64 protein-coding genes and 1 pseudogene (1 of these 65 running past the window's edge) are annotated in these 54,061 nt (G+C 72.6%); 33 read left to right on the top strand and 32 right to left on the bottom strand.

Annotation, left to right across the window (positions count from 1 at the left end; all coding sequences use genetic code 11):
* A protein-coding gene (locus tag BIV01_RS09795) for a MurR/RpiR family transcriptional regulator (protein WP_071302686.1) crosses the window boundary here: on the top strand, positions 1-725 show its 3' portion. The gene continues 109 nt to the left of window position 1, outside the view; only the last 725 of its 834 coding nucleotides appear in the window; its start codon lies off the left edge, out of view; it ends in the stop codon at positions 723-725.
* Here the strand turns inward: BIV01_RS09795 and BIV01_RS09790 are convergent.
* Together BIV01_RS09790 and BIV01_RS09785 are read right to left on the bottom strand one after the other, a co-directional pair.
* Positions 692-1,219 (bottom strand): SRPBCC family protein, encoded by a 528-nt coding sequence (locus tag BIV01_RS09790; protein ID WP_071302685.1) that lies wholly within the window; start codon positions 1,217-1,219, stop codon positions 692-694. The genes BIV01_RS09795 and BIV01_RS09790 overlap by 34 nt on opposite strands.
* Entirely contained in the window at positions 1,216-1,791 is a 576-nt protein-coding gene (locus tag BIV01_RS09785) for a GNAT family N-acetyltransferase (protein ID WP_071302684.1), read from the bottom strand. The genes BIV01_RS09790 and BIV01_RS09785 overlap by 4 nt, the downstream gene beginning before the upstream one ends.
* 44 nt (positions 1,792-1,835) lie before the next feature.
* On the opposite strand from BIV01_RS09785, the gene BIV01_RS09780 reads away from it, so the two are divergent.
* The 3 genes and pseudogenes from BIV01_RS09780 (at position 1,836) to BIV01_RS20420 (ending at position 4,029) form a co-directional block, all read left to right on the top strand.
* Positions 1,836-2,873 carry a dipeptidase gene (locus tag BIV01_RS09780; protein WP_071302683.1) on the top strand — a complete coding sequence of 346 codons (1,038 nt, stop codon included), beginning with the start codon at positions 1,836-1,838 and terminating at the stop codon, positions 2,871-2,873.
* 122 nt (positions 2,874-2,995) lie between these two features.
* Positions 2,996-3,265 (top strand): annotated as a pseudogene (locus tag BIV01_RS20425) (DUF1016 N-terminal domain-containing protein); the annotation flags it as partial.
* A 122-nt stretch (positions 3,266-3,387) separates the two neighbouring features.
* Complete coding sequence (locus tag BIV01_RS20420; protein ID WP_368073350.1) at positions 3,388-4,029, top strand: PDDEXK nuclease domain-containing protein; 642 nt, start codon at positions 3,388-3,390, stop codon at positions 4,027-4,029.
* Here the strand turns inward: BIV01_RS20420 and BIV01_RS09770 are convergent.
* Positions 4,020-4,691 carry a DUF899 family protein gene (locus BIV01_RS09770; RefSeq protein WP_070419454.1) on the bottom strand — a complete coding sequence of 224 codons (672 nt, stop codon included), beginning with the start codon at positions 4,689-4,691 and terminating at the stop codon, positions 4,020-4,022. The two genes, BIV01_RS20420 and BIV01_RS09770, sit on opposite strands and share 10 nt — an antisense overlap.
* Positions 4,692-4,886: 195 nt before the next feature.
* Between BIV01_RS09770 and cysK the strand changes: the two genes are divergently transcribed.
* A complete protein-coding gene (gene cysK, locus BIV01_RS09765) occupies positions 4,887-5,825 on the top strand; it encodes a cysteine synthase A (RefSeq protein ID WP_071294571.1) in 939 nt (312 codons plus the stop codon).
* Positions 5,822-6,406 (top strand): serine O-acetyltransferase EpsC, encoded by a 585-nt coding sequence (gene epsC / locus BIV01_RS09760; RefSeq protein ID WP_254791818.1) that lies wholly within the window; start codon positions 5,822-5,824, stop codon positions 6,404-6,406. The genes cysK and epsC overlap by 4 nt, the downstream gene beginning before the upstream one ends.
* 10 nt (positions 6,407-6,416) lie before the next feature.
* Here epsC and BIV01_RS09755 read toward each other — a convergent pair whose 3' ends face one another.
* The gene (locus tag BIV01_RS09755) at positions 6,417-6,716 is read right to left on the bottom strand and encodes an excalibur calcium-binding domain-containing protein (RefSeq protein WP_139199289.1); all 300 of its coding nucleotides are present in this window, start codon (positions 6,714-6,716) and stop codon (positions 6,417-6,419) included.
* Positions 6,717-6,799: 83 nt separating this feature from the next.
* Between BIV01_RS09755 and BIV01_RS09750 the strand changes: the two genes are divergently transcribed.
* Positions 6,800-7,183, top strand: a complete 384-nt coding sequence (locus BIV01_RS09750) for an MmcQ/YjbR family DNA-binding protein (protein WP_071294602.1) — start codon at positions 6,800-6,802, stop codon at positions 7,181-7,183.
* 25 nt (positions 7,184-7,208) lie between these two features.
* Here BIV01_RS09750 and BIV01_RS09745 read toward each other — a convergent pair whose 3' ends face one another.
* Positions 7,209-7,874: an MOSC domain-containing protein gene (locus tag BIV01_RS09745; protein WP_083413931.1), complete on the bottom strand. Its 666-nt coding sequence runs from the start codon at positions 7,872-7,874 to the stop codon at positions 7,209-7,211.
* Positions 7,875-7,970: 96 nt separating this feature from the next.
* Between BIV01_RS09745 and BIV01_RS19750 the strand changes: the two genes are divergently transcribed.
* The 4 genes from BIV01_RS19750 to BIV01_RS09730 are packed head-to-tail and all read left to right on the top strand — an operon-like array spanning position 7,971 to position 9,677.
* Complete coding sequence (locus BIV01_RS19750; RefSeq protein WP_175473682.1) at positions 7,971-8,132, top strand: hypothetical protein; 162 nt, start codon at positions 7,971-7,973, stop codon at positions 8,130-8,132.
* 56 nt (positions 8,133-8,188) lie between these two features.
* On the top strand, positions 8,189-8,743 hold the full coding sequence (locus BIV01_RS09740) for an RNA polymerase sigma factor (RefSeq protein ID WP_071302681.1): 555 nt from the start codon (positions 8,189-8,191) through the stop codon (positions 8,741-8,743).
* Positions 8,740-9,372, top strand: a complete 633-nt coding sequence (locus BIV01_RS09735; protein WP_071302884.1) for a hypothetical protein — start codon at positions 8,740-8,742, stop codon at positions 9,370-9,372. Before BIV01_RS09740 ends, BIV01_RS09735 begins: the two co-directional genes overlap by 4 nt.
* Positions 9,369-9,677, top strand: coding sequence for a hypothetical protein (locus BIV01_RS09730; RefSeq protein ID WP_070418287.1), 309 nt, complete (start codon positions 9,369-9,371; stop codon positions 9,675-9,677). The genes BIV01_RS09735 and BIV01_RS09730 overlap by 4 nt, the downstream gene beginning before the upstream one ends.
* Before the next feature lie 101 nt (positions 9,678-9,778).
* Here the strand turns inward: BIV01_RS09730 and BIV01_RS09725 are convergent, their stop codons facing one another.
* The 8 genes from BIV01_RS09725 to BIV01_RS09690 all read right to left on the bottom strand — a co-directional run bounded on the left by BIV01_RS09725 (position 9,779) and on the right by BIV01_RS09690 (position 16,659).
* Positions 9,779-10,927, bottom strand: coding sequence for a low temperature requirement protein A (locus BIV01_RS09725; RefSeq protein ID WP_254791817.1), 1,149 nt, complete (start codon positions 10,925-10,927; stop codon positions 9,779-9,781).
* 74 nt (positions 10,928-11,001) lie between these two features.
* The gene (locus tag BIV01_RS09720) at positions 11,002-11,865 is read right to left on the bottom strand and encodes a hypothetical protein (RefSeq protein ID WP_071302680.1); all 864 of its coding nucleotides are present in this window, start codon (positions 11,863-11,865) and stop codon (positions 11,002-11,004) included.
* A gap of 284 nt (positions 11,866-12,149) precedes the next feature.
* Complete coding sequence (locus tag BIV01_RS09715; protein WP_070418288.1) at positions 12,150-12,611, bottom strand: MarR family winged helix-turn-helix transcriptional regulator; 462 nt, start codon at positions 12,609-12,611, stop codon at positions 12,150-12,152.
* Between the two features lie 175 nt (positions 12,612-12,786).
* Positions 12,787-13,437 (bottom strand): GntR family transcriptional regulator, encoded by a 651-nt coding sequence (locus BIV01_RS09710; protein WP_071294568.1) that lies wholly within the window; start codon positions 13,435-13,437, stop codon positions 12,787-12,789.
* Positions 13,438-13,546: 109 nt separating this feature from the next.
* Positions 13,547-14,011 (bottom strand): DUF1810 domain-containing protein, encoded by a 465-nt coding sequence (locus BIV01_RS09705; protein ID WP_071302679.1) that lies wholly within the window; start codon positions 14,009-14,011, stop codon positions 13,547-13,549.
* Positions 14,008-14,853: a DUF2071 domain-containing protein gene (locus BIV01_RS09700; protein ID WP_071294566.1), complete on the bottom strand. Its 846-nt coding sequence runs from the start codon at positions 14,851-14,853 to the stop codon at positions 14,008-14,010. Before BIV01_RS09700 ends, BIV01_RS09705 begins: the two co-directional genes overlap by 4 nt.
* Positions 14,850-15,248, bottom strand: a complete 399-nt coding sequence (locus tag BIV01_RS09695) for a DoxX family protein (RefSeq protein ID WP_071294565.1) — start codon at positions 15,246-15,248, stop codon at positions 14,850-14,852. Before BIV01_RS09695 ends, BIV01_RS09700 begins: the two co-directional genes overlap by 4 nt.
* Before the next feature lie 64 nt (positions 15,249-15,312).
* The gene (locus BIV01_RS09690; protein ID WP_071302882.1) at positions 15,313-16,659 is read right to left on the bottom strand and encodes a bifunctional phosphopantothenoylcysteine decarboxylase/phosphopantothenate synthase; all 1,347 of its coding nucleotides are present in this window, start codon (positions 16,657-16,659) and stop codon (positions 15,313-15,315) included.
* A gap of 65 nt (positions 16,660-16,724) precedes the next feature.
* Between BIV01_RS09690 and BIV01_RS09685 the strand changes: the two genes are divergently transcribed.
* Positions 16,725-17,513 carry an NRDE family protein gene (locus tag BIV01_RS09685; protein ID WP_071302678.1) on the top strand — a complete coding sequence of 263 codons (789 nt, stop codon included), beginning with the start codon at positions 16,725-16,727 and terminating at the stop codon, positions 17,511-17,513.
* Positions 17,514-17,614: 101 nt separating this feature from the next.
* Entirely contained in the window at positions 17,615-18,325 is a 711-nt protein-coding gene (locus BIV01_RS19345; protein ID WP_139199288.1) for an SGNH/GDSL hydrolase family protein, read from the top strand.
* Positions 18,326-18,373: 48 nt separating this feature from the next.
* On the opposite strand, the gene BIV01_RS09675 is transcribed toward BIV01_RS19345, so the two are convergent.
* Entirely contained in the window at positions 18,374-19,282 is a 909-nt protein-coding gene (locus BIV01_RS09675; RefSeq protein WP_071302677.1) for an SDR family oxidoreductase, read from the bottom strand.
* A 110-nt stretch (positions 19,283-19,392) separates the two neighbouring features.
* On the opposite strand from BIV01_RS09675, the gene BIV01_RS09670 reads away from it, so the two are divergent.
* From BIV01_RS09670 to BIV01_RS09660, 3 genes are all read left to right on the top strand, one after another.
* Positions 19,393-20,502, top strand: a complete 1,110-nt coding sequence (locus tag BIV01_RS09670) for an LLM class flavin-dependent oxidoreductase (RefSeq protein ID WP_083413976.1) — start codon at positions 19,393-19,395, stop codon at positions 20,500-20,502.
* A 154-nt stretch (positions 20,503-20,656) separates the two neighbouring features.
* Positions 20,657-21,280, top strand: coding sequence for a hypothetical protein (locus tag BIV01_RS09665; protein ID WP_070418295.1), 624 nt, complete (start codon positions 20,657-20,659; stop codon positions 21,278-21,280).
* Positions 21,281-21,575: 295 nt separating this feature from the next.
* On the top strand, positions 21,576-22,067 hold the full coding sequence (locus BIV01_RS09660) for a pyridoxamine 5'-phosphate oxidase family protein (protein ID WP_070418296.1): 492 nt from the start codon (positions 21,576-21,578) through the stop codon (positions 22,065-22,067).
* A gap of 70 nt (positions 22,068-22,137) precedes the next feature.
* Here BIV01_RS09660 and BIV01_RS09655 read toward each other — a convergent pair whose 3' ends face one another.
* On the bottom strand, positions 22,138-23,382 hold the full coding sequence (locus BIV01_RS09655) for a hypothetical protein (protein WP_083295250.1): 1,245 nt from the start codon (positions 23,380-23,382) through the stop codon (positions 22,138-22,140).
* A 249-nt stretch (positions 23,383-23,631) separates the two neighbouring features.
* Here BIV01_RS09655 and BIV01_RS09650 point away from each other — a divergent pair, with 249 nt between their 5' ends.
* Positions 23,632-24,021 (top strand): RidA family protein, encoded by a 390-nt coding sequence (locus tag BIV01_RS09650; protein WP_070418297.1) that lies wholly within the window; start codon positions 23,632-23,634, stop codon positions 24,019-24,021.
* 48 nt (positions 24,022-24,069) lie between these two features.
* Here the strand turns inward: BIV01_RS09650 and BIV01_RS09645 are convergent, their stop codons facing one another.
* The 5 genes from BIV01_RS09645 to BIV01_RS09625 are packed head-to-tail and all read right to left on the bottom strand — an operon-like array spanning position 24,070 to position 29,390.
* Positions 24,070-25,683 (bottom strand): N-acyl-D-amino-acid deacylase family protein, encoded by a 1,614-nt coding sequence (locus BIV01_RS09645; RefSeq protein ID WP_071302676.1) that lies wholly within the window; start codon positions 25,681-25,683, stop codon positions 24,070-24,072.
* A complete protein-coding gene (locus tag BIV01_RS09640) occupies positions 25,680-26,342 on the bottom strand; it encodes a bifunctional 4-hydroxy-2-oxoglutarate aldolase/2-dehydro-3-deoxy-phosphogluconate aldolase (RefSeq protein ID WP_071302675.1) in 663 nt (220 codons plus the stop codon). Before BIV01_RS09640 ends, BIV01_RS09645 begins: the two co-directional genes overlap by 4 nt.
* A gap of 17 nt (positions 26,343-26,359) precedes the next feature.
* The gene (locus BIV01_RS09635) at positions 26,360-27,337 is read right to left on the bottom strand and encodes a sugar kinase (RefSeq protein WP_083413923.1); all 978 of its coding nucleotides are present in this window, start codon (positions 27,335-27,337) and stop codon (positions 26,360-26,362) included.
* Positions 27,334-28,176 carry an IclR family transcriptional regulator gene (locus BIV01_RS09630; RefSeq protein WP_071294560.1) on the bottom strand — a complete coding sequence of 281 codons (843 nt, stop codon included), beginning with the start codon at positions 28,174-28,176 and terminating at the stop codon, positions 27,334-27,336. The genes BIV01_RS09635 and BIV01_RS09630 overlap by 4 nt, the downstream gene beginning before the upstream one ends.
* Positions 28,176-29,390, bottom strand: a complete 1,215-nt coding sequence (locus BIV01_RS09625) for an alanine racemase (protein ID WP_083413922.1) — start codon at positions 29,388-29,390, stop codon at positions 28,176-28,178. The genes BIV01_RS09630 and BIV01_RS09625 overlap by 1 nt, the downstream gene beginning before the upstream one ends.
* A gap of 156 nt (positions 29,391-29,546) precedes the next feature.
* Here BIV01_RS09625 and BIV01_RS09620 point away from each other — a divergent pair, with 156 nt between their 5' ends.
* Both BIV01_RS09620 and BIV01_RS09615 read left to right on the top strand, forming a co-directional pair.
* Entirely contained in the window at positions 29,547-30,950 is a 1,404-nt protein-coding gene (locus BIV01_RS09620) for an MFS transporter (RefSeq protein ID WP_071302674.1), read from the top strand.
* Positions 30,951-31,084: 134 nt separating this feature from the next.
* Positions 31,085-31,861: an endonuclease/exonuclease/phosphatase family protein gene (locus tag BIV01_RS09615; RefSeq protein WP_083403156.1), complete on the top strand. Its 777-nt coding sequence runs from the start codon at positions 31,085-31,087 to the stop codon at positions 31,859-31,861.
* Positions 31,862-32,211: 350 nt separating this feature from the next.
* Here BIV01_RS09615 and BIV01_RS09610 read toward each other — a convergent pair whose 3' ends face one another.
* Genes BIV01_RS09610 through BIV01_RS09600 form a run of 3 tightly spaced genes read right to left on the bottom strand, consistent with a single transcriptional unit; the run spans position 32,212 to position 34,870 of the window.
* A complete protein-coding gene (locus BIV01_RS09610; protein ID WP_217642545.1) occupies positions 32,212-32,883 on the bottom strand; it encodes a methionine ABC transporter permease in 672 nt (223 codons plus the stop codon).
* Entirely contained in the window at positions 32,880-33,920 is a 1,041-nt protein-coding gene (locus tag BIV01_RS09605) for a methionine ABC transporter ATP-binding protein (protein WP_071302673.1), read from the bottom strand. The genes BIV01_RS09610 and BIV01_RS09605 overlap by 4 nt, the downstream gene beginning before the upstream one ends.
* A complete protein-coding gene (locus BIV01_RS09600; protein WP_071294556.1) occupies positions 33,920-34,870 on the bottom strand; it encodes a MetQ/NlpA family ABC transporter substrate-binding protein in 951 nt (316 codons plus the stop codon). Before BIV01_RS09600 ends, BIV01_RS09605 begins: the two co-directional genes overlap by 1 nt.
* A gap of 143 nt (positions 34,871-35,013) precedes the next feature.
* Here BIV01_RS09600 and BIV01_RS09595 point away from each other — a divergent pair, with 143 nt between their 5' ends.
* On the top strand, positions 35,014-35,502 hold the full coding sequence (locus BIV01_RS09595) for a 2'-5' RNA ligase family protein (RefSeq protein WP_071302672.1): 489 nt from the start codon (positions 35,014-35,016) through the stop codon (positions 35,500-35,502).
* A gap of 50 nt (positions 35,503-35,552) precedes the next feature.
* Here BIV01_RS09595 and BIV01_RS09590 read toward each other — a convergent pair whose 3' ends face one another.
* From BIV01_RS09590 to BIV01_RS09580, 3 genes are all read right to left on the bottom strand, one after another.
* A complete protein-coding gene (locus BIV01_RS09590; protein WP_071302671.1) occupies positions 35,553-36,800 on the bottom strand; it encodes a D-arabinono-1,4-lactone oxidase in 1,248 nt (415 codons plus the stop codon).
* A gap of 43 nt (positions 36,801-36,843) precedes the next feature.
* Positions 36,844-38,322 (bottom strand): MDR family MFS transporter, encoded by a 1,479-nt coding sequence (locus BIV01_RS09585; protein WP_083295252.1) that lies wholly within the window; start codon positions 38,320-38,322, stop codon positions 36,844-36,846.
* Between the two features lie 128 nt (positions 38,323-38,450).
* Positions 38,451-38,714 carry an acylphosphatase gene (locus BIV01_RS09580; RefSeq protein ID WP_083403155.1) on the bottom strand — a complete coding sequence of 88 codons (264 nt, stop codon included), beginning with the start codon at positions 38,712-38,714 and terminating at the stop codon, positions 38,451-38,453.
* A 122-nt stretch (positions 38,715-38,836) separates the two neighbouring features.
* Here BIV01_RS09580 and BIV01_RS09575 point away from each other — a divergent pair, with 122 nt between their 5' ends.
* From BIV01_RS09575 to BIV01_RS09545, 7 genes are all read left to right on the top strand, one after another.
* Complete coding sequence (locus BIV01_RS09575; protein WP_070418308.1) at positions 38,837-39,535, top strand: NUDIX hydrolase; 699 nt, start codon at positions 38,837-38,839, stop codon at positions 39,533-39,535.
* Between the two features lie 16 nt (positions 39,536-39,551).
* Positions 39,552-40,823 (top strand): quinolinate synthase NadA, encoded by a 1,272-nt coding sequence (gene nadA, locus BIV01_RS09570; protein WP_071294552.1) that lies wholly within the window; start codon positions 39,552-39,554, stop codon positions 40,821-40,823.
* A gap of 2 nt (positions 40,824-40,825) precedes the next feature.
* Complete coding sequence (nadB, locus tag BIV01_RS09565; protein ID WP_071302670.1) at positions 40,826-42,445, top strand: L-aspartate oxidase; 1,620 nt, start codon at positions 40,826-40,828, stop codon at positions 42,443-42,445.
* Positions 42,442-43,326 (top strand): carboxylating nicotinate-nucleotide diphosphorylase, encoded by an 885-nt coding sequence (gene nadC, locus BIV01_RS09560; RefSeq protein WP_071302669.1) that lies wholly within the window; start codon positions 42,442-42,444, stop codon positions 43,324-43,326. The genes nadB and nadC overlap by 4 nt, the downstream gene beginning before the upstream one ends.
* A gap of 1 nt (position 43,327) precedes the next feature.
* A complete protein-coding gene (locus tag BIV01_RS09555) occupies positions 43,328-44,467 on the top strand; it encodes a cysteine desulfurase family protein (RefSeq protein WP_071302668.1) in 1,140 nt (379 codons plus the stop codon).
* Between the two features lie 90 nt (positions 44,468-44,557).
* Positions 44,558-44,824, top strand: coding sequence for a hypothetical protein (locus BIV01_RS09550; RefSeq protein WP_070418313.1), 267 nt, complete (start codon positions 44,558-44,560; stop codon positions 44,822-44,824).
* A gap of 245 nt (positions 44,825-45,069) precedes the next feature.
* Complete coding sequence (locus BIV01_RS09545; RefSeq protein WP_071302667.1) at positions 45,070-45,360, top strand: hypothetical protein; 291 nt, start codon at positions 45,070-45,072, stop codon at positions 45,358-45,360.
* Positions 45,361-45,381: 21 nt separating this feature from the next.
* Here the strand turns inward: BIV01_RS09545 and BIV01_RS09540 are convergent, their stop codons facing one another.
* Entirely contained in the window at positions 45,382-45,843 is a 462-nt protein-coding gene (locus tag BIV01_RS09540) for an MSMEG_6728 family protein (RefSeq protein WP_071302666.1), read from the bottom strand.
* An 88-nt stretch (positions 45,844-45,931) separates the two neighbouring features.
* On the opposite strand from BIV01_RS09540, the gene BIV01_RS09535 reads away from it, so the two are divergent.
* The gene (locus tag BIV01_RS09535; RefSeq protein ID WP_071294594.1) at positions 45,932-46,528 is read left to right on the top strand and encodes an NAD(P)H-dependent oxidoreductase; all 597 of its coding nucleotides are present in this window, start codon (positions 45,932-45,934) and stop codon (positions 46,526-46,528) included.
* A 35-nt stretch (positions 46,529-46,563) separates the two neighbouring features.
* Here BIV01_RS09535 and BIV01_RS09530 read toward each other — a convergent pair whose 3' ends face one another.
* Positions 46,564-47,616, bottom strand: coding sequence for a Gfo/Idh/MocA family oxidoreductase (locus BIV01_RS09530; protein ID WP_071302665.1), 1,053 nt, complete (start codon positions 47,614-47,616; stop codon positions 46,564-46,566).
* Between the two features lie 96 nt (positions 47,617-47,712).
* Complete coding sequence (aroQ, locus tag BIV01_RS09525; RefSeq protein ID WP_070418316.1) at positions 47,713-48,156, bottom strand: type II 3-dehydroquinate dehydratase; 444 nt, start codon at positions 48,154-48,156, stop codon at positions 47,713-47,715.
* 139 nt (positions 48,157-48,295) lie between these two features.
* Between aroQ and BIV01_RS09520 the strand changes: the two genes are divergently transcribed.
* Together BIV01_RS09520 and BIV01_RS09515 are read left to right on the top strand one after the other, a co-directional pair.
* On the top strand, positions 48,296-49,966 hold the full coding sequence (locus BIV01_RS09520) for a sodium:solute symporter family protein (protein ID WP_071294544.1): 1,671 nt from the start codon (positions 48,296-48,298) through the stop codon (positions 49,964-49,966).
* 30 nt (positions 49,967-49,996) lie between these two features.
* Positions 49,997-50,326 (top strand): hypothetical protein, encoded by a 330-nt coding sequence (locus tag BIV01_RS09515; protein ID WP_071294543.1) that lies wholly within the window; start codon positions 49,997-49,999, stop codon positions 50,324-50,326.
* A gap of 196 nt (positions 50,327-50,522) precedes the next feature.
* Here BIV01_RS09515 and BIV01_RS09510 read toward each other — a convergent pair whose 3' ends face one another.
* Positions 50,523-51,053 carry a DUF3800 domain-containing protein gene (locus BIV01_RS09510; RefSeq protein ID WP_071302664.1) on the bottom strand — a complete coding sequence of 177 codons (531 nt, stop codon included), beginning with the start codon at positions 51,051-51,053 and terminating at the stop codon, positions 50,523-50,525.
* A 96-nt stretch (positions 51,054-51,149) separates the two neighbouring features.
* On the opposite strand from BIV01_RS09510, the gene BIV01_RS09505 reads away from it, so the two are divergent.
* Genes BIV01_RS09505 through BIV01_RS09495 form a run of 3 tightly spaced genes read left to right on the top strand, consistent with a single transcriptional unit; the run spans position 51,150 to position 53,084 of the window.
* A complete protein-coding gene (locus BIV01_RS09505; RefSeq protein WP_071296396.1) occupies positions 51,150-51,566 on the top strand; it encodes a VOC family protein in 417 nt (138 codons plus the stop codon).
* A 52-nt stretch (positions 51,567-51,618) separates the two neighbouring features.
* Positions 51,619-52,236 carry a DNA-3-methyladenine glycosylase I gene (locus BIV01_RS09500; RefSeq protein WP_071302877.1) on the top strand — a complete coding sequence of 206 codons (618 nt, stop codon included), beginning with the start codon at positions 51,619-51,621 and terminating at the stop codon, positions 52,234-52,236.
* Between the two features lie 38 nt (positions 52,237-52,274).
* Complete coding sequence (locus BIV01_RS09495) at positions 52,275-53,084, top strand: DJ-1/PfpI family protein (RefSeq protein WP_254791816.1); 810 nt, start codon at positions 52,275-52,277, stop codon at positions 53,082-53,084.
* Between the two features lies 1 nt (position 53,085).
* Here the strand turns inward: BIV01_RS09495 and BIV01_RS09490 are convergent, their stop codons facing one another.
* On the bottom strand, positions 53,086-53,556 hold the full coding sequence (locus BIV01_RS09490; protein ID WP_083413920.1) for a GNAT family N-acetyltransferase: 471 nt from the start codon (positions 53,554-53,556) through the stop codon (positions 53,086-53,088).
* Positions 53,553-54,061, bottom strand: a 509-nt coding sequence (locus BIV01_RS09485; protein ID WP_254791815.1) for a LysR substrate-binding domain-containing protein, incomplete at its 5' end; no start/stop codon positions are given. The genes BIV01_RS09485 and BIV01_RS09490, both read right to left, overlap by 4 nt.

Raw genomic sequence — 54,061 nt, 5'->3', positions numbered from 1 at the left:
TGCTCGTCGGGACCTCGGCCGAGCTCGCCGCCGAGTCGGGCACCTCGAAGGCCACGGTCTCGCGGCTCGTCCGGTCGCTCGGCTTCCAGGACGCCGCCGAGGTCCGGCAGAACCTGATGTCGGCACGGGGTTCCGGCCTGCCGTGGGCCGCCGAGGACGCGGCGCACGTCGACCAGCGCGCCGTCGAGTCGCGCAACCTCGACGCCGCGTTCGCCTCGCTCGCACGGGCCGACCGTCCCCGTCTCGCCCGTCGGATCGTCCGCGCGCGCCGGGTGCTCGTGGCGGGGGAGCGCGGGGCGTACCCGATCGCCCTCCAGCTGCGCGCCCAGCTCGCGCAGGTCCGACCGGACGTCCGCATCGGCCCGGCCCCGGGGCAGCGCCTCGGCGAAGAGGTGGCCGACCTCGACCGACGCGACCTCGTCATCATCGTCACGGTGCGCCGGCACGCCGCCGGCATCGGCAAGCTCGTGCGGCACTGCGTCGCCAGCGGCGCGGACGTCGTCGTGATGGGCGACCCGACCGCGGCGGTCATCGCGGCCCCGGCGGCCACGGCGATCCTCTGCCCGGTGGACTCCCCGTCGGCGTTCGACTCGATGGCGGCGCTGTTCGCCGTCGTCGCCGCGGTCGCGAACGACGTGTACGAGGCATCCGGCCCGGGCGGGCGTGCACGGGTGGACGCGGTGGCGCAGGCCTACGACGCGCTGGGGGAGCTCGCCGCGCCCTGACCCGTGCCGTCGCCGTGCTCGTCGTCGCCGGCACCGCCGCGCTCGTCGGCGAGTTCGGCCGCCAGCGAGGCGTTGCGCTCCCGGATCAGCCGCGGCAGGTACCGGGCCAGCGCGAGCCGCTCGGCGACGACCCCGAGCACCCCGAGCGGTGCGCGGAACTCGATCTCGTCGACCATCCGCGTGCCGCCGGCCGACGGCTCGAACCGGTGCTCGTGCCGGAACCGGGCGAACGGTCCACGCACCTGCTCGTCGACGAACCGGTGGGGCGCCTCCAGAGCCGTGATCCGACTCGTCATCCGCCACACGATCCCGAAGTGCCGCGCGCGCCACGTGACGGACTCACCGAGCCCGATCGTGCCGGCCGTGGTGCCCGCGACCGCGCGCTCGTCCGTGGCGGCCATGGACCGCTCGTGCGCGCCGATGTCGAGCGACAGCGCGAACGCGCGCTCCGGCGGGGCGGCGAGGTCGGTGACGACCCGGAACGCGACGGTCACGACGTCGGCCAGACCGGTCGGACGGATCGGTCGTCGTCGCGCAGGACGGCCGCCAGCAGCTGTTCGTGGCGGCGGCCGTGCTGGAGCACCGCGGACCGCTGACGCCCTTCGAACCGCATGCCGAGCCGCTGCGCGACGGCGATCGACGCACGGTTCTCCGCCATCGCCCGCCACTGCACGCGCGCGAGCCCGAGCCCGTCGGGAGCCGGCGCGAACGCCCACTGCAGCACGCGGTCCGCCGCCTCGGTCACGAAGCCGTGCCCGCGGGCGTCCGGGTGGGTCGCGTACCCGATCTCCGCGCCGCCGCCGGCGAACCCGAAGAGCCCGACGGTACCGAGCAGCCGTGGGTCGTCGGCACGGCGGAGGGCGAACTCGTAGCGGGTGTCCGACGCCCAGCCGTCCTGCACCACGGCCGTGAGCCAGTGGCGGGCCTCGGCATGACCGTACGGTTCGGGCATCGGGATGAACGCCACCACGTCGGGATCGGTCGCGTAGGCGACGACGTCGTCGGCATCGGTGAGCTCGGGGACCGAGAGGACCAGCCGCTCGGTCCGCAGCGTGACGGGGTCCATGGGGCGAGCCTAGCGACGGCGGTCGTCGCGGTAGCGTCGGTGGCATGACGTTCGACGCGCTCCCGTTCCCGGTCATCGACGGACACAACGACCTGCCCTGGGAGCGGCGCGAGACCCACGACTCCGGGGTCGAGGGCATCGACTCCGAGCAGGGGTCCCTGCACACCGACCTGCCGAAGCTCCGTGCCGGCGGGGTCGTCGGGCAGTTCTGGTCGGTGTTCGTCCCCACCGACGTCCCCGATCCCGTCCGCGCGACGCTGCAGCAGGTCGACCTCGCGCACCGGATCATCGAGCGGTACCCGGAGTCGCTCACCCTCGCCCGGACCGCGGCCGAGGTCGTCGCGGCCGTCGAGGTCGGGCGCACCGCGTCGCTCCTCGGCGCCGAGGGCGGCCACTCGATCGGTGACGACCTGGCGGTGCTCCGCGACCTCGCCCGGCTCGGGGTCCGGTACATGACCCTCACGCACAACGACGACACACCCTGGGCCGACTCGGCCACCGGCTCCCACCCGCACGGCGGCCTGACCGACCGTGGGCGCGAGGTCGTTGCCGAGATGGAGCGGATCGGGATGCTCGTCGACCTGTCGCACACGTCGCCGCAGACCATGCGTGACACCCTCGACGTCGCCACGCAGCCCGTGGTGTTCAGCCACTCGTCGACGATCGCGGTGAACGACCACCCGCGGAACGTCCCGGACGACGTGCTCGCCCGCCTGCGCGACAACGGCGGTGTGGTGATGATCACCTTCGTGCCGAAGTTCGTGTCCCGGGCGTGGGCCGAGTGGGAGGACGCCGGTTCGGTGGGGGAGCCCCCGCTCGTCACGGTGTCGGACGTGGCGGACCACGTCGAGCACGCGCGCGAGGTCGCCGGCGCGGCGCACATCGGGCTCGGCGGCGACTACGACGGGACGCCCGTGCTGCCGCCGGACCTGCGGGACGTGTCGCGGTACCCGGTGCTGGCGGCGGAACTGCAGCGTCGTGGCTGGGGCCCGGAGGACCTGCGTGTCCTGGCCGGGGGCAACGTGCTGCGGGTGCTCGCGGCGACGGACGAGCGGTTCGCGCGGACGGCGCACGTGCGCTGACGACGTCCGCGGGCTCCGCGGCGGCCGGCTCGGTCCGGAGGGGATGCGACCGCGTTCACCTGGCGGCTGCCGTGCATCCCAGATCGTGGACGCGGCACCGACTCGCCGTGCACGATCGGCGGATGATCGACCAGCCCGTGCCCGGGGAGTACGCCGACACGCTCCGCTCCATCCGAGACCGCGTCACCAGCACTCGATCTCGCGCGCAGCTCGCGGCGAACGCGCACCTCGTCCACCTGTACTGGTCGATCGGCTCGATCCTGCTCGAGCGATCGCGGAACGGCGCGTGGGGAACGGGTGTCCTGACCCGCCTCGCGGCTGACCTCCGTGCGGAGTTCCCGTCGATGAAGGGGTTCTCTGCGACGAACCTCAAGTACATGCGACAGTTCGCCGCAAGGTGGCCCGACGAAGACGCAATCGGTCAACAGGCTGTTGACCGATTGCCCTGGGGCACATCACCGTCCTGCTCAGCGTCCCCGACAGCGGACTCCGAGCGTGGTACGTCCGTCAGGCGGTGGCCGGAGGCTGGTCGCGCAACGTCCTGCGACACAATCTCCGCAGTCGTGCCGCGGAGCGGCATGCCGCCGCCGCGACGAACTTCAGTCGGCTGCTCGACGACGACGGTGCGGACCTGGCGCAGCAGATCACCAGGGATCCGTACATCCTGGACTTCCTCGCCGTCGACGGTGACCGGGACGAACGCTCGATCGAGCAGGCGATGGTCGACCGGATCGCGGACACCCTACGAGAACTCGGGACGGGGTTCGCCTTCGTCGGCCGGCAGGTGCACTTCGACGTCGACGGCAACGACTTCTTCGTCGACCTGCTCTTCTTCCACGTCGAGCAACTCCGGTACGTGGTCGTCGAGCTGAAGACGGGTGAGTTCCGGCCGGACCACGTCGGTCAGTTGTCGTTCTACGTCGCCCTCGTGGATGCGGACCTCCGACGCCCACACCACGCCGACACGGTCGGGTTGCTCCTGGTCACGGGCAAGAACGACGCGGTCGTCCGGTACGCGCTCGGGACGTCGAACGCTCCGGTCGGCGTCGCGTCCTACGAGCTCCTGCCCCCGGAGCTGCAGCGGCTGCTGCCGTCCGAAGCCCAGCTGCAACGCGCTCTGCTCGGACCCCAGGGGCCAAGGTCCGGTCAGCCGTAGGTGGGGTACTGCGGCCACCCCTCGGGACTGTCCTCCCAGTCCTGCTGCCGCCCGTACACCGTGCGGTCCATGATGTGCGGCACCGGCAGGATCGCCTCCGTCCCGCGCGCACCGGTCGCGTAGGTCAGGTACGGCACACCGTCGCGCAGCAGGTAGTACGAGTACCCGGGCACCGGGCCGTCCCAGTCGTCGCTGTGCACGGTCCAGCCCCAGTCGTCGTGGTAGCTCGTCGCGCCGGACGACACCCACGTGTGCGGCCACCCGTGCTGCTGCCGCCAGGCCTCGAGCCGCTCGATCGGCCCCTCGGAGACCATCGCGAACGCGATCCCCTCGTCGTCGAGCCGGCCCATGTCGGCGGGCAGGTTGTCGACGGCCCACGTGCAGCTCGGGCAGCCGGCGTCCCAGTCCCGTCCGTACATGACGTTCTGCACGAGGAGCAGGTACTTCCCGGCGAACAGCTCCGTCAGTCGCACGGGACCGTCGGGACCCGTGAACTCGTAGTCGTCGACGCGGACCATCGGGAGCCGTCGGCGCGCGGCCGAGACGCGGTCGCCGTGGCGGGTGAGTTCCTTCTCGTCGCGCACCTGCGCGGCGAGCGCCGTGTCGAACGCTGCGCGGTCGACGACGGGTGGCGTGGCGTCGGGTTGCTGCTCCTTGGACATGGCGACCTCCTCGTCGTTGCGGCGCACGGTACGCGCGTCCCGGTCGCGGCGTGACGGACGGGAGGCGCGGCGAGCGCCCGGTGCGGAGCACTCGTCACACAGGCAGCACCATCCGGGGTCCGATCGCTAGGATCGCAGCGCACGCCGTGCCTCCAGGGCGGAGGCACGCGACCTGACCCGAAGAGGACGGTACCGATGAGCGGCACGATCCACGACAACATCTCGCAGGCGTTCGGGAACACGCCGCTGGTCCGGCTGAACCGCCTCCCGAAGGAGGGCGGCGCCGAGGTCCTGGCGAAGCTCGAGTTCTACAACCCGGGTGCGAGCGTGAAGGACCGGCTCGGCGTCGCGATCATCGACGCAGCCGAGGAGTCCGGCGAGCTGCAGGCCGGCGGGACGATCGTCGAGGGGTCCTCCGGCAACACGGGCATCGCGCTCGCACTGGTCGGCGCGGCGCGCGGGTACCGGGTCGTCATCACGATGCCCGAGACGATGAGTGTCGAGCGTCGTGCCCTCATCCGCGCGTACGGTGCCGAGATCGTCCTCACCCCGGGGCCGGAGGGCATGAAGGGCGCGGTGTCGAAGGCGGAGCAGATCGTCGCCGAGACGCCCGGCGCGATCCTGGCCCACCAGTTCGAGACGCCGGCGAACGCGGCCATCCACCGGAAGACGACGGCGGAGGAGATCCTCCGCGACACCGAGGAGCACGTCGACGTGTTCGTCGCGGGCGTCGGCACGGGCGGCACGATCACCGGTGTCGGCCAGGTCCTCAAGGAGCGCGTGCCCGGTGTGCAGATCGTCGCGGTGGAGCCGAAGGACTCGCCGCTGCTGACCGAGGGCAAGGCGGGTCCGCACAAGATCCAGGGCATCGGTGCGAACTTCATCCCCGAGGTCCTCGACCAGTCGGTCATCGACGAGGTGTTCGACGTTGAGCTGGACGACGCGCTCCGGGTCGCCCGCGACCTCGGCACGCAGGAGGGCATCCTCGCGGGCATCTCGTCCGGCGCGATCATCCACGCCGCGATCGAGATCGCCGCGCGTCCGGAGAACGCGGGCAAGCGGGTCGTCGCGATCGTGTGCGACACCGGTGAGCGCTACCTGTCGACGGTCCTCTTCGAGGGACTCACTGCGTGAGTCGTCCCGCCCGACGAGGCGTGCTGCGGACCGTCCGGGAGGACCTGGCCGCAGCACGCCGCGGTGACCCCGCGTCCCGCGGCGACCTCGAGAACGCGATCGTCTACTCGGGGCTGCACGCCGTCTGGACCCACCGACTGACGCACCGGCTCTGGATCGCCGAGGGCCTGCCGGGGTCGCGGTTCGCGGCCCGAGTCCTCGCGCAGGTCGCCCGGTCGGTCACCGGCATCGAGATCCACCCCGGTGCCCGCATCGGCCGTCGGTTCTTCATCGACCACGGCATGGGGGTCGTCATCGGGGAGACCGCGGTGGTCGGCGACGACGTCGTGCTCTTCCACGGGGTGACCCTCGGCGGCCGCGGGGGCGACCACGGGCCCGGAGCCCGTCGGCACCCAGCGGTGGGGGACCGCGTCGTGCTCGGTGCCGGGTCGTCGCTCATCGGCGCGATCACGGTCGGCGCGGACTCCGTCGTCGGGGCGAACACGGTGGTGACGAAGGACGTCCCACCGCGGTCGGTCGTGACGGGTGTCGCCGGGACGGCCCGCCCGCGCTCGGGACACGAGGGCGTCCCGCCCCTCTGACGGGTCGGGGTCAGCTCTTCTCGCAGGCGATCCCGTCGCCGTCGGCGTCCATCTTCTTGTTCGCCGCGTACAGCGCGTCGTCCTTCTTCACCGTGCCCTTGAGCGCCCGGTACGTGACCTTGCCCTTCGAGGTGACCCGGTTCTTCGTGACGGACTTCTTCGCGATCCCGCCCGAGTACACCTTCTGCACGGCGGTGCAGTTCTTGTAGACGGTGGGGGCGGCCTGCGCGGTCGAGGCGCCGCCGACGACGGCGGTCGCAGCGAGCACGGCGGTGGCGGCGGCGATGCTGAGGGCTCGGGTGATGTGCACGGCCTGAGGATAGTTCGGAACCGGGGTCCGCACGCACCCCAGAACGAGGTGCACCGTCGGCGGTCCGGTGCATGCTGGAGCACATGGACGGCGAGACGCTGCACGAGGTCGCGATCCGCACCGCGATGGCCCTGCCCGCGGTGGCGGAGACCCAGCCCTTCGGCGAAGGCGCGTTCGTCTACAAGGTCGTCGGCAAGATGTTCGTGATGACGTCCGAGCTCCGCGGCGTGCCGATCGTGAACCTCAAGTGTGCGCCGCCCCACGGTGCCGCCCTGGTGCGCGACCACGCCGAGATCACCCCGGGCTGGCACATGAACAAGCAGCACTGGATCACGCTGTCGCCCGGGGACGGCATCGACGAGACCCTGGTCGAGGACCTCGTCGGCAACGCGTACGACCTCGTCGTCGCGAAGCTGCCGCAGGCGAAGCGCCCGATCGACCCGGTGCGCCGGACGCAGCAGGATTGACCAGGGCACGGCGGACCGCCCGCACTCAGGCGGTCACGCGCGCCAGGACCTTCGAGACGTCCCGGACGACCTTCGGCGCGAGCCCACCCGTCCCCGGGCCACCGGGACCCGTCCCGCGCCCCGACGACAGCACGGCCTGCGCCTGCTCGGGCGTCAGGCCCGTGAAGAGCTGGCCGATCGTGACGCCGTGGTCCGGTCGGTGGGTGACGACGACCGGGTCGCCGGGGGACACGGGCCCGGACCGCACCACGCGGAGGTAGGCGCCGGGGCGGCCCTCCTCCGTGAACCGCTTGACCCACTTGTCCACCCGCATCCGGCGGGCGAAGGTGCCGCAGGGGATCCGCGGGATCGTGACCTCGAGCTCGAGGGTCTCGCCGATCCGCCAGCGTTCCCCCGTCACGGCCCCGGTGACGTCGACGCCCGTCGTGCGCAGGTTCTCGCCGAACAGTCCCGGCGGGACGTCCCGGTCGAGCAGGTCCGCGAAGTACGCCGCGTCCTCGTCCGCGTAGGCGTACACCGCCTGGTCCTCGCCACCGTGGTGCTTCCGGTCCGCCTGCACGTCGGCGTACAGCCCGAGCGGACGGACCCGGACGGGGCCGTCGACGGGGCGCTTGTCGATCGCGGTGACGCCGATGGTGCCGGAGTCGGGCAGCAGGCGGTCGACGCGGCAGACGGCGGTGACGAGGGACATGCCCCCAGCCTGCCGCAGAACCCGCGAACGCAGAAGTGTGACGATCCGGCTGTTCGTTCCGTCCCATCGGTGAGCACCCCGATGGAGGACCCCGTCATGACCGACACCGCACCCGCAGCACACCTCGCGACCACCGCGCTCGTCCGCGTCGGGCACGAGCACGTCCTGGCGCAGGCACGTGTCCGGTCGCTGTCCGCGCGGCCCGTCGGCCCGATGAAGGTCCGCCGCACGCACGGACACCCGGCCCACACGGCCTAGCGGCACGACGGCACCGCACTCAGGAACCCCCGACCCCACACCAGTAGAAGGAAAGCGTGCACCACCAGCCCCTCACCGACCTCGACGACGCCGTCCTCGCTGGTCGATCGTCCGACGGCGACGTCCGGGCGTTCGAGGTCCTCATCCGGCGCCACACCCCCCTGCTCCGTGCCTACGCGCGCCGGACCCTCGGCTCGACCGACGAACTCGACGACGTCGTGCAGGAGACGTTCATCACCGCCTGGAACCAGCTCGACACGCTCCAGGACGGCGCCCGGGTCAAGGCATGGCTCATGCGCATCCTCAGCCGGAAGTGCATCGACCGCATCCGGGCCCGGCGGTTCCACGACGACGTCACCCAGCTCGAGGTCGAGGCACCGGCGGACGACGCACCCGAACGCGTCGCCGAGGCCCGCTCCCGCGAGGAAGCGGTCGAGACGGCGCTCGCGGAACTCCCAGAGGCGCAGCGCCGCACGTGGGTGATGAAGGAAGTGCTCGAGTACTCGTACGAGGCCATCGCGGAGGAACTGGACCTCCCGACCTCGACCGTCCGGGGACTGCTGTCCCGGGCGCGCAAGAACATGATCCGTCTCATGGAGGGATGGCGATGACCGAACCCGATCCCGTCCGGCTCGACTCCCTCGAACCCGACGACCTCGACGGCCACACGATCGACGAGCTGGCCGACTACCTCGACGCCGGCATGCAGCCGGCCGACCCGAGCATCGACCACTCCGCCGCGTGCCAGAACGCCCTCGCCGCCATCGTGCGGCTCCGGCAGTCCTCGCTCGGCTCGCTCGAGGCCGCTGCCGAACAGGAAGCACCCGCCGACGAGTCGTGGATCAGCGGCGTGCTCGCGAACATCTCGCTCGAGGCACGCGCCGGCCGTGACGTCCCGCTCCGCCCGGCGGCGCCCACCGAACGCCCGGTCATGACCGAGGGCGCCATCCGCTCGCTCGTCCGGACCGCCGGCGACGCGGTGCCCGACGCCCTCATCGCGCGGTGCACGCTCGAGGGCGACGTCACCGAGCTCGGTGCCCCGGTGCGCATCGTCGTCGAGATCGCCGTCCGCGCGGGGTCGACGATCCAGCGTGTGGCGTCGGACATCCGCGAGACCGTCGCCGAGGTCCTCGCGACCGAGACCGACCTGCTCGTCGAGTCCGTGGACGTCGTGGTGCGCGACCTGCTGCCACCGTCCGACGACGAGCCGGACCCCGACGCCGAGGAGGAACGAGCATGAGCAGCCACGACGAGACCTTCGCCGCGATCGAGGCAGCGGTCGTCGCGGTCCCCGGGGTCGCCGAGCTCTACCGGGCACGCCCGACGCTCGGCAGCGCGGTCGGTGCCGCCAAGAACCTCGCGACCCGCACCACGGTCGCGCGCGTGGTGCTCGACGACGACGTCCTCCGCATCGTGATCGGCACCGACGGTTCCGTCCCGGCACCCGAGACGGCACGCGCGGCGCACCTCGCGGCGCTCGCCGCAGCGACCGAGCACGGCCTGCCGCTCAGCCGGGTCGACGTGCGGATCGCGCGCGTCGGCTGACGCACCCGCCTGCGGTTCGGGAGGGACGTCGCGGGCCCGCGCCGCGCCTCCCGTCCGTCAGCCGGTCACCGTCACGGGCCCCGCTCACGCGCGCCCGCGGGTCATGGTCGCCGGTCGGCGACCTCCAGCACGACGACCACGGCGGCGACGAGCAGTGCCGTCGCCACGAGGGACACCGACGGCACGGCGGTGCTCGCGAGCACCGCGAGCGCGAGTGCCACGACGACGACGTTCCAGCCGAGGCTGAGCGACGGCCGGAGCGCCAGCGCCCAGATCGACAGGACGAACAACGCGACCGGCACGGCGATCGTGGCCGCGACGGTCGCGTGCGACAGGTCGGCCTCGCCCGCGTCGGCGCTCACCGCGACCTCGATCCCCGCCGGGAGTGCCCCGGCGGCGGCGAAGACGAGGTAGTGACCGTAGCCGAACAGGAGCGCGGTCGGCAGGGACCGGATGTGGTCGTGCTGCTCGCGGGAGAAGTAGATCCACCACAACCCGGCGACGATCACGAGCCCGCACGCCGCCAGCACGAGGAGCGACCCGAGGTGGTCGGCGTGCGCGATGCCGTCGATGACCGCGTTCGCCGAGGCCACGAGCCCCTCGCCGAGGACGATCAGCGTGAAGAGGGAGTACCGCTCCGCGATGTGCCGGGTGTGCCACGGGGTGGTCTGCGTGCCGGCCTCCGCGAACGGCGGGACGAGGACCTCGAGCAGGATGAGCACCGGGATCACACCCCACGAGACGCCGTCCGGCAGCAGGAGCGCGAGCACCCAGAGCACCTGCACGACGACGATGCCGCCGGCGTACCGGAGTGCGGTCCGCCGGTACTCCGACGACGACGCGGCGACCCGGAGCCACTGCCCGACGAGGGCGAGCCGCATGATGACGTAGCCGAGCACGACGACCGTGGTCGACCCCTCGACCATCGCGGCGTGCACCCCGGCGGCGAGCACGAGCACCCCCGCCATCTGCACGAAGGTCATCACGCGGTAGAGCCAGTCGTCGGTGTCGAACGAGGTGGCGAACCAGGTGAAGTTGATCCACGCCCACCAGATCGCGAAGAAGACGAAGGCGTACGCGAGGACGGCCGACGAGACGTGCCCCTCGACCTCGATCTCGTGCAGGTTCGTCGCGGCGAACCCGACGGCGACCACGAAGACGAGGTCGAAGAGGAGCTCGAGGGGGCTGGCGGCGCGGTGCCCCTCGGTGGGGTCGCGGGGTGCCATGCGGCGGAGTCCGATGGTGGTCACCTGCGTATGCCTACACGACGAACGACCCCGGGTGCAGGACCCGGGGTCGTTCGTCGTGCGTGCCTGGCGTCGGCTCAGTAGAAGTTCGACGCCTGCGAGTGCGACCACGCGGCGCACGGGGTGCCGTACGCGTCGCTGATGTACTGCAGGCCCCAGGTGATCTGGGTGGTCGCGTTCGTCCGCCAGTCGGACGCGATCGTGGCCATCTTCGACCCGGGGAGCGCCTGCGGGATGCCGGTCGCGCCGCCGTTCGCGTTGACGGCCTGGTAGTTCCAGCCGGACTCCTTGGTCCACAGGTTGTCGAGGCACTGGAACTGGTCGGAACCCCAGCCGTACTTCGACGAGGCGAGCGAGCTCGCGGTCGCCTTGGCGCCCTCGACCGTGTTCGCGGCGGCCTGCTTGCGCGCGGCCTCGGCGGCTGCTGCCCGTTCGGCCGCGGCGCGCTTCGCTGCGGCGGCAGCGGCGGCCTTCGCGTCGGCGTCCCGCTTGTCCTGCGCGGCGCTGGCGTCCGCGACCGCCGTCGTGGCGTCGACCGTCGAGGAGATCCGCGAGGTCAGTGCCGCGCCGGAGAGCTTCCGGTAGTCGTCGAGCGCGTCGATGCGGCGCTCGAGGACGCCGGTGTCGGTCTTCTCGTTCGCGGAGTCGGCGATCGTCTCGGCCGTGGCGATGGTCGCCGCGGCCTGGGCCCGGTCGAGCGCGGTCCCGGCGAGTGCCGGTGCCGCGGTCGCGCTCGCGGTCGGCATGCCGAGGGCCTCGCCGATCGCGGGTTGCGTGCCGACGGTGGCGATGCCTCCGGCGACCGCGAGGACTGCGGCCCCGCCCACGATGAGCGTGGTGGGGCGGCGGAGCGCGCGGCGGAGGCGCCGGTTGGGGGAGTTCAGGGCCTCACGTCGGGTCGAGGCGGTGGTGGTGGGGAGGTCGGTGTTGCGTCCTGTCATCGATTCCGGTGGTCGGCCGGCTCGTGGTGCGTGACTCGTGACGCTGCACGCGGGGTGGGGGAGCGCGCAGGGGTGCGGATGAACGAGACGTCCGTCGTCAGGAGTTCGCGAGCCGGGGGAGGACCGGACGGTGGTGTGGGGCCCGTCCGTCCGCCGACGGGCGACCGTGGGGTGGCCGCCGCTGGGCGAAGCCGCCACGATGACCGGTGTTGCTGGGTGCACCGTCCAGTTTGTCTGGCAGAACCGTCCGTCCACCCATTGGTAACGGTTCGGTAACGGGCCGATCAGGCCCGGGAGGTGTGAGCTTCCTGGGTGCGCTCACCCTGCGCGACGCGTTCGAGGGCGTCGAGCGCAGCGGCGATGGCGTCGACGTCGGTGTCGGGCAGTTCGGCGATGAGCTCGGCGACGATGCCGGTGCGGGTGGAACGAGCTCGCTCGACCGCTGCGATGCCCTCGGGGGTGGCCGTCACCATGAACGCCCGACCGTCCCGGGGGTCCGCCTCGCGCTCGATGAACCCGCGCTGCTCGAGCTCGGTCAGGATGCGGGTCATCGTCGGCTTCGTGACGACCTCGATCCGCGACAGGTCGCCCGGGCGCAGGGGGCCCTCACGCTGGATCGTCGCCAGCGCCGAGACGATGCCGTACCCGAGCGAGGCCGAGTCCGTGCGGGCCCGCCGGTTGATCCGGCCGACCGCCGCGGCGAGGCGCGCGGCGATCTCGGTACGGTCCGGCTGGCGGTGGCTCATACGGTGCTCCGGGTCGCTCGACGGGGTGGTCGGGGCGATGCTACCGGCTCGTCGGACGGTGTGACTGGGAGCGTCGCGCGGGTCGCCGCGCTGTCGCTGACCGCCGTGGCGGACGGAGCACGCCCGCCTCGCGAGGACGAGACGGGCGTGTTCCTGTACGGGAGTTCAGGCGGGGTCAGCGTTTCTCGCCGGGGAGCAGGTGGATCGCCTCGGTCGCGAGCTCCGCCTCGATGTTGTCCCCGGACGCGGTGGCCTCACGCAGACGGCGGAAGTCGGCCGTCATCTGGTCCCAGTCGACGAGCTCGTCGAGGTTCGGCAGCCGCAGTCGGAACGCGAGGCCGTCCATGGTGTCCCGGCAGACACGCTGGAGGTTCTCGTTGCCGCACTCCTCGACGTAGCGGGCGAACACGGCGAGGGCGTCACGGTTCACCGCGGCGACGTCGTGCGACTCGTAGTCCGCGATCGTGGCGTCGAGCTGGGCGAGGATCTTCTTCTTCGCGCTCGCACCGAGGCGCGGGACCGCCAGCCGCACGACCCCGCCGAACAGGACGCCCAGGGTCTGCAGCGCCTCGACCACCTCGGTCGGGTCCGGCGTGGTGACGCGGGTGTAGCGGTTCGGCGCCATCTCGATCAGGCCGGCGCGTGCGAGCTGGCTCAGTGCTTCGCGGATCGGCGTGCGGGAGACACCGAGCCAGGCGATGAGCTCGTCGTCGTTGAGCCGCTCGCCGGGCTCGAGCGTGCCGTCCATGATCGCGGCGTGGATCTTGAGCCGGACGGTGTCGCGGAGCAGCTGGTGCTCGGTCGGTGCACTGCTGGGGACCGGCATGCGGGTTCCTCCGGGATCGTGGCGTCGGCGGGGCGTCCCACCGGTCGGTGCGGACGCACGGTTCACCGTACCTGATATGTGAACGGTGTCCCTGTCGGCTCGGAGCGTGTCAGTCGTGGGGGTGGAGCAGCCGGAGGGTCACCGGGTCCTCGGTGCCGTCGTACCAGCGGTCGAGGACGGCCCGGAACGGCTCCGGGTCGGCGGCGGCCGCGGCGAACAGGGTCATGGACGACCGGAGCTTCAGCGCGTCGATGCCCCCGAGCAGGTCGTCGGCGGTCCGGGCCGGGGCGGACTCCGCCGCACGGGTCGCCTCGAGCAGCCGCGGGCCGAGGACGGGGTGGTCGAGGTACGCCCGGGTCTCGTCGAGGCCGTCGAGTGCGTACCGCTGCGCGGTGGGCGAGCGGCCGAGCCCGGCGAGCTGGGGGAACACGAACCACATCCAGTGCGACGACTTCCGGCCGCGCCGCAGCTCGGCGAGCGCGGTGTCGTGCACACCCTGCTGCGCGCGGACGAACCGGTCGAGGTCGAACCGGTCCGTGCCGTGCTGGTCGGTGTCGTGCGGATCGACGCTCACCTGACCACGTCCCCCCAGGCGTAGCGGACGGTCGTGCCGTCCACGACGAGCAGCGAGTCGGGTTCGCGGTCGAGGAGCCCGGGCATCCCGACGGCGTCGGGCAGGTCGCCGCCGAGCCGCTCGAGCCGTGCCGACCGGATCGTCAGCGGCGGGTGCTGGCGCTGCCAGAACAGCGTCTGCGCGAGGTGCCGGGCGTGGATGCCCTGTCGGGTGGTGAGGTCCGTCGCCAGCCGGTCGTCGACGACGTCACCGGCCACGACCCGGACGGTGGCGTCGTGGCGGGGTCGCACCGCGCCTCCTGGCCCACCCGTGCTGCCCGGCCAGACCGGACCGCCGGGCCACGCCGCTCCGGACCCTGGTCCGCCCCGGCGTCCGCGGAGCCAGCGGACCGGGTGGAGGGAGCGTGCCGGGTGCCGCACCGACCGGTAGGACAGCGTGTCCCCACGACGTCGCGCCCGCGCGTGCGCGAACGTGTACGGCACCCCGAGCAGGGCGTGCGCCGCCACGATCGCGGGCACGTTCGCGGTGTCGACCGTGCGGTAGGCGACCCCGCGGCGACCGCGGTCGTCGACGGTGAGCACCTCGATCGTCACCTCGGTCATCGAGCCGAGGCGGCCGGACGGCGGGAACGGCGGCACCCGGGTCTCGCGGAAGACGTACGCCGTCAGGCCGGCCCACGCACTGCCGTCGACGACGTCGGGGCGGGTGCCGCGCGGCACCAGACGCGCGAGCGACTCGGGGTCGTGGCGCCAGTGCGCGAAGACGACGTCCTCCCAGGCGTGCACCGTCACCGGTCGGTGCAGCAGGGGGACCGCGGCTCGGTCTCGCGCGGGCTCGGTCACCGTCGTGGCGCGTGCCGGCCGACGCGCACGGCCCAGGCGACGAGGGGTGCCTGCAGCGGCAGGCGGAGCACCGACACGAGCCGCATCGCCCGCGTCGACCGCGGGCTGTCGAGGAGGTCGTTCGCCATCTTCACGTTCGCGGGGAAGACGGCGAGGAACAGCGCGGCGGCGGCCCAGCCCGCGGCACGGCGGGTGGCCGGGATCGCCAGGCCGGTCGCGATGCCGAGCTCGGCGGCGCCGGACGCCAGGGTGGTCAGGCGCGGCGGGAGGGCGTCCGGGACGATCCGGTCGTAGCCCCTCGGCCGCAGGAAGTGGGTGACGCCGGCCCCGCCCAGCACGACGGCGAGGAGGGTGGCGGTCCGGGTGGCGCGTCGTGCGCGCTCGCGTCGTCGCATGCGTCCATGGTGCCCGCGGCGCGCTCGGGACGCACGGAGAGTCCCCAGGTCGGCTCAGCTCAGCTCAGGTCAGTGCGGTCGCGACGAGGTCGAGGACGACCGTCGCGACGTCGGCCTTGCTGCCGGAGGCCTCGCGGACCACCTCGCCGCCGGGGACGAGCACCTCGACGGCGTTCTCCTCGCGTTCGAACCCCGCGGACCAGCCGACGTGGTTCACGACGAGCATGTCCGCCGGCTTGCGGGCGATCTTGGCGCGGCCGAGCTCGATGCGCGCGGCACGGTCGGGTTCGGTCTCCGCGGCGAAGCCGACGATGATCTGGCCGGTCCGGCGGGACGCGACGAGGTCGGCGAGGACGTCGGGGTTCCGCACCAGCTCCAGCGTCATGGTGTCGCCCTGCGCCTCCTTCTTGAGCTTGTCGGCACGCACCTCGGCGGGCCGGTAGTCGGCCACGGCCGCGGTCATCACGACGACGTCGGCGTCGGCTGCTGCGGCGTGGACGGCGTCGGCGAGCTCCAGGGCGGACCCCACCGGCACGACGGTCGCGTCGAGTCCGGCGGTCAGCGACGCGTCCACGTTCGCGCTCACGAGCGTCACGGCCGCGCCGCGTCGGGCCGCGTCGGCGGCGATCGCGACGCCCTGACGACCGCTCGAACGGTTGCCGACGAACCGGACCGGGTCGAAGGGCTCGCGCGTGCCGCCGGCGCTCACGACGACGCGGACGCCGGCGAGGTCGCCGAGCTCACCGCGGGCGCCGGTGGTCCCCGCCTTCTCGGCGGCGGCTGCGGTCGGCGGGAGGGCGGTGTCGGTCGGGAGGCGCGGGTCGTCCCCGTCGCCGCGACCCGCGTCCGTCGGGTGGTCCGCGCCGGTCCGGCCGGCCGGCGCCGGATCGTCCAGCACCGCGAGGGCGCCGGCGACGATGTCCTCGGGCTCCGCCATCCGGCCGATCCCCGCGTCGTCGCCCGTCAGGGCCCCGACCACCGGGCCGACGAACCGGACGCCGCGCTCCCGCAGGGTCTCGACGTTCGCCCGGGTCGCCGGGTGCTCCCACATCTGCGGGTGCATCGCGGGAGCGACGACGACGGGCGCCTCGGTCGCGAGCAGCGTCGTGCCGAGCAGGTCCCCGGCGAGCCCCGCGGTCATCCGGGCGAGCGCGTCCGCGGTGGCGGGGGCGACGACCACGAGGTCCGCCCGGCGTCCGAGCGAGACGTGGCGCACCTCTGCGACGTCCTCGAACACGCTCGTGGTGACGGGGTTGCGGCTGAGCGCCTCGAGGGTCGGCAGCCCGACGAAGCGGAGCGCGCCCTCGGTCGGGACGACGTGCACGTCGTGTCCCCGCTTGACGAGGTCGCGGACCACGCCGACGGCCTTGTACGCGGCGATGCCCCCGGTGATCCCGACGACGACGGTCAGACGGCGCTCTGCTGCTGCGTTCACACCGGTCACGCTACCCGGCACGTCGTGCGAGGATCGATCCCATGTGCACCGTCGTCGTCCGCGTCGACCCCGGGTCCGAGTGGCCCGTCACGATGCTCGCCATGCGCGACGAGTCGCCGGAGCGGCCGTGGGACCCGCCGGCCGCCTGGTGGCCCGAGCGCGACCCGTCGATCCGCGGCGTCCGCGACCGTTCGGCGGGCGGGGCGTGGCTCGCGGCGTCCGACGGCGCCGGGCTCGCGGTCGTGCTCAACCGGGGCGAACCGGTGCCGAGCGACGACGGCACGTGGACCACCCGCGGGGTCGTCCCGCTCGACGCGGTCACCGGGGCGCTCCCCGGCCACGACGGCACCCTGCCCACGACGCGCGCCTTCAACCTCGTGCGGGCGACGGCCGACGGCGCCGAGGTCACGACGTGGGACGGCACCGAGGTCCGGACGACCGCGCTCGGCCCCGGCGTGCACATGGTCACGCACGGCGAACCGGACGACCCCGCGGCGCCGCGCATCGGGCGGTGGCTCGACGCCTTCCGTGCCGTGGACGCTCCGGTCGGGCCGCCGGTGCTCGGCCCCTTCGACGAACTGCGGGCGGCCGACACCGGTGCCGACGCCGGCGACGGGTGGGGTGGCTGGTTCGGACTGCTCGCCGGGTCGGCGTCGCTGCCGGCCGACGACCCGGACGCGATACTCCGGGACGCGCACGAGCCGGACGGGCACTTCGCGACGCTGTCGATCGTCGCCGCGGCGGTCGCCCCCGGACGTACCGTCCTGCAGCACGCGCGGCTGACCGAGCCCGGCCGGTTGGACGGTTCGGTCGAGCTGCACCGCGCCTGAGCGCGGTCCTCGCCGAGCCGAACCGCGCTGCACCGCGCCTGAGCGCACCCGCAGCGCGCACCCGCGGCCGGACATGGCCGGAGCGCGTACCTTCACCGTTCGTGACCACCGCAACCCGGAGCGTGCTCGCCGTCCTCACGGCGGTCGTCGTGGCCGTCTCCCTCGGGGCGTGCGCCTCGAGCCCGCCGGCCGCTGCCGACGCGACGTCCCACCCGACGGCGACGACCCGCCCCTGGGACGACGCCGCGGGTGTCGGCGTGGTGGTCGTCGGCGACTCGATCAGCGGCGGGCACGGCCTCACCACCGCCGAGGCGTGGCCGGCCGTCGTCGCGGACGCCCAGGGCTGGTCGCTCACGAACCTGTCGTGCGACGGTGCCGGTGTGGCTGCCCTCGGTGACGACGACGACTGCGCGAGCGACTACGCGACCATCGTCGGGCGTGCGGTCGACCTCCGACCCGAGGTCGTCCTCGTGCAGGCGAGCTCGAACGACCTCGGACTCGACACCGCCGAGGTCCGGAGCGCCACCGACCAGGTCGTCGACGAGGTGCACCGTCGGCTGCCGCACGCGCGGCTCATCGGCCTCAGTGCCATCTGGAACCAGGACGCCCCGCCCGCGCAGCTCGCGTCCATCTCGGGGGCGCTCCGGCACGCCCTCGCCCGCGAGGGCGGCACCTACGTCGACATCGGCGAGCCGCTGCGGGGGCACCCGACGTGGATGCAGTCCGACGACGTGCACCCGACCGTGCGCGGACAGCGGGCCATCGCGGCGGCGGTGACGGCAGCGTTCGAACGCGACCACGTGCGGTTCTGACGGCGGACGGGCGGGGACGAGCCGCGCCTCCTGGACCGTCCGGCCGACTCAGACGGGCGGGGTGGTCCCGGTGAGGTCCTCGGCGACCGCCCAGAGGGAACGCGCCAGATCGGCCTTCCGTGCCGAACCGGGGATCGACACGGTCGTGGTCGGCCCGACGAGCCCGAACGGCCCCGACGGTCCGTAGTACGCCCCGCCGACCGCGTTCGGCCCGACCGCGGCGTACAGCAGCGGCTCGGAGCCCTGCTCGACGTCCTGCGTGAAGGGCAGTGCGCGGTTCGAGGACCGGACCGGCTTCGACCGGCCGAGCGACCGCCCCGCCGACTGCAGGTTCGTCCGGGTGTAGCCGGGGTGCGCGGCGGTGCTCACGAGCGGCCAGTCGAGCTCGACCGACAGCCGGTGCAGGTGCAGCGCCAGCAGGAGGTCGGCGAGCTTCGACTGCGCGTACGCCCGCCAGCCGTTGTAGCCGCGCTCCCACTGCAGGTCGTCGAAGCGGATCCGGCCGGGGATCGCCGCGAGGCTCGACATCGTGGCGACCCGGGCGTCCGGCGAGCGCAGCAGTGTCGGGAGCAGCAGGTTCGTCAGGGCGAACGGGCCGAGGAAGTTCGTGCCGAACTGCAGCTCGAAGCCGTCGACCGTCTCGAACCGCTTCGGCGGCGCCATCACCCCGGCGTTGTTGACGAGGACGTCGAGCGTCCGGTCGTCCGCAGCGATGCCCGCGGCGAACCGTCGAACGCTCGCGAGGTCGGCGAGGTCGAGCTCCCGCACCTCGACGTCGGCACCGGGGTGCGCGGCACGGATGTCGGCTGCGGCCTGGTCGCCCTTCGCGATGGTGCGGACGGCGAGGACGACGGACGCGCCGGATGCGGCGAGGCGCGTGGCGGTCTCCTTGCCGGTTCCGCTGTTCGCGCCCGTGACGACGATGCGGCGGCCGGTCTGGTCGGGGATCTGCGGCATGGGCGTGACCGTACTCCGCAGGGGGTGCGGATCCGGTGCGAGGGTGCTAGATTGATGCGAACGCATGAACATGCAGATGCATGGACGTGCGGTCGGGAGGACAGGACACCATGAGCAACGCATTCGGCACCGACCGCCCCTCGGACGTGCCACCGCCCGCACCCGAACGGATCGGCCCCGTGCAGCTCGGCCTCGACACGTTCGGCGACGTCACCGAGCTGCCCGACGGCAGCGTCAAGTCGGACGCCCAGAGCATCCGCGACGTCGTCGACCAGGCCGTCCTCGCCGACCAGGTCGGCCTCGACTTCATCGGCGTCGGCGAGCACCACCGCGCCGACTTCATCGTGAGCGCCCCCGAGGTCGTCCTCGCCGCGATCGCCGCCCGGACCGCCTCGATCCGGATCGGGTCCGCCGTCACCGTGCTCTCGTCCGACGACCCGGTGCGGGTGTACGAGCGCTTCGCCACCGTCGACGCGATCTCCGACGGTCGTGCCGAGGTCATCCTCGGCCGCGGGTCCTTCACCGAGTCCTTCCCGCTCTTCGGGTACGAGCTCTCCGACTACGAGGTCCTCTTCGAGGAGAAGCTCCAGCTCTGGGCGGCCCTCCGCGGTGGCGACGCGGTCACCTGGTCCGGCACGAAGCGCGCCTCGCTCGTCGACCAGGACGTCTACCCGAAGCTCGAGCACGGTCCCATCCCGACGTGGATCGGCGTCGGCGGGTCCCCGCAGTCCGTCATCCGTGCGGCGTCGTACGGTCTGCCGCTGTTCCTCGCGATCATCGGCGGGCAGCCCGCGCAGTTCGCGCCGTTCTCGCGCCTCTACCGCCAGGCGCTCACGCAGCTCGACCTGCCGCAGCAGCCGATCGCGATGCACTCGCCCGGGTTCGTCGCCGCCACCGACGAAGAGGCGGCCGAGCGCTACTGGCCGTACCACAAGGCCGTCACCGACCAGCTCGGTCGGGAGCGCGGCTGGCCGCCCCTGGACGTCGCCGGCTACCGTGCCGGGCTGTCTGCCGGCGGGTCGCTCTACGTCGGGTCGCCGGAGACGGTCGCCCGGAAGATCGCGCGGAACATGCGGATCCTCGGCGTCTCGCGGTTCGACATGCGGTACGCGACGGGGCGTCTGCCGCACGAGGACATGATGCGGTCGATCGAGCTCTACGGCACGCAGGTCGCGCCGCGGGTGCGCGAGCTGCTCGCGGCGCCGGTGCCGGTCGCGTAGGCGCCGGTACCGGTCGCGTAGGCGCTGGGCCGGCCGCGGCGGGTCGGCCGGGTCGGCCGGGTCGGCCGGGTCCGTTCGGGTCCGTCCGGCGGGCCTGGAGGCGCGGCTCGGCTCGTCCGCGCCGCTCACGGGGTCGCCGGGTACGGTCCAGGGCATGTCGTCACGCCCCGCTGCACTCGAACGTCGGTTCCGTGGTCGGATCATGGGCGTCGGCACGACCTCGGGCATCCGCATCGTGGTCGGCATGTGGGAGCGCTCGCCGTTCGGTGCCTTCACGGACGTCTTCCTCGAGCTGCCGGACGGCTCCTCGGTGCTCCTCGCGCCCGATGAGATCGTGGCCGCGTACGTCTCCGGGACCTACCGGTTCGACACGGTCTCGGTCGTCGACGTCTCGGCTCGCCGGACCGCCAGGGGACTCGAGCTGTCGGCGGGCGCCCTCGAGGCCTCCATCGACGTCGGCACGATCTCCCCGCTCGGGAGGGTGCTCCGCATCGTCCCCAAGCAGATCGCCCGCGACCCCCGGTGGCTCGCCGCGATCGACCCGGTCGCACGGCTCGTCGCTCCCGGGTCGGGGACCGCGGGGTCGGCGGGCAACGGGCGTCGCGAGTACTACGGCGTGACCGGGGCACACGACGTCACGGGCGTGCGGGGGACCTGGGCGGGGGAGTCGCTCGGGTCGTTGGCGCCGCTCGACCCGCCGGTGGCGTTCGGGTTCGCCTCGATGCCGCGGATCCCGCAGGTCGTCGACGTCGAGACGACCATCCGCGAGCCGGTCTGAGGCGCGGCGCGCGTCCGGGTCCCACCGCGTTTCCGACGTTCCACCAGTCGATCCACTCGCGTGGTGTCGCTCGTTGCGCACGCATCCGATGCTCGTGCATGCTCCGACATCCCATCCGTCGATCGACGTGCGGAACGTCGAACCCCGCCCGCGCCCGCGACCGCGCCCGCACGGCCCCGCAGCCCCGTCCGCCGGACGCGCTCAGCGTCGAGGGGCAGACTGGCCCGAACGGACAGCGCCCCGAGGGCCGGCCGCACGTCGAGCACAACGGGGCGCACGACGCGAGAGGAGCACCATGACCGACACAGAGGCAGACCAGCGCGCAGCCATCTCGGACATCGTCCACGGAGCCCACACGGCACTCCTGACGACCGTGAGCGAGGACGGCCAGCTCCACGCACGGCCCCTCGCCGTGCAGGACAAGGCGTTCCACGGCACACTCCGCTTCCTCGTGCAGGACGGGAGCGAGAAGGTCGAGGACATCGCCCGGAACCCGCACGTCAACGTCGCGATCGAGTCGCAGGGCGGGTACCTGTCGATCGCCGGCACCGCGACGGTCAGCCAGGACGACTCCGTCATCGACGAGCTGTGGTCCCCGTTCGCCGAGGCCTGGTTCCCGGACGGGCGCGAGGACCCCTCGATCCGACTCCTCACCGTCGAGGGCGACTCGGTCGAGTACTGGACGCAGGACACCGGCCCGGTCGGCAGCCTCGTGCAGACCCTCAAGGCCGCCATCGGCAAGCAGAGTCAGCCGGACACCGGCGACCACGGCACGATCGAGCTCTAGCGCCGAAGACGGACGCCCGGCACCGCGCCCGGTCCCCGCACACCGCGGGTACCGGGCGTCGTCCGTTCGGTCACGGCGGGCCGAGCAGCCAGAGCACGGCGACGAGCACCGGCTGCCCGAGCACCGCGCAGACCACCAGGGTCCACCGCATCCACGGCTTCGCCACGAGCTCCGGCGACCCGAACAGCGGCGCGAGCGGCATCAGGAGCCGGGGCGTCGAGGCCATCGGCAACGACACCGCGAAGACGTAGAGCGCGTACGAGGCAGAGAAGACCACGGTCGTGAACCCGAGGCGCCGGGTCGACCGACGCAGCAGCCAGACCGGGTACGACACGAGCAGGAACACCACGATGAGGATCCCGCCCACGCCCAACCACCGGCCGGCGATGAGGAACCACGGTGTGAGCGGCATGAAGTCCACCCGCCCGATGAAGTTCACCCACCAGGACATCTCGGTCTCGAGGTAGGCGTTCGGCGACCCGGTCACGTGCGCGGCGATGAGCGGCCACGCGAACCCGGCGACGACCATCACGACGCCGGCGGCCACGACCCGCACGCGCTCCGCCACGGGGAACGCGTCGAGCGAGCGGACCCCCTCGGTCCGACGTGCTCGGATCCACCGCACCAGCGCGATGACCCCGAGGACGAGCGGGATCGCCAGGGCTCCGGGCCGGGTGAACGCGGCGACGACCCCGAGCACCGTGAGGAGCCCGTACCGCCGACGGTCGAGCGCGAGGAGCGCCCCGAACACGAGGGCGAGGAACATGCTCTCGGCGTACCCGACCTGCAGCAGGAACGACAGCGGACCGCACGTGAAGAAGAAGACCGCCCACATGGCCGCCGCCGACCCCGCACGGTCGCGGACGAGCCGGTGCAGCAGGTAGGTGGCGAGCAGTCCGGCGAGGAGTGCGATCGCCGGTGCGCCGACGTCGAACGGCACACCGGTCGACGCGGTCAGCATCCGGATCGTGAAGGGGAACGCCGGGAGGAACGCCCACGCGTTCTGCGCGACGTGGCCCGCGGCGTCGAGCGGCAGGGTCGTCGGGTACCCGTGCACCGAGATCTGCTCGTAGTACTGCCCGTCCCACGCCGTCAGGAAGTTGAGGAAGCCGTGGTCGTTGCCCCAGATCGCGTTCTCCGGCAGGGCGCGCCCGATGAGCGGGAACGCGAGCGCCAACCAGAACGTCGACACGATGCGCCCGCCGGTCCACACCAGGAGCACGGCGGCCCACGCCGGCAGGGCGGTCGCGAGGTCGAGGACACGGCGGCGTCCGCTCGCGATCGACTCCGTCAGGGTCCCGTCCAGGCGGCTCACCGCGGCGCTCCGCGGTGTTCGGGCATGGCAGAGGGCACGGTACGAGCGTAGACGGCGATTGCCTGGGTGTTCCTCACGGCTCGGCTCGGGAGGCGCGACTCGCGTTCTGCAGACCGGAACGAGCCCGACGGACGGCCGGGTCCGGCGCGGGGCGCTCACCTAGCCTGGGAGCGTCGTCCTCCGGCCGCGACGGCGTGGTCGGTGCCGTGGGCGACGTCCGACCGACCCCGATCGACACCGAGGAGCACCGTGCCGAACAAGACCGCCATCGTGACCGACAACGCGCCGAAGCCCGCCGGCCCGTACAGCCAGGGGATCGTCGCGAACGGCTTCCTCTACACCGCCGGCTTCGGCCCGCAGGACCCGGCCACGGGCGAGATCGCCGACGACGTCGCCGGTCAGACCGCCCAGGTGCTCGCGAACGTCGCCGCCGTCCTGGCCGAGCACGGCGCCACGCTCGACGACGTCGTGAAGTCGACCGTCCACCTCGAGCACTCCGACCGCGACTTCCCCGCCTTCAACGAGGAGTACGCCAAGCACTTCTCGCAGCCGTACCCGGTCCGCACCACGGTGCAGTCGCACCTGGCGAACATCCTCGTCGAGATCGACGTCGTGGCGGTGCTCCCGACGGCGGAGTGACCCGGCCGGCCCCGGCGTGATCGCTCGGCGTGCTCGCTGAGCGAAGCCTCATCGACCCCCGGTGCGCGCACCGCCCGGACGGCTCCACGTCGTCCGGCGGATGCCGGCACCGGGGGTCGCGTGCGTCAGGACGCCGTCGGTGAGCACCGGGACGCCTGCGACGAGGACGTCGTCGACGCCCTCGGCCAGCAGCATCGGCTCGGCGTACGTCGATCGGGCTCGGACGCGCTCGGGGTCGACGACGACGAGGTCGGCGACCCACCCGGGTGCGACGGTGCCGCGGTGCCCGAGTCCGAAGCGCTCGGCGGGCAGCGTCGACAGGTGCTGCTGGACCTCCCACCACGTGAGCAGGCCGGGCCGCGCGTAGTCCCCGAGGTACCGTGCGAAGGTGCCGTACGCACGGGGGTGCGGGTGCGTCCCGACGAAGATGCCGTCGGACCCGCCGGTGTGGCCGCCGGACCGGAACAGCTCCGCCAGCTGCTCGGGCGTCCGCGGGTGCGGCACCCGCATCACGACCGTGACCTGCAGGTCCGAGTCGACCAGGACGTCGAGCGCGAGGTCGACCGCGTCCGTCCCGGTGGCCGTGGCGGCCTCGGCGAGGGTGCGGCCCTGCAGCGCGTGGAACTCGGGCGCGGGGACGTGCGACAGCGTGATCTGCTCGGCCCAGCCCGGTCCGAGGTCGGCGCGCCCGAGGACCCGTTCGAGCACCGCGGCGCGGACGGCAGCGCGCCCGCCGTCCACTGCGAGCGCCCGGGCGAGGTCGTCGGTGCCCGGCCGGGCCAGGCCCGCGGGCAGGAGCAGCATCGACAGGATCGTGCAGCCGCGCGAGTACGGGTAGGCGTCGAACGACAGCGGGGCGCCCTGGGCCTCGGCGTGGGCGAGCTCCGCCAGCGCGAGGTCGACCGGAGCGTGGAGGTGCGAGACGTGGGCGCGGCCGCCGCCGGCGCGCACGATCCGGACGACCTCCTCGATGCCGGCGCCGGCGTTCGTCTCGTAGCCGCCGCGCATGTGGGTCACGTAGGTGCCGCCGGCGGCCGCGGACTCGGCGGCGAGGGCGGCGATCTCCGCGGTGCCGGCGTGCAGTCCGGGGACGTAGTCGAGGCCGGTCGCGAGCCCCACGGCGCCGTCCGTCATGCCCTGCCGCACGAGGGCGCGCATGGCGTCGAGCTGGCCGGGGCCGGCCGGGGCCGGGTCGTCGCCGGTGACCTCGTGCCGGACGGTGCCGGCCGGCACGAGGGTGGCGACGTTCAGCGCGGTCGTGCCGTCGTACGTCGCGAGCAGCCCCGCGATGTCGCCGCCGCGGTACCTCGGGTGGGGACCGTCGATCGCCGCGAAGTACCGTGCGGCGTAGGAGCCGTCGCCCGGTGCCGGCCCGACGCCGTCCTGTCCGGTGACGATCGTCGTGACGCCCTGCCGGAGGAGGGCGAGCTGCACGCGCTCGTCGAACACGAGGGACCCGGCGTGGGAGTGCGCATCGACGAACCCGGGCATGACGAGCCGGCCGGTGCAGTCGACCACCGTGGCGTCGGCCCCGGCCCGGAGGCGCTCGCCCGGCCCGCCTCGCTCGGCGACCAGTCCGTCGCGGACGAGGACGTCCGACCGGTGGGCCGTGCCGTCGGTGTCGACGACCGAGCCGCCGGTGAGCAGGACCTCGGACGTCACCGTGCGAGCCCCGCGACGAGTCGCTCGGCGCGGGTGCGGAGGCCGTCCAGGTCGCCGGTCGTCAGGGCGTCACCGACGAGCGGCGAACCCAGGCCGACGGCGACGGCGCCGGCCGCCAGGTACTCGGACGCGTCCTCGACGCCGATGCCGCCCGTGGGGATGACGTCGACGAAGTCGAGCGGGGCGAGGACCTGCTTGAGGAACGCGGGGCCGCCGAGCTGTGCGGCCGGGAACACCTTGACCGCGCGCGCCCCGAGCTGCCAGGCGCGGACGATCTCGGTCGGGGTGGCGGCGCCCGGGTACCAGCCCAGACCACGCTCGTGCGCCCGTTCCCCGATGTCCGCGTCGAGGTGCGGGCTCACCGCGAACACGGCACCCGCGGCGGCGGCCTCGTCGAGCTGTCGTGGTTCGAGGACCGTGCCGACGCCGATCGACGCGCCCGTGCCGTAGCGCTCGACGGCCCAGGCGATGCCCTCCCGCCAGCGGGGCGTGTTGGTCGTGATCTCGATCGCCCGGACCCCGGCGTCGACCAGTGTCGCGACGACGTCCTCGACGTGCTCACCCGTCCCGCCGCGCAGGATCGCGATCGCGGGGCCGGCGGCGTGCCGGTGGCGGACCCGGGGAGCGGCGGACGGGTCGGTGCTGGTGGTGTTCGTCATGGTCTTCGTTCCTCGCCTCAGCGGTCGACGCGGTCGTGGACGGCGTGGTCGACGTCCGTGGGGGTGGTCGGGTCGTGCAGCGCGGCCGGGTCCGGACGGCGCCAGTCGCTCTCGACCGTGCAGGCGAGCGCACCGGCGTCGGCGGCGCGGTCGAGCGCCTCGGCCGTCGTGGCTCCGCCGAGGGTCGCCGCGAGCCAGCCCGCGACGAAGGCGTCACCGGCACCGACGGGGTCGACGACGCGCACCGGGGTCGCCGGGCGCCGCAGGAACGCACCGTCCACCGAGGCCACCGCGCCCCGGGAGCCGAGCTTGACGACGGCACGACCCCGGCCGAGGGCGGCGAGCTCGTGCGCGAGCGTCTCGTCGTCGCCCTCGTCGTCGCCGAGTCCGAGCACGAGTCGGGCCTCGTCGTCGCCGGCGAACACGATCGACGACCGTGCGGCGACGTCCCGGTAGCGGGCGCGGGCGGTCTCGGCGTCGATGAGCTTGGGCCGGTGGTTCACGTCGAAGGACACGGGGACCCCGGTGGCGTCCGCGCGGTCGAGCGCGGCCTCGACGGTGGCCCTGGCGTCCTCGGAGAGGGCGAGGGTGATGCCCGTGACGTGCAGGAGCGCGGCGCGTTCGACGGCGCTCGCCGGCAGGTCGCTCGCCCGCAGCGCCGACCCCGCCGAACCCCGGCGGTGGTAGGTCACCCGCGTGCGTCCGTCGGCCAGGCGCTCCTTCATCATGATGCCCGTCGAGCGGTCCGGGTCCGGCACCGCGACGACGTCGACACCCGCGCTCCGGACGTCGCGCGTCACACGGTCCCCGGCGGGGTCGGTGCCGACGCGGCCGATCCACGTCGTCGGGACACCGGCGCGCACGAGGCCGATCGCGACGTTGCTCTCGGCCCCGCCGGTGTCGACGCGCATGTGCTCGAGGTCGGGGACCGCACCCGTGTCCCCGCCGGTGAGGAGCAGCATCGTCTCCCCGAAGGTCAGGACGCGGCCGGTCACCGGGTGCCCTTCGCCAGGGCGAGCTGGGCGGAGGAGGAGCCGAGCGCGACCGAGATCTCGAGCGCGGTCCGGACGACGCCGTCGCCGAGTTCGCGGACGGCCGCGGCGGGGAACCGGGAGGCGAGCCCCGAGATGCTCATCGCGCCGACGACCTGGTTCGCGTGGTCGAGCACGGGCGCGGCGACGCAGCGGATGTCGGGCTCGTTCTCGCGGTCGTCGATGCCGTAGCCACGGCCGTGCGTCCGGTCGATCTCGGCGCGCCAGCGGTCGTCGTCCACGATGGAGTGCTCGGTCATCGCCGTGGCCGGTTCCGCCAGCACCCGGTCGAGCAGCTCCGGCTCGCCGAACGCCACCATCGCCTTGCCCGAGGCCGTGTTCCGCATCGGCAGTCGGTTGCCGATCCGCGAACCCATCCGGACCGTGCCCCGCGTCTCGACCTTGTCGACGTAGACGATGTCGGTGCCGTCCGGGACGACGAGGTGGCAGGTGAGCCCCGTGCGTTCCGCGGTCCGCCGGAGGAACGGTGCTGCGGCGGCGCGGAGGTCGATGCCCTCGAGGTAGCTCTGCCCGAGCAGCAGCGCTCCGAGCCCGAGGGTGAAGCCGGCGTCCGGGGTGCGGCGCAGCAGGTCGTTCTCGAGCATCGGGGCGGTCAGCCGGAGCACGGTCGACTTCGAGGTGCCGAGCTCCGCGGCGAGCACCGTCAGCGACACCGACGGCTCGCCGTTCCGGGTGCGGTCGGCGATGCGGTCGAGCAGCCGCAGCCCGCGTCGGAGCGACAGGGCGGCGTTCCGTGCCGGAGCGTCCTCGGTGGAGGGGGCGACGGGGGTGGTGGCGCGCATCAGAACCACGTCGCGATCGTGTCGAGGACGGTCTCGTCGTCGTCGATGACGGTCACCTGGCGCCACTTGTCGAAGACGGTGCACGGGTGCGAGATGCCGAACACGACGACGTCGCCGGGCGTGAGCCCGGGTGCCCCGTCCGCCAGCGCGAGGTAGCAGTGCTGGTCGTCGAGGCGGGTGACGGTGACCGCCCCGGGGTCGGGTGCGACGGGGACGACGCCAGCCGCGCCTCCTGGGCCGACGTGTCGGACGGAACGGACCACCGGCAGCCCCTCGTCGAACGAGATGTCCCGCTTGCCGACCGCGACGAGCGCGAGCCCGGGCTCGGGGCACGACGTGACGCGTCCCCAGACCTCGATCGCGGCCAGGAGCGAGCCCTCGTCGGGGTGGCGGCCGAAGGGGGTGCGCTCGGCGTAGAAGCCGTCGTCGTGCGTGAGGGACGCGCCGGACCGGAGCAGCACGTCGAGGTCGTCGGGGCGGGTGGCGACCGCGTCGACCACGCCGTCGAACCAGGCGCTGCCGCCCATGCTGAGCAGGGCGCGCGGGGCCTCGACCAGCGGGCGGACGGCTGCCGCGACGGCGAGCACCCCCTCGACGTAGGCGCGGGCGGCGCGGACGTCGGGCAGGCCGCCCTCGTACCCGGCGACGCCTCGGAGCGAGAGCCCCCGGTCGTGGGCGAGCTGTGCGAGGTCCCGTGCCTGCTGTGCGGTGCGGACGCCGGTGCGACCGCCGGGGAACCCGACCTCGACGACCACGTGCAGGTCGCCGTCGACCGCGTCCTGGGCCGCGCGGCCGGCCTCGACCCCGGCGGGGGAGTCGACCCAGCAGAGGACGTCGGCGTCCGGGTCGGCGGCGCGGCGGGAGGCGAGCCAGGCGAGACCGGCGGGGTCGAGGACCTCGTTCGCGACGACGATCCGGTGGACGCCGTGCTCCCACGCGACCATCGCCTGCTGGACCGAGGCGACCGTGACGCCCCAGGCGCCGGCGGCGATCTGTCGTGCGGCCAGCGCCGGTGCCATGTGCGTCTTCATGTGCGGCGCGAAGAGCAGACCGTGCCGCTCGACGTACGCCTGCATCACGGCGGTGTTGTTCGCCAGTGCCGACTCGCGGAGGGTCATCACCGGCAGGTTGGCGTGCTCGAGGACGTGCCGGCGCGCCGGTGCTGCCGGGTCGGGCGCGCCCTTCGTGGTGACCGTGCCGGGTGTGGTCGTCATCGATCCTCCTGTGCGTCTGCGGTGCCTCCACGCTCCCGGTGGCCGGGTGTCCGGGGCAACGCGCTCGTCCTCCTCATTCTGCGGTGCAGAACACCATCGCGTCAGCGCCGTCCCCCGACGCCACGGAAACCGATCGGGCATAGCATTTGTCCTGCCATGACGACGACGATGACGACACGACGACGGGGGAGCACCGCGGTGGCCGTGCTCGTCGCAGGGACCTTCTTCATGGAGCTCCTCGACGGCACCATCCTGGCCACGGCCGCTCCCGCGATGGGCCGGGACCTCGGCGTCGACTCGGCGGCCATCGGCGTGGCGATCACGGCGTACCTGGTCACCCTCGCGGTGTTCATCCCCGTCAGCGGATGGTTGACCGACCGGATCGGCTCGCGGACGGTCTTCGCCGGCGCGATCGTCCTGTTCACCGTGGCGTCGGGGCTGTGCGCCCTCTCCACCGGGCTCGTCGACCTGACGATCTGGCGCATCGTGCAGGGGCTCGGCGGCGCGCTGATGGTCCCCGTCGGGCGGCTCGTCGTCCTGCGGAGCGCCGGACGCGAGCAGCTCGTCACGGCCATCGCGATCCTGACCTGGCCCGCCCTCGCCGCGCCGATCATCGCGCCGTTCGTGGGCGGCGTGCTCGTCGACACCCTGACGTGGCACTGGATCTTCCTCATCAACATCCCGCTCGGGGTCATCGCGTTCGTCGCCGCGCTCGTCCTCGTGCCGCAGGAGCGGGCGTCCGAGCGGGTGCCGTTCGACTGGTTCGGGTCGCTGCTCGCCTGCTTCGGCCTCGGGTCGCTCGTGGTCATGGCGTCCCTGCTCGCCCTGGACCGCGTGCCCGTCCTGGCGGTCGTGCTCTCCGGCGTCGTCGGGGCGGTCGGCTGCTGGCTGGCGATCTGGCACTTCCGTCGGGCGCCGCACCCGATCATGGGGCTCGACTCGTTCCGGCTCGAGACCTTCCGGGTGTCGCACGCCGGCGGCAGCCTGTTCCGCCTGGCCGTCTCCGCCGTGCCGTTCGTCCTGCCGCTGCTGTTCCAGGACGCGTGGGGGTGGAGCGCCGTGCTCGCCGGGTCCGCCGTGCTGTGGGTCTTCGTCGGCAACCTCGGCATCAAGCCCATGACGACGCCGTTCCTCCGCTGGTTCGGGTACCGGCCGGTGATCATCGTGTCGAGCGCGGTCGCGGCGCTGAGCGTCGTCGCGATGGTGTTCATGACCGAGGACACCCCGTTCTGGCTCCTCGCCGTGCTCCTCGTCGTCAGTGGTGCGGCGCGGTCGGTGGGCTTCACGGCCTACAACACCATCGCGTTCGCCGACGTCGAGCAGGCGGACATGACCCCGGCGAACACGCTCTCGTCGACCCTGCAGCAGACCGCCGCCGGGTTCGGTGTCGCGGTCGGCGCCGTGGTCATCCGGGCCGCCTCGGGCCTCGGCGGATCCGGTCCGTACGACGCCGCGTTCTGGGTCATCGCCGCCCTGCTCGTCGTCGCCTGCATCGAGGGCGTCCTGATGAGCCGTACAGCCGGCGAGACCGTCCGCCCCGCCCGTCGCGTCCGGGCCTGAGCGCGCATCGTCCGTTTTCCCCGCGGTCACACGCACGAAACCGAGGCCGCGCTACAGTCTCAGCAACAGTCCGCGAACGCCGAGTACGGTTGCCGCGGCAGGGCGACCGGAAACGCCCGGAACAGGAAGGCAGCATGGCCGCGCCAGAGCAGCAGGGGACGATCACAGCCGAGACGGCCGTGGAACCGACCGGGTTGCGCGTCGTCAGCTACAACCTCCGCGAGCACACCGCGAACGGCGAGCTCGCCTCCCTGGCTGAAGCGTCCCAGGCCGACGTCATCTGCGTGCAGGAGTGCGACAGCAACGACCTCGCCCCCTCGATCGCCGGCCTCTCCCTCGCCGCGTCGACCAAGGCGAACCGGCTCGGCCTCGCGATCTACAAGCGCGACGACCGGTTCGAGGTCGAGGACTTCAGCATCCACTCGCTGCAGAAGTCGCTGCACGACCGGGTCCTCGCGCCCGCGCACGAGCGGCTGATCGCCATGCACCTGCGCGACAAGGAGGTCGACGCCGAGGTCATCGTCGCGTCCTTCCACGCCTCACCCCTCACCGCCACGAACTCGCTGCGCCGCAAGCAGATCGAGGCAGCGCACCAGTTCGTCCGCGAGCTCTCGAACGACGCCCCGGCGATCATGGTCGGCGACTTCAACTACCCCTGGTTCCAGACGAACCTGCGCCGGAAGATCGAGCAGCACGGGTTCGCGCTGTCGCTCTCCGACCAGCCGACGTACCTGCGCTACCGCAAGTTCACGGGGCACTTCGACTTCGCCACGAGCGTGGGGCTGCACATCGCCGGCGTGGAGACCCTGCCCGCGGGCATCTCCGACCACCGGCCGATCCTGGTGCGTGCGCACTACGAGCACCCGGGCGCGACCGGCACCGTCGCCACCGTGGAGTCCCCGGCCGCCTGACGCGCCCGCGGTCGTCGGCCGAGCGGGCAGAACGCGCCGCGTGCCGCGCGCGTGGTCGTCCGCCGAGCGGGCGGAACGCGCCGCGTGCGTCCCGCGTGGTCGTCCGCCGAGCGGGCAGAACGCGCCGCGTGCGTCCCGCGTGGTCGTCCGCCGAGCGGGCGGAACGCGCCGCGTGCGTCCCGCCGAGTGGGCGGAACGCGCCGTGTCGGCACGGCGAGCGTGACGAAAAGTGCCCGCTCGGGGAGCGCCCCGCGCCCAGCAGGCGACGCACAGGAGGCGCGGTGCTGGTCTCGTGGACCGGCACCGCGCCTCCTGGCGGTCGCCTTCCGGGTGCCCGGGCGCCCCGCGCGTCAGCGACGCAGGGTCGCCCGCGCCAGCCGGTTGCCGATGAACTGGCCGAGCTGCACGATGATGACGATCGCCGCCACCGACACGTACACGATCCACCAGTCGTACCGCTGCGACCCGTACGTGATCGCGTACTCGCCGAGCCCACCGCCACCGATCAACGCCCCCTGCGCCGTCATGTCGACGATGCCGATGTAGATGAACGTGTAGCCGAGGATGAGCGGGCCGAGGCCCTCGGGGATGAGGACCGTGAGCAGGATCGACAGCGGGTGCGCTCCCGATGCCCGAGCCGCCTCGACGACGCCGGGGTCCACCGACAGCAGGTTCTGCTCGACGATCCGGGACACCGCGAACGACGCCGCGAGCGAGATCGCGAAGGTCACCGCGGGGACGCCGATCGTGGTCTGCACGACCACGCGGGAGAGCGGGGCGATCGCCGCCAGGAAGATCACGAACGGGATCGGCCGGACGAGGTTCACGACCACGTTGATGATCGTGTACGCGGCCCGGTTCCCGAGCAGGTTGCCCGGGCGGGTGGCGTACAGGGCGAGCCCGAGCGCCAGGCCGATGATGCCGGCGATGACGAGCGACACCAGGGACATCACGATCGTGTCGCGGATGGACGCGACGAAGACGTCGAACGTGTCGATCACGCTCTGGAACGAGTTGTTCACGCTGCGCCCTCCTCGTCGGTGGTGATGCGCGCGGCACGGAGGGCCGCGACCGCGGCGTCGATCTCGGACGGACCGGCCGCGGTCAGCTCGTAGGTGAGCGACCCGATCCGGCGTTCCCGGATCTCGCCGACCCCGCCGTAGACGAGCTCGGCGGTCACCCCGGCGGAGCGGAAGACCTGGTCGATGCGGTTCTGCAGCCCGGCCTCGTCGGTGATCTGGACCGTGACGAGGCGACCGGGGTGCCGTTCGCGCAGCCGTGCGACGGTCTCCGCCGAGGGCCGGTCGTGCAGGGCGGTCCGGACGAAGCGCTGGGCCGCGCCGGTCTGCGGGTTCGCGAACACGTCGTAGACGTCCCCGACCTCGACGACGCGCCCCTGCTCCATGACGGCGACGCGGTCGGCGATCTGTCGGACGGCGTCCATCTCGTGCGTGATGACGATGATCGTGACGCCGAGCTCCTTGTTCACCCGGCGGAGGAGCCCGAGGACCTCGGACGTGGTCTCGGGGTCGAGCGCGCTGGTCGCCTCGTCGGCGAGGAGCAGGTCGGGCGACGCCGCGAGCGCCCGGGCGATCCCGACGCGCTGCTTCTGCCCGCCGGAGAGCTGCTCGGGGTAGGCGTACGCGCGGTCGAGGAGCCCGACGAAGTCGAGCAGCTCGGCGACCCGGCGGTCCCGTTCCTCCTTCGGCACGCCCGCGACCTTGAGCGGGTACGCGACGTTGCCGGCGATGGTGCGCGACCGGAAGAGGTTGAACTGCTGGAAGATCATCCCGATGTTGCGCCGTGCCGTCCGGCGGTCCCGCTCGGGCAGCGCCGTGAGCTCGTTGCCGGCGACCGTCACCGACCCGGACGAGGGCAGCTCGAGTGCGTTGACGAGCCGGACGAGCGTGGACTTGCCGGCACCGGAGTACCCGATGACGCCGAGGACCTCTCCCTGGTGCACGTCCAGGGAGACGTCCTCGACGGCCACCACGGTCTCGCCGGTGTCGGCGCGGCGGTAGTGCTTCGAGACGCCGCGGAGTTCGACGAGGACCGGCACTACTGCTTGGCCGCCTTCGCGTCCTGCTCGACCTTCGCGAGTTCCTCTTGCAAGGAGGACGCGCTCTCGTCGCGGCTGACCGCCTCGGGCAGGTCCTTCTTGAAGACCTTCTGCACCGACTCGTCCTGGAAGAGCTTCGCGAGGTCGAGGTAGGTCGTGTTGTCCTTGTCGGCGTTGCGCACGGCGAAGACGTTGACGTACGGTGCCGCGCTCGCGCTCGAGGGGTCGTCCTGGTAGATCGCGTCGGAGATCGGCAGGCCGGCGGCGGTGGCGTAGTTGTTGTTCACCACGGCGGCCGCGACCGAGCCCTGCTGCAGGGCGTTCGCCGTCTGCGAGGCGTTCAGCGGCTGGACGTCGACCTTCGACGACTCGATGTCGGTGGTCGTGGAGAAGGCCGACCCGCCGTCCTTGAGCGTGACGAGCTTCGCCGCCTGCAGGATGAGCAGCGCGCGGGCCTGGTTGATCGAGTCGTCCGGGATCGCGACCTTGGCGCCCTCGGGCAGGTCGGCGACGTCGTCGTACTTCGTCGCGTAGAGCGGCAGCGGGTAGACGGCCGTCGAGCCGATCGGCTGCAGGTCGTCGTTCGAGGTGACGTTGTAGTCGGCCAGGTACTGGATGTGCTGGAACTGGTTGAGGTCCAGCTGCTTGTCCTTGAGCGCCGGGTTCGGCAGCGAGTAGTCCGAGAAGTTCGTCAGCTTGACCGTCACGTTGAGCTTCGACTTCGCGAGCTTCGTGTAGGTGCTCCAGTACGAGAGCGACTTGTCCGCGACGCCGATCGTGACGGTCTTCGGCGAACCACCGGCGGCAGCGCCGTCGTCGGACCCGCCGGAGCGGACGGCGCCGACGATGAGGGCGACGACGATCGCGACGACGACCACCGCGGCGGCGATGATCCAGCCGATCGGGCGCTTGCCCTTCGGCTTCTCGGGCAGAGCGGGTGCAGCGGACATGTCGGAGCTCCTCGTGGGCAGTGCTGTGGGGGTCCGCGGTGGTCCGCGGCGTGCAGTCGAGTGTGACGGGCCGCCCGGCACGGTGCGAGTTCCGTTCCGCCGTGTTACATCCCTGTCACACGGTTCATTGGTTCACTCGGTACGTGCGCAGTCTCGAACTCGTCCTCGATCCATCGTCGGACGCCGCCGTGCGCGCCGCGTGGGACGCGCTGGTCCGTGCGGACCTGCCGAGCCTCGGACGGTCGGACACCAACAGCCCCCACGTCACGCTGGCCGCGGGCGACGACCTCCGCATCCCGAGCGGGCTCGACGTGCCGGTGCCGTCGCGGCTCCGGCTCGGTGGCGTCCTGCTGTTCCCCGCGGGACCCGGGCGCTCGGTGCTCGCCCGGGCGGTGGTCGTCGACCCAGCGCTCGCCGCGTTCCACGAGGCGGTGCACCGGGCGTCCCCGGGAGGCGTCGAGACCACGTCGCCGGGGGCGTGGTCGCCGCACCTGACGTTCGCGCGACGGGTCCGGGACGAGGACCTCGGTGCGGCCGTGGCGGCGCTCCGCGGGACCCCGCTCCCCGATCTCGTGGTCGGTGGCGTGCGGTTCTGGGACGGAGAGTCCAGGACGGTCACGCCGGTCGGGTGACGCGGGCACGGCTCACGTCCGCGTCGTGACGATGGCCCAGGAGGCGCGGCTCACGTCCCCAAGACCCGCTCGCCGAACGACGACGCGAACGTCCGCTCCGGGTCGGCCGCCGCGACGAGGTCGCGGAAGTCGGCCAGCCGCGGGTACAGCCCGGCGATCGCGGCCGCGTCGAGGGAGCTCATCTTGCCCCAGTGCGGTCGTCCGTCGAACGGTGCGAGGAGCGCCTCGAGGTCCGGGAGCAACGCGGCCACCTCGACCGGGTGCTTCTGCCACGTGAACGCGATGCAGAGCACGTCCTCGCCCTGCGTCGGGCTCAACCAGAACGGGTCCGCCGCCATCGTGCGGAGCTCGCAGACGTGCAGGTGCGGCTGGATGCGGGCGGCCATGGTCCGGACGGCGTCGAGCGCCGCACCCGCGTGCCGGAGGGGGACGAAGTGCTCGCTCTGCACCTCGGAGCCGTGGCTCGGCACGGAGTCGATCTGGAAGTGCGGCAGCCGGTCCCACCACGGCCCGACCGAGCCGTCCCGGGCGGTGTGGTGTCCGTCGCCGGGCGAGCCGGGCAGCCGGGGCGCGCCGAACAGCTCGTCCGGGACGGCCACGTCGTCGTCGCCGTCCGGCACGCGCGACTTCAGCAGGACCTCGCTCACCGTGTCGCCGAACACCGTGTACGAGCAGACGGACGTCGCGGCGGCGTGGACCTCGGCGACGTGGGCGGTGAAGGTGTCCCACGGGATCGGCCCGTAGGTGTCCTGGCGCATCCGGTAGCTCGGCTGGACGTCGAGCGTGACCCGGGTGAGGACGCCGAGCAGGCCGAGGTGGAGCACGGCGCCGTCGAACGCCGGGTCGTCGCGGTCGATCGTCCGTGCGGACCCGTCGGGCCCGAGCACCTCGAACGACCGGACCGCGGTGCTCAGCGACCCGAGTGCGGTGCCGGACCCGTGCGTCCCGGTCGCGATGGCGCCGGCGATCGAGATGTGGGGGAGCGACCCCGTGTTGTGCAGCGCGAACCCGGCGCGGTCGATCTCGGGCGCGACGACGCCGTAGCGGGTACCGGCGCCCATCGTGACCGTCCGCCGCACGGCGTCGACTGCGAGGTCGGTCGGGATCCCGGTGAGGTCGAGCAGCACGCCGGGGGCGTCCGGCGCGTCGTTGAACGAGTGCCGGGTGCCGAGGCCGTGCACCCGGGGCGACCGGGCGACGATCTCGGCGGCCTCGTCGATCGACGACGGGCGGAGGACCCGTTCGGCCGTGTAGGTGACCGTGCCGGACCAGTTCAGCTCGCTCGTCGTCGACCGCATGACGCCCACGATGCCACGCGCGCCCCGGCGCGTGCGGTTCCCGTCAGTGCATCGACGGTGCGGGGGCACCGTCCGGGGTCGCCGGGCGACGCACGAGGGAGCACATCACGATCCCGAACAGCGAGATCACCGCGCCGACGAGGAACGCCGTCCGCACGCCGGAGGCCGTGGCCTCGGCGAGGCCCGCGGCGCCGCTGCCGGCCGCCGCACCCGAGGCACCGATGGTGAGGAGCGTGACGAACAGCGCCGTGCCGGCGGCTCCGGCCAGCTGCTGCGCCGTGCCGAGGACCGCGCTGCCGTGCGAGTAGAGCTTCGGGGGCAGCCCGCCGAGCGCCGCGGTGAACAGCGGCGTGAAGGTGAGGGCGAGCCCGATGCTCAGGACGACGTGGGCGCCGAGGACGAACCACACGCTGGTGTCGACGCCGACGGTCGAGAGCGCCCAGAGGACGGCGCTGACGATGATCGAGCCCGGGATGAGCAGGACCCGCGGACCACGGCGGTCGTAGACGCGACCGACGATCGGGGACAGCAGCCCCATGATGAGGCCGCCGGGCAGCAGGAGCAGGCCGACGTTCAGGACGTCGAGCCCGAGGACCCGCTCGAGGTAGATCGGCAGCAGGATCAGCGTGCCGAACATCGCCATGAAGCTCAGGCCCATCGCGACGATCGGGACGGTGAAGCCCTTCGTCTGGAAGGTGCGGAGGTCGAGCAGGGCGCGGTCCGCACGCTGCAGCCGGGTCTGTCGGAACACGAACAGGGCGAGGGCGAGGGCACCGACGACGAGGGAGACGATCGGCACGAGCGGCCCGGTGGTGCCGGCCTCGCCGATGCTCGAGAGGCCGTAGACGATGCCGCCGAACGCGAAGGCGGACAGCACGACCGAGAGCACGTCGAGCGGGGCCTTGCGGGGCGTCGACACGTTGCGGACCTTGACCATGCCGAGGATCAGCGCGGCGATGGCGATGGGCAGCACGAAGCCGAAGAGCCAGCGCCACGAGAACGCGTTGAGGATGAGGCCGGAGATGGTCGGGCCGATCGCCGGGGCGACGGAGATGACGATCGAGATGTTGCCCATCACACGGCCGCGGTGCGCCGGTTCGATGAGCGTGAGGACCGTCGTCATGAGCAGCGGCATCATGATCGCGGTCCCGCTGGCCTGCACGATGCGCCCGAGCAGCAGCATCGAGAACCCGGGCGCGAGCAGCGCGATCAGGGTGCCGGCCGAGAACAGGCTCATCGCCCAGACGAACACCGGCCGGGTGTTGAAGCGCTGCAGCAGGAACCCGGTGATCGGGATGACGACCGCCATGGTGAGCAGGAAGCCCGTGGTGAGCCACTGCCCGGTCGCGGCGCTGATGTCGAGGTCGTCCATGAGCCGCGGGAGCGCGACACCCATGATCGTCTCGTTGAGGATCACGACGAACGCCGAGACGAGCAGCAGCCCGATCACGAGTCGGGTCTCGCCGGCGGAGGGCTGCGCGACGCTCCCGGTGCGGGGTGCGGAATCGACGGCCTGGGTCATGCGGGGCTCCTGGTGGATCACGACTGGTGGAACGAGGGGGCGCCATGGGCGCAGACAGGGCAACCGCCTGAGTGGATTCGATTATTCCGCTTCGGTCCGACATCCGTCGACGTCGGGCGGCGACCGGGTCAGTGCAGGATCGCGAAGCCGTCGACGTCGCCGTGCGGCACCACCGCGCGGCAGGTCACGTCCGTGACCTCGGCGGACGGCGGGCCGGTCCGGATGAACGTCATCAGGGCGTCGACCGCGGGGGCCGGACCCTCGGCCTCGACCTCCACCGTGCCGTCGAACAGGTTCCGGGCGTACCCGGCGAGTTCGAGCCCGTCGGCCTTCCGTGCGGTCCAGTACCGGAAACCGACCCCCTGGACCGTCCCCGACACGACGGCGTGCATCCTCGTCACCGTAGTCATGCGGCTCAATGTAGGCGCGCGGTCCGACCAGGAGTTTTCGACGCTGTTTCCGTCTCGTGAAACCCGGTGATAGTGTCATCCCAACCCGAACACTTCGAGTCATCATGACACTTACTCCCGAGCTCCCCATCCGCGTCGCGGTCTCCACCGTGATCGTGGCGCTGCGCCCTCACCCGGACACCGGGGCGCCGGCGCTGTGGATGCCGCTCGTGCGTCGGGTGGCCGAGCCGTACGAGGGCGCGTGGGCGCTCCCGGGCGGTTGGGTGCGGCCGGACGAGGGGCTCGAGGACTCCGCCGCGGCCCGCCTCCGCGAGACCACGAACGTGCAGCCGCGCTACCTCGAGCAGCTCTACGCCTTCGGCGACGTCGACCGCTCGCCGAGCCGCGTCGTGTCGATCGTGTACTGGGCCCTCGTCCACCCGGACGAGGCGAGCTCGGTCCCCGACGACTGGAACGTACGGTGGTTCCTCGCCGACGAACACCCGCCGCTCGCCTTCGACCACGACCGGATCGTCGCGTACGCGCTCTGGCGGCTCCGCAACAAGATGTCGTACTCCCGGATCGCCCAGGCGTTCCTGGGGGACCGGTTCACCCTCGCCGAACTCCGCGGGGTGTACGAGGCGGTGCTCGGGCGTGCGCTCGACCCCGCGAACTTCCGTCGCCAGGTCGAGAAGACCGACGCGATCCTGCCGACGGACGAGACCACGAGCGGGGACCGGCACCGGCCGGCCCGGCTGTACCGCTCGAACCCCGACCTGGCCTACGCGGACAACGGTCCGCTGCAGCAGGGCAAGAAGCCGTAGAACCGAAGGAACACCCGTGTCCATCGCCACCACCATCGAACTGATCTCCAACGGTCAGGCCGCCGGCAGCACCTGCACGCCCGACCTGGCGATGCCGACGTGGGACTTCGACTCCCGGCCCGGCTACGGCCCCGGCTCGTCGATGTCGGACGTCATCCCGACCTCGGCGCCCCGGCAGGGCGTCATCCCGGACGAGTACCGGAACGCCCCGGACGACGAGCTGCACGAACGCATCGAGCGGGCGAAGGCCACCCTCGGCGACCGCGTCGTGGTCCTCGGACACTTCTACCAGCGCGACGAGGTCGTGCGGCACGCGGACTTCCTCGGCGACTCGTTCCAGCTCGCGAACGCCGCGCTGACGAAGCCCGACGCCGAGGCCATCGTGTTCTGCGGCGTGCACTTCATGGCCGAGACCGCGGACATCCTCGCCCGCGACGACCAGCGCGTGATCCTGCCGAACCTCGCCGCGGGCTGCTCGATGGCCGACATGGCCGACATCGACAGCGTCGAGGCGGCGTGGGCCGAGCTCGAGCAGGTCTACGGCACCGAGCCCGACGCCGACGGCCGCGTGCCGGTCATCCCCGTCACGTACATGAACTCCGCCGCCGACCTCAAGGCGTTCTGCGGGCGGCACGGCGGCATCGTGTGCACGTCGTCGAACGCCGCGACCGTCCTCGAGTGGGCGTTCGAGCGGGGGCAGCGCGTGCTCTTCTTCCCCGACCAGCACCTCGGCCGGAACACCGCCAAGGCGATGGGCATCAGCACGGACCTCATGCCGATGTGGAACCCGCGGAAGCCCCTCGGCGGCAACGATGAGCAGACCCTGCAGGACGCCAGGGTCGTCCTCTGGCACGGCTTCTGCTCGGTGCACCGCCGCTTCACCGTCGACCAGATCGACCAGGCCCGTCGTGAGCACCCCGGTGTGCAGGTCATCGTGCACCCCGAGTGCCCGATGGCCGTCGTCGACGCCGCCGACCACGCCGGCAGCACCGACCTCATCCGGAAGACCGTCGCAGCCGCCACCGAACCCACCACGTTCGCGATCGGCACCGAGATCAACATGGTGAACCGGCTCGCCGCCGAGTACCCGCAGCACACGATCTTCTGCCTCGACCCCGTGGTGTGCCCCTGCTCGACGATGTACCGGATCCACCCCGGCTACCTCGCCTGGGTCCTCGAGGCGCTCGTGCGCGGCGAGGTCCTCAACGAGATCGTCGTGCCGGCCGACGTCCAGGCCGACGCCAAGGTCGCCCTTGAACGCATGCTCGCCGCCCGACCCACGGTCTGACCGTGCACGTCGTCATCGTCGGCTCCGGCATCGCCGGACTCACCGCAGCGATCCGCGCGAGTGCCCGTCACGACGTCACCCTGGTGACGAAGGGCGCGCTCGCCGACGGCGCGACGGCGTACGCGCAGGGAGGCGTCGCCGTCGCGCTCGGCGCCGACGACTCCGCCTCGCTCCACCAGGCGGACACCCACGTGGCGGCAGCGGGCAGCGCCGACGCCCGCGCCGTCGAGGTGCTCTGCACCGACGGCCCCGCGCGGGTGCGGGACCTGCTGTCGCTCGGCGTCCCCTTCGACCGCACCACCGACCCGACGAGCCTCGACCGGTACGGCGACGACCTGGCCCGCGGGCGCGAGGCAGCGCACGGCCGGTGGCGCGTCGTGCACGCCGACGGCGACGCGACCGGGGCCGCCATCGAGCGCACCCTCATCGCCGCCCTGCACCGCCGGCACGTCACCATCCTCGAACGGACCTGCCTCGTCGACCTCGTGGTCCGGGACGGCTCGGTCGTCGGGGTCGACGTCCTCGACCTCCTCGGCGAACCCCGGCGGATCGACGCGGACGCCGTCGTGCTCGCGTCCGGTGGCGCCGGGCACCTGTTCCGCGAGACCACCAACCCGCTCGTCGCGACGGGCGACGGGCAGGCAGCCGCCTGGCGTGCCGGTGCCGTGCTGGCCGACCTCGAGTTCGTGCAGTTCCACCCGACCCGCCTCGCGGTCCCCGGCGGCGGGCTCGTCTCCGAGGCGGTCCGCGGCGAGGGAGCGGTGCTCCGTGACGCACGAGGGCACCGCTTCATGGTGGACGTCCACCCCGACGCCGAGCTCGCCCCCCGCGACGTCGTCGCCCGGGGCATCGCGGCCGCCGTCCGGGCGCAGGACGGAGGGCCCGTGCTCCTCGACGCGACCGGCCTCGACCCCGCCTTCCTCGTCCGGCGCTTCCCCGGGCTCACCCGCGCCACCCGGTCCGCCGGCTTCGACTGGACCCGCGAGGGCGTCCCCGTCTCCCCGGCCGCGCACTACTCGATGGGCGGGGTCGCCACCGACGCCGAGGGACGGACGAGCCTGCCCGGCCTCCTCGCGATCGGCGAGGTCGCCTGCACGGGCGTCCACGGCGCCAACCGGCTCGCGTCGAACTCGCTGCTCGAAGGACTCGTCTTCGCGGTCCGCGCAGCGGACGCGCTCGACGTGCCGCGACCCGGCAGACTCCGCCTGCGCGGCGACGCGGGTCTCCCCGTCACCAGCGTGCCGAGTGCGACCGACGTGATCCGCGCCTCCCGTCCCCTGCTGCCAGGAGGCGCGGCTCGACCCACCGACGCCGCCGACGTCCGCCAGGCGGTCCAGTCCGTCATGACGGACCGGGTCGGGCTCCTCCGCGACGCGAGCGGTCTCGCGAGCGCACGACGCGACCTGGCCGCCCTCGTCGCGCCCGAGCCGACCGGCGTCCGCGACCTCGAGGACCGGGCACTGCTCGACCTCGCCCGGGTCACGGTGCTCGCCGCCGAGGCCCGGACCGAGTCCCGCGGTTCCCACGCCCGCACCGACCACCCCGACACCGATCCAGCAGCCCCCGCGTCCCGCGCGTGGGTCGCCCAGCACGCCACCGTCCCGCAGGAGGTACCCGCATGACCGTCGACCCCGGAACGATCCCCCCGCACGCCCTCCGACGCGTCATCGACACCGCGCTCGAGGAGGACGCCCCCTGGGGCGACGTCACGAGCGAGACGCTCATCCCCGCAGACGCCACGGCGACCGCGACCCTGGCGGCGCGCGAGCCCGGCGTCCTCAGCGGGGGCGACGTGTTCGTCGCCGTGATGCACGCGGTCGACCCGACGATCGACGCGGTCCTGCACGTGCCGGACGGCAGCCGGTTCACCGCGGGCGACGTCCTCGCGACCGTGAGCGGTCCCGCCCGGTCGGTCCTCCGTGCCGAGCGGGTCGCACTGAACCTTGCCCAGCGGATGTCCGGCATCGCCACGGCGACCGCGACCTACGTGGCGGCCGTCGCCGGCACCGGTGCCCGGATCGTCGACACCCGCAAGACCACGCCCGGCCTGCGGGCCCTGGAGCGGTACGCCGTGCGGTGCGGCGGCGGGCACAACCACCGGACCTCGCTGTCCGACGCCGTGCTCGCGAAGGACAACCACCTCGCCGTGCTCCTCGCCGGCGGGATCGGCATCGGGGACGCGATCGCCGCGGCCCGCGAGCGGCTCGGGCACACCGTCCACCTCGAGGTCGAGGTGGACCGCATCGACCAGATCGAGCCCGTCGTGGCGGCCGGCGTCGACACGATCATGCTCGACAACTTCACCACCGACCAGCTCGAGGCCGGCATCCAGGTCGTCGCCGGGCGAGCCCTCGTCGAGGCCTCCGGCGGGGTGTCCCTCGACACCGTCGCCGCGATCGCCGCCACCGGGGTCGACGTGATCTCCGTCGGGGCGCTCACCCACTCGGCACGGGCACTCGACCTCGGGCTCGACGTCGACGTGGCCGTCGGCACCCGCGTCTGACGTGTTCTACCTGGACCGCGCGGCCACGACGCCCGTGCGCCGCGAGGTGCTCGAGGCGATGTGGCCGTACCTCACCGGGACCTTCGGCAACCCGTCCTCCACGCACGGGGTCGGCGACGCCGCAGCCCGTGGCCTCGCCGACGCCCGCGCCACCGTCGCTGCAGTGCTCGGGTGCCGCCCGGCCGAGGTCGTGTTCACCACCGGCGGGACCGAGGGTGCGAACACCGCGGTGAAGGGCATCGCCCTGGCGTCCCCCCGCGGTCGCCACGTCGTCACCAGCGCGATCGAGCACGAGGCGGTGCTCGAGAGCTGCCGGTACCTCGAACGGTTCCACGGGTTCGACGTCACGGTCCTGCCGGTCGACCGCGAGGGGGTCGTCGACCCGGACGTCCTCGCGGCAGCGCTCCGCCCCGACACCACCCTCGTCTCGATCGCACACGCCGACAACGAGATCGGGACGGTGCAGGACGTGCCGGCGCTCGCCGCGGTCGCCCACGCCGTCGGGGCCCGGTTCCACACCGACGCCGTCCAGTCGGCGCCGTGGCTCCCGGTCGGACTCGACGTGCTCGGCGTCGACGCGGTGTCGGTGTCCGGGCACAAGCTCGGCGCACCGAAGGGCACCGGCGTGCTCGCCGTCCGGTCCGGCGTGGCGCTCGAACCGCTGCTGCACGGTGGGGGACAGGAGCGGGGGAGACGCTCCGGCACCGAGGACGTCGCGGGTGCCGTCGGCGTCGCCACGGCCGTCGCGCTCGTCGCCGCGGGCCGGGACGACGCGGCCCGGACCGCGACCGCCACCCGGGACGCCGTGCTCGACGGGGTGCTCCGGTCGGTGCCCGGGGCGTTCGTCACCGGGTCGCGGACGTCGCGGCTGCCCGGCCACGCGTCGTTCTGCTTCCCCGGGGTGAACGGCGAGACGGTCCTGCTCGAGCTCGAGGAGCGCGACGTCGTGTCGTCGTCCGGGAGCGCCTGCGCGGCCGGCAGCACCGAGGCCTCGCACGTGCTCACGGCGCTCGGCCTGTCCGACGAGGTCGCCCGGACGGCGCTGCGCCTGACGTTCGACGCCGGCCTGACCGCGGCGGACGTCCCGGTGGTCGTCGATGCCGTCGCCGCAGCCGTCGCGACCGTCCGCGCGCTCGCCTGACACCCGACGAGGGTGTACTAGACGTTCTACTCCATGAGTGGGGTCGTGTCCCCCCTTTTGCGGACCGGCGAAGTGCGCCAGAGTGTTCACATGGCAAACGCGATGACGACTCGGGTCCGGCAGGAGGACCACTTCCGGGCGGTCCAGCTCCTCCCCGCACCCGCGACCGTCCTCGCGCTCGTCCTGGCCGCGCAGCACGACCTCGGCACCGCCCCGCTCGGGCTCATCGCCGTCGTCGGAGCACTGGCGACCATCGGGAGTGCCCTGCTCCCCATGGTCCGACCCGCCGCGGCCCGACGGTCGATGCCCGCACCGACCGAGACGGACCGGTACCGAGAGGACACCGAACACCCTTGAGGACCAGCACCGTCGAGTCCGACCCCTGCGGACTCGCCGGTGCGACGAGCCGGACCAGGTTCCCTGACCTGCGTCCGGCGCGGGGCACGACACCCCCTGATTCGTCGTGCTCCGCAGCACCTGTGACCCGTCGTGGGCGCGGGCGTCGCTTCCCCTGTGCGATGCCCGAACCCCCTGTGCCCACGGCGGGTCCCGGTGCGCTGCTCCGCGCCCACGAGCCCGGGCGCTCGCACTAGCGTGGGACCGTGCCCTCCTACCGTGTGACCCTCGCCGTCGGAGCGCTCGCACCCGGCACCGCCCCGGACGCCGTGCTCCCCGAGGCCGCCCGGCTCGTCGCCGAGCTCGTGGTGGTCGAGGCGCGGGATGTCCGTCTGCTGGGCAGTGTCCCGTGCGCAGTGGTCCGGTTCGAGTCGCCGTCGGACGACGTGGCCGATGCCGTCGCCGAGCACGCGGCCACCGGGCTGCGAGCGACGGCCGAGGTGCGGTCCGTCGCGGTCACCCGCCGTGACGGCGGTCGCTGGACCCCGATCGCCTGAGGTGACGAGGAGGACGCGTCGTCAGCGCGGCACGGACGCGACCGTCCCCGGCCACACGTAGTCGAGGTCGTCCGGCACGTCGGGGAACAGCGGCCGGTAGTGCTCCGGCGCCTTCTGCACGAGCTTCGACCGGTGCGAGCGGTGCACGGCGGGGTCCGCGTTCCACGACGGCACCGGGTAGTCGGCCCGCTCGTACGCGTCGAGGTCCTCGGGGACGAGCGCGAGGTCGGCGAGGGTCTTCTCCAGACAGGTGTCGGCGTACCCGCGGTCGGTCCACGCGCGGCACGTGGCCTGCTGGTACGCCATCAGCGCCGGACGGTACCCACGCCACATCGCCACGACGGGGTGGTGCTGCCAGCCGTAGTCCGGCAGCGTCAGTGCCCGCATCACCTGCAGCGTCTCGACCCGTTGCTTGCCGAGCCGCCGGTCGTCGAGCACCTCGGCCGAGGCGCGGAAGTCCGGGTACGGCAAGAACGTCTGCATGGCGCGGACGGTACGCGGCGGCGCTGGAACCCGACACATGCCGTCACACGCCGACCGACGGGAGTCCCGGCGTGTGAGCATCGAGCACATGAGCGGAGAACTCGTCGTCGGCGTCAGTGGCAGCCCCTCGGACCCCTCGCGGACGTCCACCCTGGTGGCTGCGACGGTGGCGCGCCTCGGGCAGGAGATCGACGACGCCCGCACCGAGACCGTCGAGATCGGGCCGCTGCTCGCCGACCTCGGCGCGGCACCGTCCCGCGAGGCGATGTCGGACCGCACGCGACGCGCGCTCGAGACGGTCGAGGCGGCGGACGTCCTCGTCGTCGGCAGCCCGGCGTTCCGCGCCGCGTACTCCGGTGCGTTCAAGCTCTTCTTCGACTGGATCGGGCAGTACGACCTCGTCGACACCCCGGTGCTGCTCACCGCGACCGGTGGGAGCGATCGGCACGCCCTGCTCGTCGAGCACCAGATGCGGCCGCTGTTCGGCTTCTTCCAGTCGACGACGCTGCCGATCGGCGTCTTCGGCAACGAGCGGGACTTCGCCAAGCGCGAGGGTGGCTACGACATCGCGAACGTCGACCTCGAGCTCCGCATCGACCAGGCCGTGCAGCGGGCGCTCCCGATCATCCGCGGGGGCTTCGCCACCGCTGCCGCCACCGAGGTCCGGCGCCCCGCCGACTTCTGATCCGGAGCCCGCCGTGCGGCGGCGCAGCGCACGCGTCAGGGCGCGGGGACCGCGATCGTCTCGCCCGATGCCGCCGAGCGACGCGCTGCGTCGAGGACGTCCACCACGTGCACGGCGTCATCCGCGGGCACCGGCACCGGCCCGAGTCCCCGGACCGCACGCGCGAACCGCTCGTAGTAGTCCGTGTACGAGCTCTGCGACGACGGGACCTCGACCGACCCCGCCGCCGTCGTGAGCGTCCCGCCGGCCGGCTCGACGCCCCACCCGGCACGGTCGTCGGCCGGTGCGTGCCCCGCGACCGCGGCCTGCGCCTGCACGTCGGTGCTCGAGGCCTCGTACGTCCCGTCGACCCCGTCCACGCGCAGGCGACGAGCGCCCAGCCAGCCCGCCTTGTTCGACGTCAGGACGGACTCCACGCCGGAGCCGTGCGTCGCCGTCAGGGTGAACCCGGCATCGATGTCGCCGTCCTGGTCGCGTCCGAGCGCGCGGGCGTCCCGGACGTCGAGCGTGCACGACACCCGCGAGATCGGTCCGAACAGCGACACCGCCTGGTCGACCAGGTGCGACCCGATGTCCGAGAGCACGCCGCCCCCGACGCCGGTCGCGATGCCCTCGCGTTCGACCAGGTCGAACCGCGACCAGAACCGCAGCGGCGTGCCGACCCGTCCGTCCTCGAGGACCCCGCGCAGCGTCACGAGGTCGGTGTCCCACCGGCGGTTGTGGAAGGGCGCGATGACGACCCCGGCCTGCGCGGCGGCGTCGCGGAGCTCGCGTGCGGTCGACGGATCGGGTGCGAACGGCTTGTCCGCGACCACGGCGACGCCGGCCGCGACCGCTTCGAGCACGAGGTCGCGCCGGGTCGACGGGGGAGTGGTGATCACGACGGCGTCGAGCCCGGCCGCCAGCAGGTCGCCGAGCGAGTCGTGCACGGGGACGCCGGGCAGGTCGGACGCGAGCTGTTCCCGCTTGTCGGACGAGCGCGCCACGACGCCCACCAGGTCGGTCCCCTCGGCGTCCGTCAGGAACGGCCGGTGGAAGGCCCGCCCGCCGATGCCGTAGCCGACGAGCCCGATGCGCACTTTGTCCATACATAAGAACATAGCGCGCGATCCGCACGGACGGAACGTTCCAGCGCTCGGACGGGAGGCGCGGTGCACGCCCGACCCGCGCCTCCTGGACCCGACTCAGCCGAGCAGCGACGCGACGTGCGCGACCGCCAGGCGGTAGCCGTCCGCACCGGCGCCGGCGATGACGGCCGTCGCGGCCGTCGCGACGTGGTCGACGTGCCGGAACGGCTCCCGCTTCCACGTGTTCGAGAGGTGGACCTCGACGACCGGTACCGACAGTGCCTCGACCGCATCGTGCAGTGCGACCGAGGTGTGCGCGTAGGCGGCGGGGTTGATCACCACGCCCACGAAGTCGTCGAGTGCCTCGTGCAGCCACTCGACGAGCTCGCCCTCGCGGTTCGTCTGCCGGAAGTCCGCCTCGAGCTCGTGCACCGCGGCCTCGGTGTGCACGATCGCCTCGATCTCGGCGAGCGTCACCGTGCCGTACTGGTCCGGGTCGCGCCGTCCGAGGATGTCGAGGTTCGGGCCGTTGAGGACGAGGATGCGCGGCTGCTCGGTCATGGCAGGAGCCTACCGAGCGCCCGCAGTCGCATTGCGGGTGCGATGCATACCTCGGCTATGTGAACGGTCACAATTCGGTGTAACGTTCCCGTCCGGGTCGGCGGAGTTGTCGATCGCAACACACTGACGTGGAGTTTGAATGGTTCTCGCTGCAGCGAACAACGGGATCCGGCTCGATCTGGGCTGGGTCGACTACCTGATGATCATCGTGTACTTCGCGGTCGTCATCGGGATCGGTTTCACCGCCCGGAAGCAGGTCCGGACGAGCATGGACTTCTTCCTGTCGGGCCGCTCGATGCCCGCGTGGATCACGGGCCTCGCGTTCGTGTCCGCGAACCTCGGCGCGACCGAGATCCTCGGCATGGCCGCCAACGGTGCCCAGATCGGCATGGCGACCCTGCACTACTACCTGGTCGGTGCCGTGCCGGCCATGGTGTTCCTCGGGCTCGTGATGATGCCCTTCTACTACGGGTCCAAGGTCCGCAGCGTGCCGGAGTTCATGCTCCGCCGCTTCGGCAAGGCCCCGCACCTGGTGAACTCGATCGCGTTCGCGGTGTCGAACGTGCTCATCGCCGGCATCAACCTCTACGCCATGGCCATCGTCATCGAGGCGATGCTCGGCTGGCCGGAGTGGCTCGCGATCATCGTGTCCGCGGGCTTCGTGCTCGTCTACATCACCCTCGGCGGGCTCTCCAGCGCGATCTACAACGAGGTCATGCAGTTCTTCGTGATCATCGCCGGCCTCATCCCGCTGACGATCGTCGGTCTGCACCGCGTCGGTGGCTGGAGCGGCCTCTCGAAGGCCATCACCGAGACCCAGGGCGTGCAGCACCTGCAGGCGTGGGCCGGCACCGGCTTCGGCGACGTCACGAACCCGATCGGTGCGAACTGGCTCGCGATCGTGCTCGGCCTCGGGTTCGTCCTCGGCTTCGGCTACTGGACGACGAACTTCACCGAGGTGCAGCGCGCGTTCTCGGCGAAGAACATGTCCGCCGCCCGCCGCACCCCGCTCATCGCCGCGATCCCGAAGCTCTTCATCCCCGCGATCGTCGTCATCCCCGGCCTCATCGCCGCGGCAGTCGTGGGCAACCAGTTCGCCTCGGGTGCCCTGGACTACAACGACGCGATCCCGAAGCTCATCCAGATGTACCTGCCGACCGGTGTGCTCGGCGTCGCGGTCACGGGTCTCCTCGCCTCGTTCATGGCCGGTATGGCGGCGAACGTGTCGTCGTTCAACACCGTCTTCACGTACGACATCTGGCAGCGCTACATCAAGCCGAACATGCCCGACGTGCACTACCTGAAGACCGGGCGCTGGGTCACCGTCGTCGGCGTGCTCGTCGGCATCGCGACCGCGTTCATCGCCGCGCAGGCGTCGAACATCATGACGTACATGCAGACGCTGTTCTCGTTCTTCAACGCGCCGCTGTTCGCCGTGTTCATCCTCGGGCTGCTCTGGAAGCGGATGACCACCGCCGGCGCGCTGTGGGGCTACATCCTCGGCATCGTGACGCCGACGATCACGTGGATCGCGTACCTCGTCAACCCGGACCTGTTCGCCACCGCGACCGCCGAGACCCTCTACGGCGCGATCATCTCGTTCGTCACCGTGCTCGTCGTCGGGTTCGTCGTGTCGATGGTCACGAAGCCGAAGGACGAGAAGGAGCTCGGCGGGCTGGTGTACGGCGTCGGCAAGATCGACCTGCACAGCGACTCCGTCGCGACCGACACCGCCTGGTACCGCTCCCCGGCGCTGCTCGGCACCGTCGCACTGATCCTGTGCGTCGTCCTCTACCTCCCGTTCCTCTAGGCCCGCGAAGACCCGCGAAGGAGATCTCCCATGAGCGACACCAACACCGCCATGACCGAGGAGCAGAAGGCCGCCCTCGTCCGCTCCACCCGCCGACTCGACCTGCGTCGCATCCTCGGTGGCCTGTTCGTCCTGTACGGCGTCATCGTGACCATCGTCGGCATCGTGCACTGGAACACCGACCCCGAGAAGACCGGTGGCATCCACATCAACCTGTGGGTCGGGTTGTCGATGCTCGTCGGCGGGCTGCTCTTCTTCCTCTGGGACCGGCTGAACCCCGTCCCGGCGGAGGACATCATCGGCCAGGCCGAGGCCGAGGAGCACCAGAAGGCGGCCGGCGAGGGCCGCGAGCTCGCGTGACCAGCTGAACAGACCGACGGACGGGAGGCGCGGTGCCGGCTGGCACCGCGCCTCCCGTCCGTCTCGGTGCCGGTTGACGGCAGTTCGGCGGCGGTCCTAGTATTGATATGTCGACCGCGTGCTGCTCGGTCGGAAGTGAGCCCCGGAGCATCCTGCAGCCAGCGCGGGACCGGGGTTTTGCGCTGTCCGGCTCGGGTCACGGCACGCGGACGACCGATCCGTCGAACTCGTGGTCGAGCGCGGCGACGTGTGCGCCGCACGCCAGGTCGGCCAGCGCGACCAGCGGCTCGTCGTCCGGGCGCACGTGCTCGTGGCGGACCGAGCGCCCGACCCCTCGGCGTCGGAGCGCATCGAACATCGATCGGTCGGCGTCGTCGTGGGTCCGTCCGCGGGACTCGATGACGATCTCCCCGACCCCGCGTTGTTCGAGTTCCCACACCAGGCGTTCGAGACAGTGGCGCCGTCGGCGTTCGACGCGCGCGGCCGCCCCGTCGTAGCGGACGACGACGACCGCGACCGCGCGACGCAGGAGTTCGAGCCACGAGATCCGCTGCGCGTGCAGCGCTTCGTACCAGTGCAGCTTCCGCATCCGACGGGGCGTCGCGGCTCGGATCCCGGCGCGGACGTCGTCGCGCTCCCGGTCGTGCACGACCACCGCGGCCATCACGTACGCGGTGTGGTCGCGACCGCCGCCGGGCTCGGACTCGTCGACGTACGCCGTCTGCATCGAGCCAGTATATTGCGTACCGGTTGCTTCGCCGATGAAACGGTTGCGCTCCGATCCCGGGCGCGCCAGGTTGAGCACGACGAAAGGATCCTCCCCATGGACACGATGGTCTTCATCAACCTGCCCGTCGCCGACCTCGAGCGCTCGAAGGCGTTCTACGAGGCCCTCGGCTACTCGATCAACCCGGCGTTCAGCGACGACACCGCGGCGTGCGTCGTGGTGAGCGACACCATCTACGTCATGGTGCTCACCCACGCCAAGTTCGCGGAGTTCACCACGAAGACCATCGCCGACGCCGACACGATCGAGGTCATCAACTCGCTCAGCGCCGACTCCAAGGACGAGGTGCACCGGATCGTCGACGCAGCGGTCGCCGCCGGTGGCTCCGAGGACCGCCCCGAGATGGACCTCGGGTTCATGTACCAGCGGAGCTTCGTCGACCCCGACGGGCACCGCTGGGAGTACGTGTGGATGGACCCGCAGGCAGCGCAGGACGGTCCGCCCGCCGAGTGAGCGACGACGGGTGTCGGCGGCGGGTGTCGGCGGCGACGGCCAGGATGGTGCCATGAGCTCCGAGTCCGTCGCCGCTGCCCCGTCCGACCTCGTCGTGGGTGACGACGGCCTCGCCCGGCCCGTGTGGGCCTCGAGTGACGAGCTGTTGCGCGACTACTACGACACCGAGTGGGGCATGCCCGTGCGCGACGAGCGCGGAGTGTTCGAACGCCTGTCGCTCGAGGCGTTCCAGTCCGGGCTGTCGTGGCGGACGATCCTCGCGAAGCGTCCGGCGTTCCGGGCAGCGTTCGCGGACTTCGACGCCGACACGGTCCAGGCGTTCGGCGAGGACGATGTCGCACGGCTCATGGCCGACGTTGGCATCGTGCGGAACCGGGCGAAGATCCTCGCGACGATCACCAACGCGAACGCCACGATCGCCCTGCGCGAGGACGGCGGCCTGGCCGACTTCGTGTGGTCGTTCCGGCCGGCGACGACGCCCGAGCCGGTCACGTACGCCGACGTCCCGACGAAGTCGGACGAGTCCGTCGCACTGTCGAAGGCGCTCCGGAAGCGGGGCTTCGCCTTCGTCGGGCCCACGACGATGTACGCGCTGATGGAGGCGCTCGGCATCGTCGACACGCACCTCGTCGGCAGCCACCGCCGGGGGACCTCCGGCGTCTGGAGCTGACCCCGACGGTGCCGACGGTGCAGGGCTAGGGTCGCGGCATGAGCTCCGAGAACCCGCGCGTCCGCCCCGTCCACCCGGTCGAGGCCGAGGTGGTGGAGGTGCCCCTCGACGCCGAGGTGCCGACGCCCGAGCCGTCCGACGACCCCGGTGCCGGCACCCCCGAGCACGACCCGGCCGAGATCCGGATCGCGTTCCTGATGTTCCCCGGCCTGACGCAGCTCGACCTGACCGGGCCGGCGCAGGTGCTGTGCCGCGTCCCGGGAGCCCGCGTCGAGTACGTCGCGGCGACGCTCGACCCGGTACCGAGCGACTGCGGGCTGTCGCTCGTACCGACCACGACCATCGCTGATGCCAGCCCGGCCGACGTGCTCGTCGTCCCCGGCGGCGACGGCGCCTTCGACGCGATGCTCGACCCCGCGGTGGTCGCGTTCGTCCGGCGCGAGGCCGAGCGCGCCACCTGGGTGACCTCGGTGTGCACCGGCGCGTTCGTCATCGGCGCGGCGGGGTTGCTCGCCGGCAAGCGCGCGACGACGCACTGGGCATCGAAGCCGATGCTCGCGGCGTTCGGTGCGCAGCCGGTCGACGACCGTGTCGTGGACGACGGGGCCGTCGTCACCGCGGCCGGGGTGAGCGCCGGCATCGACATGGCGCTCTGGCTCGCGGCCGAACTGGCCGGGCAGCCTGCAGCCGAGGCGATCCAGCTCCAGATCGAGTACGACCCGCAGCCCCCGTTCGACGCGGGTTCGGCCGTCCGGGCGGACACCCGGATCGTGACCGAGGCGCGTGCCGCAGCGGAAGCGGCACGTGGTGACCGGGTGGCGCGGGCGGCCGCGGCCGTGATGCGCTGAGTCAGTCGAGCGGGAGCTGCATCTGCGTCGCGGTGACGCCGTAGCCGAGTCGCTCGTAGAGGTCCTGCGCGCCCGTGTTGTACCCGAACACGTTCAGGCCGATGGTCCGGGCGCCGTTCGCGCGGGCGACCTCGTGCGCCTGCTCGAGCGCTCGGCGGGCGTGCCCCCTGCGTCGGTGCGGCTCGTCGATCTCGACGTCGAACACCCACCAGTCGGTGCTGCCCGGTGCGAACGGGCCGATCCAGAGGTACCCGACCACGGCGTCGGCGTCGTCGAGGACGTCCCAGACGAAGTGCTCGGGCAGCGGCGTTCCGTCGGGGAACCACTTGTCGAGGGACTGCTGCTTGTTCGCTTCGGCGCGCTCCCGCGTCTCGCCCGCCCGGATGCGTGACTCGACGTACTCCGCCATCGTGCGGTCGAGCCACCCGGGCAGTCGCTCGGCCGGCATCGCGACGAGGTGCGTGTCCGTCACCGGTTGCCCTTCGACCCGCGCTTCGGCTTGCCCTTCATGCCGCGCTGCACACGCCCGCGACCGGTCGAGTTCTTCCCGCCGCCGCTCTTGCCACCGGTGCCCTTGGTGGCGCCGCGCTTCGCGACCGTCTTCGCGTTCGACGGTGCGGCCTTGCCGCCGCCCTTCGCCGGACGCGACCCGTCCTTCGGGTCGGGAGCCGCGCCTCCTGGCTGGTCCTGGTCACCCCGCGAACTGTTCGCGGTGCGCCCGCGGACCACGCCGATGAACTCCTCGGTGGTCTCGGTGGCGTCCTCGGAACGCCAGACGAGCACGATCCGGGTGCCGGGCGAGCCCGCGAGCGTGCGGCTGACGAGCTCCTTGCGGCTCGCGGCACGGAAGAGGGACTGGGGGAGGACGGCCACGCCGACGTTCGCCTCGACCAGGTCGAGCGTGGCGTCGACGTCCTCCGGGACCGGGCCGGGGTCGACGACGTGCACGTCGGTCGCGCCGAGGTCGACCTCGGCGA

Source organism: Curtobacterium sp. MCBA15_013, from assembly GCF_001865095.1.
GTDB lineage: Bacteria > Actinomycetota > Actinomycetes > Actinomycetales > Microbacteriaceae > Curtobacterium.
This window is presented reverse-complemented; position numbering and strand designations above follow the sequence as displayed.

Bases quoted from the DNA above. Each gene is read 5' to 3' on its own strand.
- BIV01_RS09785 (WP_071302684.1), bottom strand. From the start codon at position 1,791: ATGGACCCCGTCACGCTGCGGACCGAGCGGCTGGTCCTCTCGGTCCCC.
- BIV01_RS09780 (WP_071302683.1), top strand. From the start codon at position 1,836: ATGACGTTCGACGCGCTCCCGTTCCCGGTCATCGACGGACACAACGAC.
- BIV01_RS09770 (WP_070419454.1), bottom strand. From the start codon at position 4,691: ATGTCCAAGGAGCAGCAACCCGACGCCACGCCACCCGTCGTCGACCGC.
- cysK (WP_071294571.1), top strand. From the start codon at position 4,887: ATGAGCGGCACGATCCACGACAACATCTCGCAGGCGTTCGGGAACACG.
- BIV01_RS09750 (WP_071294602.1), top strand. From the start codon at position 6,800: ATGGACGGCGAGACGCTGCACGAGGTCGCGATCCGCACCGCGATGGCC.
- BIV01_RS09745 (WP_083413931.1), bottom strand. From the start codon at position 7,874: ATGTCCCTCGTCACCGCCGTCTGCCGCGTCGACCGCCTGCTGCCCGAC.
- BIV01_RS19750 (WP_175473682.1), top strand. From the start codon at position 7,971: ATGACCGACACCGCACCCGCAGCACACCTCGCGACCACCGCGCTCGTC.
- BIV01_RS09735 (WP_071302884.1), top strand. From the start codon at position 8,740: ATGACCGAACCCGATCCCGTCCGGCTCGACTCCCTCGAACCCGACGAC.
- BIV01_RS09730 (WP_070418287.1), top strand. From the start codon at position 9,369: ATGAGCAGCCACGACGAGACCTTCGCCGCGATCGAGGCAGCGGTCGTC.
- BIV01_RS09720 (WP_071302680.1), bottom strand. From the start codon at position 11,865: ATGACAGGACGCAACACCGACCTCCCCACCACCACCGCCTCGACCCGA.
- BIV01_RS09715 (WP_070418288.1), bottom strand. From the start codon at position 12,611: ATGAGCCACCGCCAGCCGGACCGTACCGAGATCGCCGCGCGCCTCGCC.
- BIV01_RS09710 (WP_071294568.1), bottom strand. From the start codon at position 13,437: ATGCCGGTCCCCAGCAGTGCACCGACCGAGCACCAGCTGCTCCGCGAC.
- BIV01_RS09695 (WP_071294565.1), bottom strand. From the start codon at position 15,248: ATGCGACGACGCGAGCGCGCACGACGCGCCACCCGGACCGCCACCCTC.
- BIV01_RS09685 (WP_071302678.1), top strand. From the start codon at position 16,725: ATGTGCACCGTCGTCGTCCGCGTCGACCCCGGGTCCGAGTGGCCCGTC.
- BIV01_RS09675 (WP_071302677.1), bottom strand. From the start codon at position 19,282: ATGCCGCAGATCCCCGACCAGACCGGCCGCCGCATCGTCGTCACGGGC.
- BIV01_RS09670 (WP_083413976.1), top strand. From the start codon at position 19,393: ATGAGCAACGCATTCGGCACCGACCGCCCCTCGGACGTGCCACCGCCC.
- BIV01_RS09665 (WP_070418295.1), top strand. From the start codon at position 20,657: ATGTCGTCACGCCCCGCTGCACTCGAACGTCGGTTCCGTGGTCGGATC.
- BIV01_RS09660 (WP_070418296.1), top strand. From the start codon at position 21,576: ATGACCGACACAGAGGCAGACCAGCGCGCAGCCATCTCGGACATCGTC.
- BIV01_RS09640 (WP_071302675.1), bottom strand. From the start codon at position 26,342: ATGACGAACACCACCAGCACCGACCCGTCCGCCGCTCCCCGGGTCCGC.
- BIV01_RS09630 (WP_071294560.1), bottom strand. From the start codon at position 28,176: ATGCGCGCCACCACCCCCGTCGCCCCCTCCACCGAGGACGCTCCGGCA.
- BIV01_RS09625 (WP_083413922.1), bottom strand. From the start codon at position 29,390: ATGACGACCACACCCGGCACGGTCACCACGAAGGGCGCGCCCGACCCG.
- BIV01_RS09620 (WP_071302674.1), top strand. From the start codon at position 29,547: ATGACGACGACGATGACGACACGACGACGGGGGAGCACCGCGGTGGCC.
- BIV01_RS09615 (WP_083403156.1), top strand. From the start codon at position 31,085: ATGGCCGCGCCAGAGCAGCAGGGGACGATCACAGCCGAGACGGCCGTG.
- BIV01_RS09600 (WP_071294556.1), bottom strand. From the start codon at position 34,870: ATGTCCGCTGCACCCGCTCTGCCCGAGAAGCCGAAGGGCAAGCGCCCG.
- BIV01_RS09590 (WP_071302671.1), bottom strand. From the start codon at position 36,800: ATGCGGTCGACGACGAGCGAGCTGAACTGGTCCGGCACGGTCACCTAC.
- BIV01_RS09585 (WP_083295252.1), bottom strand. From the start codon at position 38,322: ATGACCCAGGCCGTCGATTCCGCACCCCGCACCGGGAGCGTCGCGCAG.
- BIV01_RS09580 (WP_083403155.1), bottom strand. From the start codon at position 38,714: ATGCACGCCGTCGTGTCGGGGACGGTCCAGGGGGTCGGTTTCCGGTAC.
- BIV01_RS09575 (WP_070418308.1), top strand. From the start codon at position 38,837: ATGACACTTACTCCCGAGCTCCCCATCCGCGTCGCGGTCTCCACCGTG.
- nadC (WP_071302669.1), top strand. From the start codon at position 42,442: ATGACCGTCGACCCCGGAACGATCCCCCCGCACGCCCTCCGACGCGTC.
- BIV01_RS09550 (WP_070418313.1), top strand. From the start codon at position 44,558: ATGGCAAACGCGATGACGACTCGGGTCCGGCAGGAGGACCACTTCCGG.
- BIV01_RS09540 (WP_071302666.1), bottom strand. From the start codon at position 45,843: ATGCAGACGTTCTTGCCGTACCCGGACTTCCGCGCCTCGGCCGAGGTG.
- BIV01_RS09535 (WP_071294594.1), top strand. From the start codon at position 45,932: ATGAGCGGAGAACTCGTCGTCGGCGTCAGTGGCAGCCCCTCGGACCCC.
- BIV01_RS09530 (WP_071302665.1), bottom strand. From the start codon at position 47,616: ATGGACAAAGTGCGCATCGGGCTCGTCGGCTACGGCATCGGCGGGCGG.
- aroQ (WP_070418316.1), bottom strand. From the start codon at position 48,156: ATGACCGAGCAGCCGCGCATCCTCGTCCTCAACGGCCCGAACCTCGAC.
- BIV01_RS09520 (WP_071294544.1), top strand. From the start codon at position 48,296: ATGGTTCTCGCTGCAGCGAACAACGGGATCCGGCTCGATCTGGGCTGG.
- BIV01_RS09515 (WP_071294543.1), top strand. From the start codon at position 49,997: ATGAGCGACACCAACACCGCCATGACCGAGGAGCAGAAGGCCGCCCTC.
- BIV01_RS09510 (WP_071302664.1), bottom strand. From the start codon at position 51,053: ATGCAGACGGCGTACGTCGACGAGTCCGAGCCCGGCGGCGGTCGCGAC.
- BIV01_RS09505 (WP_071296396.1), top strand. From the start codon at position 51,150: ATGGACACGATGGTCTTCATCAACCTGCCCGTCGCCGACCTCGAGCGC.
- BIV01_RS09500 (WP_071302877.1), top strand. From the start codon at position 51,619: ATGAGCTCCGAGTCCGTCGCCGCTGCCCCGTCCGACCTCGTCGTGGGT.
- BIV01_RS09495 (WP_254791816.1), top strand. From the start codon at position 52,275: ATGAGCTCCGAGAACCCGCGCGTCCGCCCCGTCCACCCGGTCGAGGCC.